Origin of the sequence: Planktothrix agardhii, assembly GCF_904830935.1 — a bacterium.
Taxonomy (GTDB): Bacteria; Cyanobacteriota; Cyanobacteriia; order Cyanobacteriales; family Microcoleaceae; genus Planktothrix; species Planktothrix agardhii.
On the sequence record NZ_LR882952.1, the window covers coordinates 576,716 to 634,386 of the forward strand.

Consider the following 57,671-nt stretch of genomic DNA (forward strand, 5'->3'; position numbering starts at 1 on the left):
TTGATACCGCCGCCGAAGGTCATGAACGACGAGTATCAACGGCCGTGATTAATGAAGTGATTGAAGAAGCGATCAGTTGGCATTCTGCCCCCGTCACTCGCCAAGGGAAACAGGGGAAAATCTACTATGGAACCCAAGTTAGTAGTAAACCTCCGACGCTGGTTTTATTTGTTAATGATCCTAAACGATTTAATGACAATTACCGTCGTTATATTGATGGTCAATTCCGTAAACAATTGGGCTTTAAAGGTACACCGATCAAGTTAATTTGGCGAGGAAAATCTGCCCGAGAAATTGAACGAAATCCGGCTAACCGAGCCACACGGGTTAAATAAGAAAGCAGGGGAGGCGGGGAGCGTTTGAAGTTGTTATGGAAAGTTTAAGACCATGGCAAAAGGCAGTCGATTCCCGCGCTTTATGAATTACGAATTTAGGATTGCTATATTTCCCTAGGTATTTCTTAAATTCTCCTATAATATACCCAAAAATGATTCTATTTTGATCAATAGGTTTTGAGGATAGGAGCGATTTATGTCTAAACTTTTGATTAGTCAATATTACAATAAAGTTGATCAAATTATTCAATATGGGGGAAGTCGCAAGGAAACTTCTATCCGCGTGGAGTTTCAAAATCTGTTAAATAACTATTGTAGAAGCAAAGATTTTTTATTAATTCCTGAGTTAGAATATAAGACAAAAAAGGGTAAAACAGTTATTCCCGATGGGACGATTAAAGATGCTCTCAGATTAGATTATGGTTATTGGGAAAGTAAGGATCAATATGATAATTTAGATTTAGAAATTGAGAAGAAACTGGCGAAAGGTTATCCCGATGATAATATTTTATTTGAAGATTCCCAAACGGTGGTTTTAATTCAAGGAGGAGGGGAAATTCTGCGGGTATCCATGCGAGATGCGGAAGCATTGGATAACGCTATTAATGCTTTTATTAACTATTTGCGTCCAGAAGTTCAGGATTTTCGAGACGCTATTAGTCATTTTCAAGAAGATTTACCGACAATTTTAACAACTTTGCGATCGCTAATTGATCAACAGTCTACTACTAATAAACCTTTTCAACAAGCAAGGGATAAATTTTGGCAAATTTGTCAAGATTCTATTAACCCAGAAATTAGTTTAGAAAATATCCGAGAAATGATGATTCAGCATATCTTAACCGAAGATATCTTTATTAATATTTTCAATGAGTCCCAATTTCACCGAGAAAATAATATTGCTAGTCAGTTACAAGCGGTGATTGAAACCTTTTTCACCGGGGCGACTAAACGCAATACTTTAAGCACTATTGAGCGTTATTATGCGGTTATTCGACGCACCGCAGCTAATATTTATAACCATCACGAAAAGCAAAAATTCCTTAAAGCAGTTTATGAGAATTTCTATAAAGCGTATAACCCAAAAGCGGCGGATAAGTTAGGAATTGTTTATACTCCTAATGAAATTGTCCGGTTTATGATTGAGAGTACGGATTATTTACTCCATAAACATTTTGGTAAAATTTTAGCAGATAAGGATGTAGAAATTTTAGATCCCGCCACGGGGACGGGAACATTTATTGCTGAATTAATTGAATATTTACCCAAAGCTCAATTACCCTATAAATACGAGCATGAAATCCATTGTAATGAAGTGGAGATTTTACCCTATTATATCGCTAACTTAAATATTGAGTTTACCTATCAGCAAAAAATGGGGAATTATGCCGGATTTCACAATATTTGTTTTATGGATACGTTAGATCATACGGTTTTTGCGGATAAACAGTTAAATTTACTCTCGATGACGGTGGAAAATACCGCTAGAATTAAACGACAAAATGATCGCAAGATTTCGGTTATTATTGGAAATCCTCCCTATAATGCTAAACAGGAAAATTTTAATCAAAATAATGCAAATCGTTATTATCAAGAAGTTGATAAACGAATTAAAGATACTTATATTAAATATGGGAAAGCTCAAAATCAAATTGTTATTTATGATATGTATACCCGTTTTATTCGGTGGGCGTCAGATCGATTAAGTCACAATGGTATTATTGCTTTTGTTTCCAATAATTCTTTTATTGATGCTTTAGCTTATGACGGGTTTAGGAAAGTTATTGCAGAAGAATTTAATGAAATTTGGATTATTGATACAAAAGGAAATGCTCGTAACAGTGGGGAAAGAAGACGACAGGAAGGAGGTAATGTATTTAGTGATCAAATTAGAGTTGGTGTTGCGATTTATTTCTTGATTCGCAATGAAAACTTACAAGGATTCAAGGTTTTTTATCATGCTTTTGATGATTATGCTAAAGCAGAGGAGAAAAAAGATTTTTTAGCTAAAAATAAATTGCAAAATATTAATTTTATTCACTATAACCCCGATAAAAATAATAACTGGATTAATCAAACTGATAATAATTTTGATAGTTTATTACCGTTAATTGACAAAGAAGTTAAAAGCGGTAAAGCAGAAACCGCAGTATTTAAACTATTTTCTTCTGGGTTAAAAACTCAACGGGATGAATGGGTTTATGATTTATCGTTAGAAAATTTAACCGAAAAAATGAAATATTTAATTAGCGTTTATCAAGAAACCTTAAAAGATAATGATTACAAAGATAAGTTTAGTGTTAAATGGGATGCTGATTTAAGCCAATATTTAAAAAGAAAAATCTCTAAATCTTTTTCTGAACAGCAAATAGTCAAGAGTTTATATAGACCTTACTTAAAACAATATTTATATTTTGATAAAAACTTTAATGGGAGAACCTATCAATGGTTTAATATCTATAATAACAAGCATTTAGACAATAAATATATTACATTTAAAAGTTTTGGAAGTAATCGCTCTTTTAACTGTTTAGCAACGAATTGTATTGCTGAACTTCATGTTACTGGTGCTAATCAATGTTTACCCCTATACTCTTATGATAAAGAAGGAAATTGTATTGATAATATTACTGACTGGGGTTTAACGCAATTTCAAACCCATTACAACGATAAAACTATAAAAAAAATTGATATCTTTCATTATACCTACGCTGTTTTACATAATCCCATCTATCGAGAAAAATACGAACAAAACCTAAAACGGGATTTTCCCCGTATTCCCTTTTATGATAACTTTCAACAGTGGGTAACTTGGGGAAAACAACTCATGGAACTTCATATTAACTACGAAACCATTAACCCCTATCCCCTAACCCGTGTTAATAGTTCGGAAACCGAAATCACCAACCCTAAACCCAAATTAAAAGCCGATAAAATCAAAGGTGAAATTATCCTTGATACCGTTACCAGCTTAACCGATATTCCTAAAACCGCCTGGGAATATCGCTTAGGAAATCGTTCGGCGTTGGAATGGATATTAGACCAATATAAAGAGAAAAAACCCAAGGATGAAACTATTGCTAAACAATTTAATAATTATCGGTTTGCGGACTATAAAGAACAGGTAATTAACTTATTAATGCGGGTTTGTACTGTTAGTGTAGAAACGGTTAAGATTATTCAAGCTATGGAAACCAATCAACATTAATATAATGGATTCGGTGCTTAAGCGCGAAGTGCGGGTTGCGCCAACGCACGGAATGGCAAGCGTATATATTGCCATGTCCGTTGCTATAGCAATCCTAAATCAGTTGTAATATTTCCATCTATCTCGACCCCTCCCAACCCTCCCCTTAGTAAGGGGAGGGCTAGGGTGGGGTTCTATATTCTGATCGCAAATCATTTAAGATTGCTATATAAGGGGTCGGAGATTAATAAACCCAACCCGGTAAAGAAGTCTAAAGATGACTCAATTGTTTAGGATTTACCGCCATAATAGAACAGGATTTCCTTCTCTTTTAAGCCTTGAAATCCCGCATCAATTAATAATTGATTCAGTTCAGTTTCAGGAATATGTTTAGCACCAATCCGAACAATTCGAGACCGCATGGTATTACTAACACCACTGCGTTGACGTCCGGCTTCTAAACCCATAACTTTATGGTAAAGATCTAACTTAACCGGAGGAATGGGTGTACCATCAAAGTCAATTCCTTTCGCGATCGCCACATCAATTGCATCCGCACCCGTTGTTGATTCCGTTGATATATTAGCTTCTGAAGTCATGGGAAATTATCCAATTTAATCTTTAAACAATTCTATTTTACCGTTAAAGGTTTAACGATACATTCTAGTTTCCAAATCCTTAATAATTCGTTGTTTATCCGGTTGTCCTTTCAAGAGTTTCAGCAGTCCTAACCCCTGATGAATCGGTTTATTACTAGCGGGTTCAGCAAAGCCGCTTACCCCGTCTATTTCACCCATAATTGTCCGATAAAATGCCGCACCGAATAGATGATCCATTGGTTTTTCACCCTCTCCAAAGGAACCCACCGCCATCCAATTATTGCCGATCGCCGTGGAGGGATTTCTGGTTTCTGAAACCGTCGGAATCCCTAATTTAATTTTATCAGAAATTGACTTTTGTGCTACTTCTGCGATCGCCACCCTAGCGGTCATTTCTATTAAAGGAATCGCCCCTTTAATAATTACATTTCCCGATAATAAACCCAAGCCGCCCCGAGAAACAGAATTATAGGATTTTTCCGCTAATCGATCTATTTTGACCTCCGCAATATCAATCCGTTGAATATCAATTCTGGGATAATCTTGATGCTTTTCTAAGATAGATTGCATCGTTGTTTGAATAGTTTTAAATGCTTCTAAATATTCATCATCATCAAACTCATTGTTTAAAGCTAAATTCGGTTGACGGATGAGTTGATAAATCACTTTTCCCTGGGCTGGAATCTCTGCATTGATCATCCATTCATCTAAACTAATTAAGGTTAAAGCATCGAGAATATTTTTCCCTTCTCGTAGTTGAATATAGGTTTTTGCATAGCGCTTTTTATCGGATTCGGATAATTGGGATTGATTATAAATAGTATTAATAATCAGAATATCTAAGGTTAAAACTCTGGCGGTAATACTTCCGCGCAAATAGTATTTTTTTAAGTTGGATTTTAAGGAGGAATTGAGAATAATCGTATCAATTTTTGTTAACGCATCTAAATCGGGAACCGCTTCCCCTGAACGGATATATTGATAGGTTCCTTTTAACTGATTTTTTGCTTCTAACTCTAAATCCGATGTTTCTAAGGCTTTTTCTAAGCAATGTTCTAAGGTCAAACAACGGGAATGATGGCTGGCGATAATATAACGTTGACCGATATCAGAATACAATTTAGAGGTTAGCACCAAATAATCTAATAAATCTAAGGCAGTAAAATCTTGGGTTGCTTGTCCATTATTGAGACGATTATAGGCTTCTAAACATCTAGTCTTAGTTTGTTCATAGAGAGAGAATTGATTAATTAAACGATTGATTTGTCGATCTATATTCAATTCTGAGTTATAAAAACTATGCAGGACTAAAAAGGCATCATTTCCCCTAATTCCACAGCCTTTTAGTCGTAAATTTGCTCCTTCTGTGCGGTGGGGCGGAATTCTCACGGTATAGGTTTTACCGTTTTTTAAGGTAACGGTTTGACTTCCCCCTTGATCAGCCGTTTGATAGGCTATAAAAATATGATACAGTTCATCTAAACTGCAATCAGTTCCGTGGGGATTGGATAAAGGTTCTTCTAATTCTGAACCCAAATAATCTATCCAATCTTGACCTTTTTTCCAAGTAGATTCTACGGAATGGGTTGCTGTATCCCGAATCGTTTTTCCGGCTTCGGTGGCTTTATGGGTAATGGCTTCTCCCGCATGGGATACGGAATTTTTAGCGGCTTCGGTGGCTTTTTCCGTTAAAGATTGACTAGCTTTGGCTGCTTTTTGACTAATCGAATTCCATAAGGATTTACTTTTGCGATCGCCCATTGATTTATTCCCCTCTGAACTCCCCTAAAGCCATGATATAGCAATCCTAAATAGGTTGTAACATTTTAATGCTGATATGAAACGGCCAGAAGTATTACCCCAGATCCCTCCCCCCCCCTAGCCCCACGTGCACGGGGGGTTTGGGGGGGCTGTTCTCTATTCCCTTTTGATCAGGGATTTTAAACACAACTCAAATAGGATTGCTATATAATAGTTGGCATTAAATTATTTTAGCTCAAATCAACTCCTATTTTTAAACGAGTTTTGCTCCTAGGATTTTCTGGATTAAAACAGCAACTTTAATAATATCGGGGCCGCCGATTCTAACATTCCGACAAATCCGCCCCGAGGTTTATTTTCTTCAGGATTTAATTTATATTCCAAGGCTTCAACTAACTGGAGGGAAACTTTTTCGCCCTCTGGGGAATTTAAAGTTTTATACAGTTGTTCGGCTTGTTTTGCATCAGCCATCGCCCCCGTTAAATTCCCTAAATCAGCCAGCGCCATACTGCGAGCAAAATAGGCAGCGGCTAACTTGTCATCTAATCTCAATGCTTGATTATAAAAATCAATAGCATTAACATAATGTCCCGCTTTCGCTTCACTCACTCCCAGACGGTAAAAGTCCTCCGCATCGCCCACACTCGCCGGAAGTCCGATAACACCAACTAACTGAGCATTATTAATACTTTTGGCATCTAAAATCGCATTAGTGAGATAGGAACTTCTTAAATCTGTGCCGTTGAGGTTAGCCCCCGCCAGGTTCGCCCCGGTTAAGTTAGCCCCGAATAAACTTGCCCCAGCTAGGTTTGCCCCCCGCAGGTCTGCTCCCGTCAGGTTAGCTCGACTAAGGTTCGCTCCCACCAGATTAGCACCATTGAGGTTAGCACCGACTAAATTCGCCAGTACCAAACCCGCACCACTGAGGTCGCAATTTTGACATTGTTTAGTTGAAAGAAGTTGTTGAGTCTGCTGTAAATTTTCGGCTTGGGCTGGGGTTAGGGGACTGAATACTGCTAACAGAGCAACACCAGCGATAATTTTTTGTTTCATGATAGACTAATCAGAAGATTGTTATCGCTATGATAGAATATTATTGGGGTAATTGCTACCGTTATCAAGCAGACTTTCGATTTTATCTCTATTTATATTAAGTTGATCAAAATCACGATTAAAAAGTGACTTTAATCACATTCATTTCAGGGGTTCTGTCACTGGTAAAATTATCCTTTCAATCAATAATATTAGAAGACAGAACCCGTTTTTGTTTTAGGTGCTTCCCATGTTAATAACTGAACCCTCTGTTAGTGTTGAAAGATTAGTCAATCAAATTTTTTGCTCTCGAAAAATCACCCGCAATGACCAAAGATTATTGATGTCATTGCTACTTTCCAAAGACTCATTAAGTGTAGAGGAACATTCCTATATTGATCAAGTTTTTGAACGCTTAAGACGGGGGCTAATTCATGTTGTTGATTAAATATCATAAATTACTCTTAAACCCAGAACTAAAACCACAGGAATTAACAGCCTGTGGTTCTATTTTTTTAAGATTTTGTGCTAGTTTGAAACCGTTGATAAGGAAAACGCCCGGTTTTGGGATCAAACCATTTATTCCAGAGTTGGGTATTTTCTTCGCTGGTAATAGTTTGATTAACTAAAGTTCCCCATTGAGAACTATTTTTAGGTAAAATACAACCATAATTTTCAAAGGTTAGGGGTTGTGAGGGGACTAAAGCAAAGGCTTTAAAGTCTAGTCCTTGTCGCCACAATTCGCCTAATAATAGAATCCCATCACTAGCGACCAAATCAATTTCTTCCGCTTTTAAGCGACGAATTCCATCCGCACGACTTCCAATAACTTGCCATTTCGCTTCAGGATAAATGGGACGGAATTGATCATCTGTCGTTGTTCCCAATAGGAATCCCACTGTAATATTACTTTCCCTGACTGTTTTTAATTCGGTTTCGGAAGTAAGAGTCGGGTTTAAACGTTCTGCATCCGCTTCTCTTGCTAAAAGTTGAATACCACTGGTAAAATAGGGAGTAGAAAAATCTACCTTTTGTTCTCGTTCTGGAGTAATACTGGTTGCTTCACAGACAATATCTAATTTACCTGTTTCTACCTGCTCAAATCTATTTTTCAAGTTAACGGTTTTTAATTCTAATTTAATCGGTTTATTCAGTTGTTTTTCTAGGCGCTGTTGAATAAGTTTAATTAAATCAACGGAATACCCTTGTAAGGTGTCATTTTTGTCTGTATAACCAAAGGGAACCGCATCCGTCCTCACCCCGGCCGTCAATACCCCTGTCTGGCTGACTTTTTCTAACACGGTTTCCGCCCAAACCGAGAGGGGAAAACTAACGGTGAAAAGAAGACTCAAAAGAGAAACAGCAAGTTTTTTGTCCATTTGCATTAGATTCTTAACCAGATTAAAACCTCCTGTCATCCTATAACATTAATTGGGAACTAAAGGCAAGGGGAAAAATATATTTACTAGAAACCAGTTATAGGATTTTGGTGATTAATAACATTTAAGTTTACAAAATTTTTGTTGTTATTAAGAATATTTCTTTGTTAGAGAGTGTGAAAATCGTTTCTTCAAATAAAATTAGCTGGCATCTATCCTTACTCCTAAATACTAAAAACTTTAGTCAATTTTAACTAACTAAAGTTTTAAATTCACTCAGCTTTCAACCTATTTTAATAGGTTTTAGCTTTGAGCCTGAATTTTAATTCAAGGCTGTTGATTAATAATCCAATGATTCAAGATATCCTAGATGATGCGATCGCTGTACTAACACAAGCTACAATTAACGATTGTAACCGCCGTTAGGATAGGGTTAATTGTTGCGATCATAACGAATTTAGAGGGAATGATCGGATTATATCACCCACTTTTTCGGAATTATCCTTAACCGCAGAACAGGTATTAACTGTTTAGTATTCCTAGAAATTGGGTTTCTGCCTTAACCTTTGCTGCATAATAGAAGGATAGCTGAAGAAATCCGGCTTCTACAATTTAAAGGTAAAATCATGGCCGTTGAATATGATTTGGTGGTGATTGGAGGTGGTTCTGGGGGGTTAGTTGTTGCTAGTGCCGCTGCCCAATTAAAGGCAAAAGTTGCCTTAATAGAACGCGATCGCTTAGGGGGGGATTGTTTATGGTTTGGTTGTGTTCCCAGTAAGTCTTTAATTCATGCTTCCAGGGTGGCTTATGAAGTTAAAAACGCGGCTAAATTTGGGATTTATACTGATAATTATAACATTAATTTTGCCAAAGTCGCAAGTCATGTTCAACAGGTTATTTCTACTATTCAACCCCATGATTCTCCCGAACGGTTTGAATCTTTAGGAGTTGAGGTTATTTTTGGAGATGGTCAATTTTTAGATAACAAAACCTTTAGTATTAACGGGCGTAAACTAACCGCTAGAGCTTTTGTAATTTCCACGGGTTCCCGGGCGGCTATTCCTAATATTCCAGGGTTAAATCAAGCGGGTTTTCTTACTAATGAACAGATATTTTCTATACAAAATTGTCCTGAATCCTTAGCAATTTTTGGAGGGGGGCCAATAGGTTGTGAACTGGGACAAGCCTTTTCGCGGTTAGGGTCAAAGGTGACAATTTTATCGAGTCGAAATCAGATTTTACCGAAAGAAGATCCGGAAGCTGCAAAGGTGGTTCAAGATCAATTATTATCGGAAAATATTGTGATTTTAAACAATACCAAAGCGGAAAGAGTTGAAATAGAAAATGGCAAAAAGAAAATTATTGCGGGGAATAATATTATTTTAGCCGATGAAATTTTAGTTTCCGTGGGACGAGTTCCCAATATTGAATCCTTGAATTTGGAAGCAGCAGGTGTTACTATTAATCAATCGGGAATTAAAGTTAATCATAAACTCCAAACAACTAACCCGTATATTTACGCTTGCGGTGATGTGATTGGGGGGTATCAATTTACTCATGTTGCGGGTTATGAAGCCGTTGTGGTGTTAACCAATGCCCTATTTTTTCCGATTAGTAAAGTTAACTATCGGGTCATACCTTGGGCGACTTTTACCGATCCTGAATTAGCCAGAGTTGGGTTAACAGAAGCACAAGCAAAGGAAAAGTATGGGGAGGATATTTGTTTTTTAAAACAACATTTTGCGGGAGTTGATCGCGCCATTGCTGAAGCAAAAACCCTAGGATTTGCTAAAATTATTACTCGGAGTAATGGTGAAATTTTAGGGGCTCATCTTGTGGGTGCATCCGCCGGAGAGTTAATTCATGAAATTGTTTTAGCGATGTCTCATGGTTTGAAGGTTTCTGCTTTAACTGGGATTCATATTTATCCGACTTTATCTGAAGTTAATAGTAAAGCAGCTTTATTGTTACAAAAACAAAAATATGCAGCTAATACTTGGCAACAAACGCTTTTAGAACGGTTTTTTAATTGGAGGCGATCGCTTTAATCAAAACCCATGAAAATTACAACTTATAATCTTGATATAAAAAGTTCGTTGTTGGGCTTCAATACGCCGCATCGCAACAAAAGACTAACTCATCATTTGTCTGTTCAACAAGTGAGAAAATTTTGGGCAATTCTCTAATGATCGTCATAGAATTCTAATAAAGCTACTAAAAAATTAAGTAATTCATGAATTACTCCTAGATCTCAGGTTACATCCCCTGTTCCATGTTCCCTACCATAGCAACTAAAACCACAGCAGAACGGGGGCTGAGATGATAATATTTTCCTATAATTGGTCGGGCAACATTCAAGCGACTAATATCATTAGGAACCGCTAAGGCCGTATCTACTAAACGATGCCAACGTTCTCCTTTAGAGAGGGGAGGTAATTGAAAGTTTAAGGGTTCCCAATAGGAATTTAACATAATGTGGAGATGTTCGCCTTTTTGGGGATGATATAAACTAAAAGAAATAGTGCGAGAACTGCCATCTAAGTCAGGTTTTCCTATTTTGACTCCATGCCAAATCACATAGGGCAAATCACCCTCTATATTCATTTCTAAAATATCATCTAATTGAAAGAGATGGAGTTCTTTTTTAAAGCGGATTAAACTTTTCACAAACCGCAAGACATCAGGATGTTTCCCGACATCACTCCAGTCAAACCACCCTAACGGATTATCCTGACAGTAGGCGTTATTATTTCCAAATTGTGTCCGACAAACCTCATCCCCCATTAACATCATCGGAGTCCCTTGAGACAATAATAAAATCACCCACAGATTTTTAATTTGTTGCAGGCGTAAGGCTTGAATATAGAGGTCATCCGTCGGCCCTTCAATGCCACAATTCCAACTAAAATTATATTCAGAACCGTCTCGGTTTTCCTCTCCATTAGCATCGTTATGTTTTTCATTATAACAAACTAAATCATGCAGGGTAAAACCATCATGACAGGTAACAAAATTAATACTACAATGCACTTCTCGATCGGGATGGGGATAAATATCAGGACTCCCCATAATTCGATAGGCTAATTTTTCAATTTGTCCTTCATCTCCCTTGACAAAACGACGGACATCATCCCTAAATTGTCCGTTCCATTCCGCAAAACGATCGCCCGCTAAAGAACCCACTTGATATAATCCGCCAGCATCCCAAGCTTCAACAATTAATTTTGCCCCGGCTAATACGGGGTCAGATTTAATAATCCATAAAATCGGGGCATCTTCAATCGGATTTCCTTCTTTATCCCTGGATAAAATTGAAGCCAAATCAAAGCGAAATCCATCGACGTGCATTTCTGAAACCCAATATCTCAGACTATCAATAATTAACTGTCCTGAGATTTCATGATTGGCTTTAATGGTATTTCCGCAGCCACTATAATTACTATAATACGCCGGATTATCTTTTTCTAAAATATAATACATACTGTTATCAAGTCCCCGAAAAGATAAGGTCGGGCCTTCTTCATTCCCTTCGGCGGTATGGTTATAAACCACATCTAAAATCACTTCAATTCCAGCTTTATGAAAAGCCTTGACCATATCTCGAAACTCATTAATCGGGCCAGAATCATCTCGATTAGAACTATATTCCCGATGGGGAGCAAAAAATGAGATGGTACTATATCCCCAATAATTACTGCGAGGGGGAACTGCATCCTGTTCATCAAATTGATGAATCGGGAGTAATTCAACAGCCGTAATTCCTAAATCTTTCAAATAGGGAATTTTCTCAATTAATCCCGCGTAGGTTCCCCGTTTTTCAGCAGCAACTCCCGAATTAGGATTGCGCGTAAAACCGCCAACGTGCAGTTCATAAATAATTGTTTGGGCGTAGGGTAATTCTAAAGGTTTATCTCCTTCCCAGTCATAACCTCGCTTATCAATCACCACTCCTTTTAATGCTTGGCTACAATTATCCCCTGGAATAGAAGCGGCAGCCCGACTATAATTTTCAGTATTAACAATGGCTTTTGCATAGGGATCTAATAATACTTTCTGAGGGTCAAAACGATAGCCTAATTCCGGTTCATATAAGCCATAAACGCGATAGCCATAAATTTGTCCGGTTTGAATCCCAGGCACAAAAATATGCCAATAATAAAAGGTTTTATTATGTTTAGGATCAAAACGAATCACCCTGGTCGGTTCATGGGCATCGGGGGTATCAAATAAAAGTAATTCTATAGCGGTACAATTTTTAGAAAAAATACAAAAATTCACCCCATTAGCATAAACTGTGGCTCCCAAGGGGTAGCTTTGACCAGATAAAATATCAAGATGCACGCTTTTAACTCCTTGCAAGTTTTCTCGATTATTAGTTGCTGTATTCAAATGTTGTTTTCTAGGCAATGTTTAACCCAGATTATCATTAATTGTGATCAAGAACTGATCGCTGGTGCTAAAAACGCGATAAACTAGCAGAAAATCCCAATAAAACTGTGTGTTCAGTTGAATGTCCCCCTCAGAAACTCCTTGCTTAAGTATTGCGATCGCTCGGATGAATACCTCCGTTGCCCATCATTTTGCAACTTGGGTGGTACAATCTCCCGATTGGAATGGATATGTTCACCATGATAGTAGCTGGCCCGAACCCCTTTCCCAAACTTGGCAAGCGTGGTTAGAACTATTTTCGCCCCATAGTATTCCTAATGGTTTGTGTTCTCCTCCTCCTGGCAATTTGTCCTTAACTGCTGCTGCCAATTCGGGACGACAACTTAGTTATACTACCCGTTTAATGCAGCAATTTGGGATTAATCTCTGGCAATGGTTATTTCAGGGGTCAATTCAAGCTAGTTTACACCGTAGTCAAGGGATTGCCATTGGCCAGGATCAACCCCTACGCATTCGCTTAGACCTGAGAGATCCTGATTTAATCCCTATTCCTTGGGAAACGATGCAACCCCAAGGCGGTCAACCGGCGATTTCCCTTAGTCAAAATCTGTGGTTTAGTCGTACCACCTTTGATGTTAACCCCCTGCCTCAGCGTTTGGTGGCTCAAGGGTTGAATATTTTGTTGGTTTTGGGGGAAAGTCAAACCCCTGGGTTATCCCATAATTCGGAATTATCGAAATTGGCCTTAGAAAAAGAAGCGATCGCCCTGGGTAAAGCCTTTGAACAATGTGGCATAGATACCCAGGGAAATCGAGTCGAGAGCGGGGTTTACTGTGGCGTTAAAACCCTGATTGAACCTACTGTTGAAGAACTGATTGCAGAATTAGAAACCGACCGTTATAACGTTTTATTTTATGCTGGACATGGAGTTCCGGCCCCCGATGGTGGGTTATTATTTCTGTGTCGGGATACCACCATTAATGGGACAGAATTGGCCCAGGTCTTAGTCCGATGTGGGATTATTCTAGCGGTGTTTAACGCCTGTTGGAGCGCTCACTCGGCGGTAGAAACGGTGTCAACCCCATCTAATTCTCTATTTCAAGCGATTCCTAGCAGTAGTTTAGCTAAGGTATTGATCCATCATGGAGTTCCGGCGGTGTTGGGTATGCGGGACTCCATTACCGACGGCGAGGCGTTAACCTTTATTCAGGCCTTTGCTAGAGCTTTAGGGGAACGTCTTCCCGTGGATCAGGCGGTGGCCATCGCCCGTCAGCAGTTATTAGCCCTATATAAGTTTAATCAACCCGCTTGGACGTTACCGATATTATATATGCACCCGGAATTTGACGGGGTGTTAGTCCAGCCCTTAGAACGGATTAGGACGGAAATGCCCAGTAGTTCGGTGACGGGGTTTGGGGATGTTCTTAGGGCGTGGTTACGACTCTATAACCCTGGGAGTAATACCCCGGCCCAGGTTTTGCCGATTGATACCGGATTAATGCGGGTGGGTCGCGGAAAAGGGAATGATGTGATTATTTCTGAACAGTGGGTTTCTTCTAAACACGCCGAAATTTTTTGTCGTCATAGTTCCGATGGCAAAACCCAACCTAATTATTTTTTAAGGGATTTTTCTCGCTATGGAACTTTGGTTTTTCATACTCAAGAATGGCAACGCATCCACCATCAAGAAATTCCGTTAATATCGGGAATGCAGTTAAAATTTGGCAGTTCTCAGGGGCAATTGTTAGAATTTGTAATTGAGGGAGAATAGGGAGTGGGTAATGGGTAATGGGGAAGAAATCAAGTATTAACTCTTACACTGATAACTGTTAACTGATGACTGATAACTGATTTATGACCGAACCTAAAATTTTTCATCTAATTAATCGTTTAAGTTTTGGTGTCACCCCAGGACAAATTCAACAGGTGCAATAGATGGGACTCGACAGTTTTTTAGTTCCTATGAACAACACGCTATCCGACCCCATGCTTTAGGAAACTTTAGACAATTATTAGGGGAAACTGCCAAACATCCCGCCATGTTAGTCTATTTAGATAATTGGCAAAATTAGGAAGTCCTGAATTTATGATGTATTGAAAATATCCCATTTTTTGCTATAATTAAAAAGATTAAACCCAAAACGGGGGTCATGATGAATCAAACCCTAGAACAAGTAATCTGGACAATTCAGGATGTCGAGGGACTACCGGAAAACGAATGGATACGTTATGAAATTCTTAATGGAGAACTATTTATGACTCGCTCTCCCCATCGTCGTCATCAACAAGCTTGTGTTAAGATTTCTGCATTACTTGATATGTGGTCAGAGTCGAGTCATTTAGGCGTCACAATTTTTGCTCCAGGTTTAATCTTTTCTGATACTGATAGTGTTATTCCTGATGTGGTTTGGGTGACTCATGAAAGACTCGAACAAATTGAAGATGAAGCGGGACATTTAACCGGAGCCCCTGAATTAGTAATTGAGGTTTTATCCCCCGGAAAACAAAACGAACGTCGAGATAAACAAGCTAAATTAAAACTCTATTCTATTACCGGAGTTCGGGAATATTGGATTGTTAATTATTTTACCAAACAAGTTGAAATTTATCGCCGGGAACAAGCACAATTAGTTAAGGTCGCCACCCTATTAGAAATGGATGAAATCACATCACCGTTATTACCTGGATTTAGTGCAATTGTTCGGTTATTTTTTCCTTAAACCGATAATTAAAAGCCTGGGAACGTACAGCTTGAAAATCTGGTATAGAATTGGTTTTTTCTAAGTTATCTTTGAGTTTATCTAACTTTAAAATAGCCTCTCCCACTGACGCCGCTAATAACGGGGGGACTGCATTGCCAATTTGTCGCCATTGTTGGGATGATGTTCCATAAAAAATATAATGGGGGGGAAAAGATTGGATAGAGGCGGCTTCTCTGGGCGTCAAATAACGATCTTCTGTGGGATGATAATAGGTGGTTTTATTGGTGTTAATTGTCCCTGAATGGTAATTACTATCTAAACGCTTTAATTTTGTTTCTCGAAATCGTTCTTCTCGAATTGTTTTCCAATTTATATCATACCATAATGAAGGCGGGAGATAGGCTAACTGATCTCGTTCATAACGAATTCCTTTACCTTCTGGGATATAATGGATTCTTTCTCTTTCTAATTCGTTTTTAATTTGGGCCGTTTTCAAATCATGGTTAAAACTTTGACCTTCAAACTCTAATAAGTTATTAAACGCCCATTCCACCGTGCGGGGTAAGGGTAAAAGATCAGGATCTTTTTCCGAGTCTTTAAATCGTTTTTCTGGATAAATATTACCAACTCCAAAGCGATTTCCTAATAAAATAGTGCGTCGTCTGGCTTGGGGAACACCATAATGATGGGCGGATAATACCTTAACATCAACCGTATAACCCAATTGGTTAAAACTATTGATTATTAGTGCTAATGTACTTTCATTCTTTTTTGCCAATAACCCGGTAACGTTTTCCAGAATAATAAAGTTAGGTTTAAAGGTTTCTACCATTCGCAAAAACTCAAAAAATAGAAAATTTCGATGATCTTTTTGATTATTTGTCCCAATAGTTGAAAATCCCTGACAAGGAGGGCCACCACAAATTAAATCTATTGTTTGATTTCCAATAATATCTTGAATGGATTCGGTTGTAATTTCGCGTAAATCTCCTAAAATTGTTTGAGAATGGGGATGATTAGCTTGAAAGGTTTCTAAGGAATATCGATCAAAATCTATTCCTAATAAACAGTTAAATCCTGCCATTTCTAACCCACAGGACATTCCGCCTGCGCCGGAGAATAAATCAATAAAGTTTTTCATTTCTTTGGGTTGAATTAATATAGTTATAATTTAACCACAAAGACACAAAGAAGTTTTAAACACCATCTCTACTTATTGCTATATTTTTAAATCCTTAAATCTTTGTAGTGCGAGCGTCCTCGCTCGCTGGGGTTTTAATAATTCTTCAGGAATGCGATTTTGTTCAATATAATGATTAATTTCCTCTTGATTATCTAAATAGAAACTCAAGGCATCAGCAATCCTATTTGAGTTGTGTTTAAAATCCCTGATCAAAAGGGAACACCGGAACAGCCCCCCCAAACCCCCCGTGCACGGCAGGGCTAGGGGGGGAGGGATCTGGGGTAATACTTCTGGCCGTTTCATATCAGTATTGAAATGTTACAACCTATTTAGGATTGCTATATAATATCACATTCTAACATCATAATCCCAGGAATAGAGTTACAATGCAGGAACATCAATATTAAGTTTAAAGTTGGCTTCTTTTGAGCCAGAAACTTCTATGGTATAATCTCCACTAATGGGTAATTCTCCTTGCCAAGTTTTGCTATTTTTAATAGTACCAATATTTTTACCATTAGGATCTAAAATATTAATATCAACTGTTCCTTCCTTTACATCAACGGACATCTTTTGTCCGGCGGCACATTCTAATTTATATTGTCGTTTTTCTGTGGGTTTAATCATACCTGTAACCGTTGTTCCCGTTGCTCCTGGGTCAAATTTAACCCTTTCGGTGGCGTTATTAGCTTGAGGAGAAATAGAAGGAGTTGGAGTTGGGGTTGGGGTAGGAGTTGGGGAAGTGGTGGGAGAATTAGCAAAAGGAGGTAGGGGTTGTAAGGGTTGTGTTCCTGTCGCACCATGAGATCCTAAACTCATTTTTAGATCAAAAGTTGTAGCTCCTTTTAAAGCTGTTAAAACAATTGTATATTGACCTGTTTGGGGTAAATATTTGGTTTTAATTAGTTGTCTATCGGGTGCATAAACCCAAATACATAAGTTATCTTCCGTCCGATAATTTAACTGTTGACCTGCTTTAGCGGGAAATTGATAAGCTAAATAACTTCCTTGGCGAATTTGGCCAGATTCCTTGGTATTAATAGCAGTTAAATTGATTAACTTAATATTAGGCGGAGCTATATTTCCTGAAGGTTGTTCAGAACATTGTTGAATTTTATCCGATGAACTAGAGTTAACAATATTCATCGTCGTCGAAAGTTGTCGCCAATGTTCCGAGAGAATTTCACAACCCGTTAATAAAAACAATAATAAAAATAAACCTACTTTTCTCATAAAAATATCACTATCCATTAAATTTGATCCTGAATTTTAATTTAACTTAACCGTTGTTTGATCCATAAACCAAATAAAGGTAAAGCTAATTGATAGCCTAATTCTGAACCATAAATTAAGCCTTTATGTTGTAAACCAATAATCGCCCCTTGTAAACTGCCACCTCGGGATAAATGATGTTTAGTAATATATTCTCGACTTTGGGGTTTGTCCGTGGGATCTAAGGCTAAAGACTCTAATAATTGGGCTTGAGAAGATGGAAGTAATACTAACAAAGACTCAAATACCGTTGAAAAATCTGCTAATAATTCCTGTAAGGTTTCTTCAATTTCCCGATTTCCAATTAGACCATTTGTGCTTTTAACTTTACACAAGCGACGCACTAAAGCCGAAGCATCTCCAATATGTCCTTGCACCGCTTCTAAGAAGTATTTTAAAGATTGCGATCGCGGATCAAAAGTCAAATTTTCTCGATGTAAAACCCCATGAGCCCAAGCTGCAACCACATCATTTGATAAGGGCGTTAACTGCACAATATCTAAATTTTGGTGAAACTCCTCTTGATTACTTGTTTCAGCTAAAGTAGCAACTAAAACATAACTCACAGAATTTTGCTGTTGAATTTCTTGGCGCAATAATTTTTCCCAATTTCCCTGTCGATCCCAAGAGCGAATATGGGGAAACCCTTGCAAAATTAATACCACTTGTCGCTCAACAAATTCTGCTAACTGTTGGGGAAAATGAATTAATAATTGATAGGCTTGCCACACATCTTCCGGTTTGGCAATTAACCGCAAACTTTTGGCCATATTTCCCTGCCAGGAAAAAAATTGAGCCGCCTCTGTACTTGTCCACTGTTGCAAACACTCAATGGCTTGGGGACTTTTCACCGCCTGGGATATGCCCTCACATAACAGTTGCGTCAAGCGTTGACCATCGGTTGCCCGAATACAGTCCACTTCAATAATTTTTGCCCCAACTTCCGTCGCTGCCCTTCTAACCAGGGTTCGGCGGCCACTACCCGGCACTCCGGCAATTAACAAATCTCGATCACGGGCTAAGGCCTCGGTGATCTGCTGAAATTGGCTTTGCCGTCCAAAGGTTTCTAAGGGGGCTGATAACTCTGCTATATCCATCGGTGTCTATTGAACCAGCTAATTGCTGATATTACCATTTTTGGGATGATTCCCCGATCAAAATGTAAATTAAGATCAATTTCCCACTCTAAAGAATGGAAATTCAAATATTTTTTTATAAAGGATAAACCGCTTGAGGATTCAATTGTCTACGACACATTTCTCGCCGTTCTAAATTATCGGCATAGCATTGGTTAATGGTTATTTTTTTCTGACCCATAGCAACAATACTTTCAATTAAAATAACTTCCGATGGATTCTTGACGACTCGAAGGATTCACCGAGGGAAGTCAAGGTGAAGAAATTTTTACCCTGAAATATTACAATATTGGCACAGATTAACATATACAGGGTTTAAAATAGGAATTGTATTGCAGTTGGTATTAAAACAGTGTTGGAATATCCCCTATTGCTTTTAGTTGATGGTCATTCGTTGGCGTTTCGCTCCTATTATGCCTTTGGCAAAAGTCGCCAAGGGGGTTTACGCACGTCAACAGGTATTCCCACCAGTGTTTGTTTTGGATTTTTTAAGTCCTTATTGGATGTGATGGCGAGTCATAAACCCGATTATTTAGCGATCGCATTTGACTTAAAACAGCCCACTTTTCGCCATGAGGCTGATGAAAATTATAAAGCAGATCGGACAGAAACCCCTCAAGATTTTATTGAGGACGTGGAGAATTTAAAACTATTATTACAAGCCTTTGATCTTAGCATTATTACCGCCCCAGGCTATGAAGCTGATGATATTTTAGGGACGTTATCTCATAGGGGAAGTCAGGAGAATTATCGGGTTAAAATTCTATCGGGAGATCAGGATTTATTTCAGTTAATTAATCTGGAAAAAAATATTACTGTTTTACATTTAGAACCGGGTAAAGGAAGCAACCCTACGGAATTTTTAGCCGAACAGGTTTATCAGAAATTACAGATTTATCCCCATCAAGTCATTGATTATAAGGCATTGTGTGGGGATAAATCCGATAATATTCCTGGGGTAAAAGGCATTGGGAAAACTACGGCGGTTAAATTATTAGGAGAATATCATTCTTTAGAAAATATCTATGCCCATATTGAAGATATTAAAGGAGCAACGCGCAAGAAATTAGAAGAAGGAAAACCGGATGCTGATCATTCTCAAATATTAGCGCGAATTATTCAGGATGTACCCTTAGAAGTTGGTTTAGAAGATTTAAAATTACAAGGGTTTGATCAAGCTAAAATTCAACGGATTTTAGAACATTTACAATTACAAACTTTTTTAGATAAAGTTAATCAAATTCAAAAGCAATTTAAAGGAAATATTCAACTAAAAACATCAGGAACTTCAGTTAATACAGAGGAAGATACCAGTTTTTTTACTAAGGAAGAAACTGAAATTTATCAACAACAAAAAATAGCAAATAATCCCGAATCTAAGATTAAATTGCGTTTAATTCAAACGTCGGAAGACCTAAAACAGTTAGTTGCTATTTTACAAAATCATACTGATACTAATTATCCCGTTGCTTGGGATACGGAAACCACCTCTTTAGAACATCGAGAAGCGGAATTAGTGGGAATAGGTTGTTGTTGGGGAACAGCACCAACAGATGTGGCTTATATTCCTTTAAATCATACCCAAGGAACGAATTTAGATAAAGTTCAAACGTTAGATCTTTTACGTCCCATTTTAGAAAGCGATCGCTATCCAAAAACCTTTCAAAATGCTAAATATGATCGATTAATTTTTAGAGTTCATGGGATAGAATTAAAGGGCGTTGTCTTTGATCCGATGTTAGCAAACTATGTATTAGATCCTGAAGATACTCATAATTTAATTGATTTAACTCGCAAATATTTAGGTTCAGAATTAACAGCACCGAGTTATAATGAATTAGTACCAAAAGGAAAAACTATTGCAGATATTAATATTGCTCAAGTCGCTGAATATTGCGGAATGCAGGTTTATGTTACCTTTCAATTAGTCGATAAAATTAAAGCACAATTTATAGATAAACCTCAATTAATGAAACTCCTAACAGATGTTGAACAGCCCTTAGAACCTGTTTTAGCTGATATGGAATATGGGGGTGTGCATCTGGATATTGACTATTTACAGACCTTAGCAGAACAATTAGATAAACAGTTAGAAATTACTGAAATTCAAGCTTATGAAGTGGCGGGAGAAAAATTTAATTTAGCTTCTCCCAAACAACTCAGTAAACTCTTATTTGAAACCTTAGAATTAAGTACAAAAAAAACCCGACAAATTAAAACAGGATATTCAACGGATGTGAATGTTTTAGAAAAATTACAAGGAGATCATCCCATTATTGATATAATATTAGAACATCGAACCTTAGCCAAACTCAAGTCAACTTATGTCGATGCTTTACCCACATTAGTAGATGCTAACCAACGCATTCATACCAGTTTTAACCAAACTATTACCGCCACGGGACGGTTATCTTCTTCTGATCCTAATTTGCAAAATATTCCGATTAAAACCGAATTTTCGAGTAAAATTAGAAAAGCATTTATTACCGAACCAAACTGGTTATTAGTTTCAGCCGACTATTCTCAAATTGAATTGAGAATTTTAGCTCATTTAAGTCAAGAACCGATTTTATTAGAAGCATATCAAAATAATCAAGATGTCCATACTGTTACCGCTAAGTTATTGTTTGAAAAAGCAACCGTAACTCCAGAAGAAAGACGGTTAGGAAAAACGATTAATTTTGGCGTAATTTATGGAATGGGGGCGCAAAGGTTCGCCCGGGAAGCTAAAGTTAGTAGTGCAGAAGGTAAGATATTTATTGAACGATTTAACCAACGGTATTCTCAGGTTTTTGCCTATTTAGAAAGGGTGAAAAAACAAGCAATTTCTCAAGGATATGTCGAAACAATATTAGGACGAAGACGTTATTTTGATTTCCAAGGAGACAGTCTACAAACCTTAAAAGGAGTTGATATTAATGAAATTGATTTAACCCAATTGAAGAAAAAAATGGGTCAAAATGATGCCCAACTATTAAGAGCCGCTGCTAACGCCCCCATACAGGGTTCTAGTGCTGATATTATTAAAATGGCAATGGTACAAGTACATCAACTTTTAAGCCAATATCAATCTCAATTAGTGTTACAAGTTCATGATGAATTAGTCTTTGAAATTCCCGAAACAGAATGGCAAGAAATTCAACCGCAAATTAAGACTATTATGGAACAAGTGCTTCCCTTAAGTGTTCCTTTAGTTGTAGATATTCACGCCGGAAAAAACTGGAAAGAAGCGAAGTAATGATTCTTTATAAAGCAGCCTAGATTAAGCAGATTTTGTATTAAGAGTTAAACCGCGATCTATAGCTATCAAATTTATTTAACTAAATCTCTATTTCGGGTAATAGGTTCATTAATTTAGCCACTACTTGAATTAGGACTTCTGGAGGCATTTTACAAGCAAACTCTGCTTGTCTTGCTTGCCAATCAAATGATTTAATTTGATCGGCTAAAACAACTCCTGATACTGCCAATCCTTCTGGAATTGGTATTTCAAAAGGATAACCTTTTACTCGGCTAGTAATTGGACAGACTAAAGCTAGTCCAACTCGGCGATTATATGTTGTTTTTGAGATAACAATAGCTGGACGGCGACCTGCCTGTTCCCTGCCGATTTGCGGAATAAAGTCAATCCAAATGATATCACCTTGACGGGGAATATACAACTGAGAATTATCAGATTTCATATATTATGTTTCCAGTCCAATCTCAGTATGAATGCTATCAGGTTTAATTGCTTCTAATAATTGATTCAATTGACTCTCTCTTTGAATTAAGCAAGGTAATTTAGCGGCAATAATTTGAACAACTAAATATTCTATTGATTCTTCTTTTAGATCAGCTAGTAAAGAGAGTTGCTCAAAAAGGGTTTCCGAAATTTCTAATGTTACTTTGTGGCTATTCATTTAACACCTACTTATTTCGTAATCTACCAGTTTTCAAATGAGTAATGTACAGATTAAAGATTATTTACCCGATAAAGGTTATACATGAATTATAACCCCGGCGTAGACCAAACAGTGAAAATCACTATAGCAATCCTATATAGATCATAATGCAATTTTACCACAACCTCCGTCTCGCGCGTCGCGGATTGCTATAAATAATTAGTGACAAAAACCTGTAGGGGTTTAGTCTCTAAACCCAGGTGCAAAGAGGGTTTGGAGACCAAACCCCTACAATCAAATATTATACCTATTGAGAATTGCTAAGGATTATATCCCGAAATTTGCGGAAGTAATGAAATAGGAATTGTTGTTAAGTGTTAGCCCTTATATCTTGGGAATAAAGCCTAATCACCCAATCAAACCATGAAACAATCTAAAAAACCTTGGCAAATTGCTTTTCTTCTCTATTTTCTGTTGTTATTATTAATTGTAATTACAGCTAATGGGGGAAATTTACCTTATGATTTATTAGGAAAAATCCCTCATTATGATGTTTATGGACATTTTATTTTATATGGAATTGCATCGTTTTTAACTCATTTAGCATTAGGAGGAAAAAAGATTGTAATTAATAAGATTTTCATCCCCCTGGGGCCGTTTTTATTTACCCTTATAACCATTGCTGAAGAAATCTCACAAATTTATTTACCCAATCGTACCTTCAGTATCGTTGATTTGAATGCCAGTTTAATTGGGATTATTCTATTTTATTATCTAGCAGAATTATGGATTTTTTATCATAAAAAAAGACTGCGGGAATAAAATCACCCTTGCTTATTCAACTCAATTGTGGGAAAATTCAAAACATCCCAAGGGGGAATTTTATTTTATTAAAACAGAATTATCCATTAACAGCATGACCCATTCTAGCCCCATTTCTAATATTCCTGAGTCTACTTGGAGTCGTCCCATTGGTTTAGGGTGGGAAAAACCCTATACTGTCCGCTACGCCAGTAATTTAGATGATGGCCCTTGGCACGGAATGCCCCTAGGGGGGTTGGGTGCGGGTTGCATTGGACGCTCCTCCAGGGGAGATTTTAACCTTTGGCATTTGGACGGAGGGGAACATATTTTTCAGACACTTCCTGCTTGTCAATTTAGCGTTTATGAAGAAATAAACGGTCATAAAAAAGCTTATGCTTTATCAACAGAAGCACCTGAAGATGCTAGTTTATCGAAATGGAATTGGTATCCAAATCAACCAGAAAATGGAACCTATCATGCCCTATATCCTCGCAGTTGGTTTGTTTATGAAAATGTCTTTTCTGCTCAATTAACTTGTGAACAATTATCTCCTGTTTGGGCAAAAAACTATCAAGAAAGTAGTTATCCGATCGCAATTTTTGAATGGACTGCCCATAACCCCACGGATGAACCGATTACCTTAAGTATATTATTAACTTGGGAAAATACTATTGGCTGGTTTACTAATAGTTTAGCTAGTCCAGAAGTCAAGGTTAGAGATGATGGAAGTCCGGTATATGAATATGAACCCAACTGGGGAAAAAGTGCCGGAAGTATTAATAGATTAGTCGAAGACTTTCATCGTATTGGCTGTTTAATGACCCGCCCAACTGTCAATGAAGATGTACAGGAAGGAGATGGACAAATTGCGATCGCAACTATTACAAATCCGGCGGTTGAAGTATATTATCAAACCCGTTGGAACCCAACAGGAAATGGGGAAGATATTTGGCAATGTTTCTCAGAAGATGGTACACTTTTAGACCAAGAAAGTGAACATCCTGCTAAAGAAGACGAACGAATTGCGGTGGCTTTGGCGGTTAAATTTACGATTAGACCAGGGAAAACCAGAAAGATTCCCTTTTATTTAGCTTGGGATTTACCAATTACTGAATTCGCATCGGGAATTAATTATTATCGTCGTTATACTGACTTTTTTGGTCGTAATGGTCATAATGCTTGGTCAATGATTCGCACTGCAATGAAACATTCTGACACCTGGCGAGAACATATTCAAGCATGGCAAAACCCAATTTTACAGCGTCAAGATTTACCGAGTTGGTTTAAAATGGCACTGTTTAATGAGTTATATTTACTCACCGATGGGGGAGCAATTTGGAGTGCTGCGGATGAACGTGATCCTATCGGTCAATTTGGGGTTTTAGAATGTTTAGATTATCGCTGGTATGAAAGTTTAGATGTGCGGTTATATGGATCATTTTCTCTATTAATTTTATGGCCAGAGTTAGAAAAATCCATATTAATTGCCTATTCTCGCGCTATTTCTCAAGGAGATAATACTCCCCGAATAATTGGTTATAATCAGGCTTCAGCTATTAGAAAAGCCGTGGGTGCAACCCCCCATGATTTAGGCGCACCGAATGAACATCCCTGGGAGAAAACTAACTATACCAGTTATCAAGATTGTAATTTATGGAAGGATTTACCCTGTGATTTTGTCCTGCAAGTTTACCGAGATTTTCTATTGACAGGTGCAACGGATTATGAGTTTTTAAAAGATTGTTGGTCAGCGATGGTTGAAACCATCAATTATCTGAAAACTTTTGATCTTGATCAAGATTCTATTCCTGAGAATAGTGGCGCGCCGGATCAAACTTTTGATGATTGGAAATTACAGGGAATTAGTGCCTATTGTGGAGGCTTATGGTTAGCCGCGTTAGAAGCGATGATTGCCATGGGAACACTGTTAGAAAAAGAAACCGTTACACCCCATCCTAATACGGTAATTCCCCTGTATCAAACATGGCTAGAAACAGCTAAACCTCTCTATCAAAAAACTCTTTGGAATGGTCAATATTATCGTTTAGATAGTGGTAGCGGTTCCGATGTAGTGATGACGGATCAATTATCTGGTCAATTCTATGCTAAACTATTGGGATTGCCGGATATTGTTCCTCATAATTGTACTATTTCGGCTTTAAAAACCGTTTATGATTCCTGTTTTAAAAAGTTTCATAATGGACAATTTGGAGCCGCCAATGGTGTCAGACCTAATGGAGAAGCAGTTAACCCGAAAGATACTCACCCCTTAGAAGTTTGGACAGGAGTTAATTTTGGTTTAGCCGCCTTTTTCTTGCAAATGGGAATGAAAGCTGAAGCATTAGAATTAACCGAAGTTGTGGTTAAACAAATTTATGATAATGGCTTACAATTTCGCACACCCGAAGCAATTACCGCCGCCGGAACTTTCCGCGCTAGTCACTATTTAAGGGCGATGGCAATTTGGGCAATTTATTATCAATATAACAATCCTAAAAACCGTAACCTTAATACCAAAATATGATAAGTTAAAAAAAGTATTTTGGCGATCGCAACTTGAAACAAAAACAACCCTCTAGTTACAAAAAATTAATTCCCTATATTCGTACCCAAGGACAAACTATTACTAAAGCCTTGGTTTGTACGGTTGCATTTACCGTATTTTGGCCGTTATTAGCCTGGTTAGCCGGACAAATGGCGGGTTATATTGGTCGGGGAGATGTGAACGCTATTGCTCAATTAGCGGGGGTGGCGGCGGTTGTTTTCCTTGTCCGAGGAACGGTACAATACGGTCAAGATACCTTGATGGCAAAAGCTGCTTTAACGATTGTTTTAGAATTAAGAAAACAGGTATATCGTCATTTACAACAACTGAATATTGGGTATTTTGAAACTGCCAAAACTGGAGATCTCGCCTATCGTCTCACGGAAGATATTGACCGAATTGGGGAAGTAATTAATAAATTTTTTCATCAATTTATTCCCTGTATTTTGCAATTAATTGTGGTTTTAGGATATATGATTTATCTTAACTGGCAATTAACCTTAGCTACTTTAATTATAGCCCCATTTATGGCGGTATTAATTGGTTGGTTTGGAGAAAAATTATTAACTTTTACTCGCCATAGTCAAAACCGAGTTTCTAATTTAGCCTCTTTATTAACAGAAGTCTTTAGTGGTATTCGCTTAGTCCAGGCATTTGCCGCCGAGGAGTATGAAATTAATCGCTTTAGTTTAGAAGCCGAACAAAACCGCAAAGCTAAATATTTAGCTGAACAAATTAAGGCTTTACAATTTGTGGTTGTTGGCTTTTTAGAAGCTATGAGTGTAATTTTATTATTCTTTTTGGGGGGATGGCAAATTTCCCAAGGGAATTTAACTGGGGGCGGATTTATTAGTTATGTGGCGGCGGTGGCATTATTAATCGATCCCATATCATTAACTACCAGTAATTATAGTGATTTTAAACAGGGTCAGGCTTCGTGCGATCGCATTTTTGAACTGTTAGATGTACAACCGACGGTTGTGGAAAAACCCCATGCTTTTATTCTACCCCATGTCACCGGAAAAGTTGAATATGCTAACGTTAGTTTTACCTATCCTAAAACCGATTTTTCCCAAAGTCAAGAAGATAATAAACCCGTTTTAGAAAATTTGAACCTATTAGTTAAATCGGGGGAAATGGTGGCCTTAGTGGGGCCGTCAGGAGCGGGAAAAACCACCTTAGTTACCCTGTTACCCCGATTTTATGATCGTCAATCAGGAACAATTAAAATTGATGATATTGATATTCAGGATGTCACCTTAAAAAGCCTACGGCGACAAATTGGAATTGTCCCCCAAGATATTACTTTATTCTCAGGAACTATTGCTCAAAATATTGCCTTTGGTCAATCCTATTATGAATTAAAAGATGTAGAAATTGCGGCTAAAATTGCTAATGCCCATGCCTTTATTATGGAGTTTCCTAATGGATATCAAACCCTAGTTGGCGAACGTGGCGTTAATTTATCGGGGGGACAACGACAAAGAATTGCGATCGCCAGGGCCGTATTATTAGACCCTAGAATCTTAATCTTAGATGAAGCCACATCCGCCTTAGATTCCGAGTCAGAAGCCCTGGTTCAAGAAGCCTTAGAACGATTAATGCAGGATCGAACGGTGTTTATTATTGCCCACCGTTTAGCCACAGTCAGACGGGCAACTCGCATTCTCGTCTTAGAACAGGGTAAAATTATGGAATCAGGAACCCATCAAGAACTCTTAGAAAAAGGCGATCGCTATGCTCAATTTTATGCTCAACAATTTAATACCTAAAAATAGCCAAATTTAAAATTGTCCTAATTAAAAAACACAGTTATTTTTAGTTAAAAAAAGGGAGATAGTAATGGAATTAAACCCGTCACCGGATGATGCAAATTTTAAGCGTCAAGTCCAAAAAATGCACCAAATTACCGTTTACAGCCGATGGCTGGTAATTGGACTTTTGTGGGTAATAGTTGCACCCTTGAGTTTGTGGGGATTGCGGGAAGAAATTTCCCTTTTGCAAAACTATTTTACTTGGTCTGCGGTTCGCTATGGTTTAGCTTATAACCGTTTTGCAGCCCTTGGTTTAGGGTTGTGTCTCGGTACAACAACAGCCACATTAGTTTGGCATAGTCGTAACATTTTATTCGGGGTTTCTCCCGCCTATCAAAAACGTTTAGAACAGCAGATTTTTAAAATATTGAAACAGGGGCCCAGTCATCCGCTTTGGAAGTGGATTATGGTGACAGAGAATCACTAATCGCCTCTGTATCAAATTAAATTAGTAATTTCTATTCCCTTTATTTCAAACTTTGAACTAACCAGTTAAACTTCGCTTGAGCCAAGGCTAGAAATTCCTGTGTTTGTGAACTTAATTCATCGGGTTCTGGTTCATATTCCATCAGATCTTCGTAACCTAAACGCCGAATTGTTCCTCGCATCCGACTAGCTAAACACAGGGATAAACCTTGATAAAATCGGGCAGCAAATTTAGCATCACTGTGTATTTTACTATTAAGTTCAAATCGAGAAATTGCTAAAACCTGAGTCGTTTCTATGGCTTTAACCGTTGCCAAAGGAGGCCGACTATCAATAAAAGAAATTTCTCCCACCACTTCCCCCTTCGTAATTTGGGCTAATTCTCGATCTTCATTTGTACCGATCACCACACTTAATAATCCACTTAATACAAAATATAACGCATTAATCGGGCGGCTTTCATAAATTAGCCTTTCTCCGGGGGGGATTGTTTCTACCTTTGCTTTATGGACAACCCAGTGTAGATCATCATTGCTTAATCCACCGATAAGGAACAGTGCTTTTTCTGTTTTATGAGTCATTTTTTAATGATATTTTTAGTAACTTTTATGGAGTAAATACAACCCGTTTTTTTTTGAGCAAATTCTATTATAATCTTAGATTAGAGTTTTGTCTAAACTTTAATCGGAATTGTCAAAGATTAGTTTTCCCCTTTTGTTGTACCAACTCACATTCCATGAAAAATAGTGATTCCTCGGATAAATTGCCATCGACGGATCCCCCGAATGGGCAACCCTTACCCTCGATTAACATATTAACCATGTTTCGGTTAGGTCTGTTTCAAATGGGGTTAGGGATTATGTCTTTGTTGACCCTGGGGGTGATTAATCGGATTATGATTGATGAGTTAAAAGTTCCAGCATTGGTAGCGGCGGGAGCGATCGCTATGCACCAATTTGTTTCCCCGGCTAGGGTATGGTTTGGTCAGATGTCCGATGCTAAACCGTTATGGGGATATCATCGCAGTAGCTATGTTTGGATTGGGTTAATTTTATTTACCAGTATGGCATTTGTAGCCCTACAAATAGTTTGGTCATTAGGTGCTAGTATTCAAAGCAATGGATTCAATGGAATTGCCTATTTGTGGGCGGGTTTATTAGCATTAATTTTTGCTGGATATGGTTTAGCTTTAAGTGCAAGTTCCACCCCATTTACGGCCTTATTATTTGATATTTCCGATGAAAATAATCGCTCTAAATTAGTCAGTATTGTTTGGTCAATGTTGATGGTAGGAATTGTGATTGGGGCGATTATTAGTTCTAAAATTCTCCATCGTCCCGAACTCTGTGGTGCAGATCTTTTAGTTGATAATCCCATCGCCACATCAACAACTACAAATTTACCCCAATTACAAACCTCTGTTAATCTGTTATTTATTGTTATCCCATTAATAGTGATCAGTTTATCTTTTCTAGCAATAATTGGTATTGAACGCAAATTTTCTCGCTACAAATTGCGCTCAAAAATGGTTGAACGGGAAGATCAAATTACCTTTAGTCGCGCCCTTAAAGTTCTCACCGCCAGCCGACAAACAGGATTATTTTTTAGCTTTTTATTGGTGATGACTATTAGTTTATTTATGCAGGATGCTGTATTAGAACCCTATGGCGGTGAAGTGTTTGGAATGTGTGTCTCTGAAACCACCAAATTAAATGCGTTTTTTGGCATCGGAACTTTAATCGGAATTGCTACAACCGGATTTTTAATTATTCCCCGGATCGGTAAAAAAAATACTGTTAAAATCGGGTGTATTGGAGTCGCAATTTGTTTATTATTTTTTATAATGGCAGGTTTTTATGCTAATGCTGGATTATTGAAAGGAGCGTTATTATTGTTTGGTTTAAATTCGGGTATTTTGACAGCAGGAGCGATTAATTTAATGTTAGATTTAACCTTAGCTGAAACTGCCGGAACCTTTATTGGAGCCTGGGGTTTAGCACAGGCTATGGCGCGGGGATTAGCAACGGTTTTAGGGGGGGCAATTTTAGATTTAGGACGGGCAATTTTTCAGGTTCCTTTCCTCGCTTATGGTTCGGTTTTTGTCGTACAAGCTGTTGGCATGATTCTAGCAATTGTATTATTAAATCGTGTAAATATTCGAGAATTTAACGAAACAGCCAGACAAGCGATCGCCAATGTTTTAGAACAAGAACTAGATTAAAAAGACAGTCCCCCAATTAAACCCAAAACTTTGCTTAGGTTTAAAAGTCTATCCTGACAATTAACTTCCGGTTTTAAATTTAACTTAAACTTCATTTTAATAGTCCTTTATTCAAAAATACATTAATCTTAGATTAACCCCTTCACCCGATTAAGAATAAAAGGAGCAATATCATTCACCGATAGAATGTGTTGGGCAGCCCCTAAAGCGATCGCTTCTGCGGGCATTCCAAAGACTACACAACTATCATGATTTTGGGCAATCGTTAACCCACCCTGATCGAAAATAGCCTTCATTCCATCAGCCCCATCCCGGCCCATTCCGGTTAACAAAACCCCCGCAGCACTGGCTCCATAACAGTCAGCAACAGACTTTAAAGTAGCTGTCACCGCCGGACGATGACCCGCCAGTGGGGGTGCATTTGAATAGGAAAAACGACCCGTATGGCTAAATTCTAAATGGTATCCGTCTGGGGCAAAATAAACCGAGCCCGCCTGGGGAAGTTCACCGACCATGGCGATTTTAATAGATAAATTGCATTCCCCATTTAACCAACTGACTAACCCGGGCAAAAATCCTTCGCTAATATGCTGAACACAAACAATAGGAACGGGAAAATTACTGGGAAATTGTGTCAAAATTGTATGTAAAGCTTGGGGGCCACCCGTAGAAGCACCAATCCCCAGAATTTTAATTGTTTGAGAAGATGCACCGAAAAATCTTGAGGGTTCACCTACAACTTTGGAATGGGGTGAGGATAAAAGAGTTTTACTGATCAGTGGAGGTGAGGTGATCGATAAATGGTTATTACTAACGTTGGGTTGGGATTTACGATGTTTAGTAAAAACTTTGACGCCCGCAAGCACTTTAATTTTTTGAATTAATTCCCGTCCGATCAATTCATAATCCGAGGCTAAACCCGTTGTCGGTTTAGGAAACACATCAACGGCCCCAGCATTTAACAGTTGAAAAACATTTTGAGTATCATCGGATTGAACCGAAGCACTGATCACCAAAATCGGACGGGGATAAATCACCATGACTTCTTGGATAAATTCCAGTCCGTTCATTTGGGGCATATGAAAATCCGTACAAATCACATCCGGTTGGACAGTGGGCACCAATATCAATGCTTCCTTACCGGTTCGAGCCGTTCCTACAACAATTATCTCGGTCGATGTTGATAAAATTCGTTTGAGAATAATCAAAGCAACAGCCGAATCTTCAACTAGGACAACTCGAATTGGCATTTTACAGTTATTCACTGATTAGATAGATATTCCTAATCATACTAATCTTTTTAGAGTTTCGATCAAAACTTCTTGATTGAAAGACGCTTTAGTAATATAGGCATTTGCCCCAACTTCTGCACCTTTGCGTTTATCTTCATCGGAAGCTAGAGAAGTCACTAGAATAATCGGTAGTTCACTATAGTCCCGATTTTGTCGAATTTTAGTGACTAAACTTAACCCATCCAAATTAGGCATCTGGATATCAGAAACCACCGCATCAAAGGAACGAGTGCCGAGTTTATTAAACCCATCTAATCCATCCACCGCCGTCACAACTTCATAACCCGCGGCTTCTAAAATTCGTTTTTCTTGAGTCCGAGTGGTGATTGAATCTTCTACTAATAAAATCACCGGTTTAACAGAGGAATTATCCTGAACCTTTAAAGCAGATCGGACGATGGGGGAACTGATCACACCCGCTTGTTTACGAATGGATTTAATTAAGTCTTGAGGACTTAAAATAATACAGACTTCCCCCGTTCCTAAAATCGTGGCTCCCGCCACATTTCTGACCCGTTTTAATAGTTGGCTTTGGGGTTTTAAGACCACATCCTGCTCATCAACTAAAGCATCAACAAACAATCCTAATTTTTCTTCTCCCACTTTTAGAATAATGCAGGGTGAAGCCACATCCATTGTGGGAGAACTGGGATTTTTTTGGATCAAGGATGGGGAAAGGGAAAAACGAGATTTGGACTCTTGAGAAATTGTAGATTCCGGTTCAAACTGAGAAGAAGTCCACCGAATTTCCAATAAATCAGCTAGTTGAGCTACGGAAATCGGTTGGTCTTCAAAAACAATCGTTTCTCGGCCTTCAATCGCAAAAATTTCATTAACTTGAACCAGCTTTGTCATTTGGACAAATTCGACGGGAACGGCATAGGAAATCCCCTGAACCGATACAATTAAAACATGGGCTGTTGCTAAGGTAGTTCCCAATTGAATCCGAAATACACTACCCTTTCTTGGGGAAGATTCGACTTGAATAATGCCTTTTAAACGTTCTACATTGGTTCGTACCACATCCATTCCCACACCCCGTCCCGATACTTCGGTGACGACTGTTCGGGTGGTAAAACCAGGAGCAAAAATTAAACTATGAATTTGTTGTGGAGTCATTCCCAATAATTCTTCCGGTTGACAAATTCCCCGTTTTAAAGCAGTTTGTTTGATTTTTTCGATATCTAATCCCCAACCATCATCACAAACTTCTAACACAATATGGGTCGCCGTTTGATAACCGCGTAACTCAATTTTTGCGATCGCTGGCTTACCTAATTTTTGCCGTTCTTCTGGAGTTTCAATCCCATGATCAATCGCATTTCTTAAAATGTGCATCAAAGGATCTTTCATTTCTTCTAAAATCCGTTTATCCGCACGGGTTTCTCCACCAGAAATCACTAATTCAATTTCTTTTCTCTGCTGCCGCGCTAAATCCCGTACCATGCGAGGAAACAAATTAAAAATAGTTGATAGGGGTAATAAACGTAAGGTTCTGATCCCATCTTCAAGTTCATCACTAATAATATCTAAACGGGCAATATCTTCAGAAAAAGTATTTCTAAGTTGATTAATTAAAGATCCCAACTGTTCTAAACGTTCCGTACTACGATGATAATAATTTTGCAGTTGCCCGATTGTTCCCTTTTCAGAACTATAACGATTGAGGTTATTTTCTAAGTCATGAACCACAAACCGATTCACAAAGGCATCTCGACTCCATTCTTCCCATAAACTCACCAGGTCTTCAATTTCATTTAACCGATGGGCAATCCGAATTTTTGTTACCGTTAATTCTCCCGTTTGAGTCATTAACCCATCTAAATTACGAGTCGGGACTCGAATGGTTTCAATTTTATAAGTAGAGTCGCGACTGGCCGTTACTGGAGGCATCGTAGCATTCATCGGTTCAGCCACGGTCATTACTAGAATAGGGGTTTCATCCGGTGCGACATCGGGCAAAGGAACTGAGTCAATAATCGGCTCCTCGATTTCGCTCGGTTCCTCTTGACTTTCAAACTCTACTACATCAGGGGGAGGCGGTTCAGAATTCACCGTCGGTATAGCTGAAATTGCATCCGTCGGTGTTTCGGGTTTAGCCCCCATCAGATAGGCTAAACTATGAAAAGCATTAATCTCACAGGGTTCTCCGGTAACCGCAGCATAAACTAACTGACGAATCGCATCAATCCCATAGGAAATTCGATCCACTAAATCAGCCGTGAGGGTGGTTTCCTGACGTTTCAACCCCCCTAATAAATGTTCAATTTGATGGGATAAGGTGGCAACATCTTTGACCCCTAACATTCCCGCATCTCCTTTCAGGCTATGGGCTTCTCGCAATAATTCTTCTATTTTTGTCGCATCATTGGGATTTTTTTCCAGATATAATAATCCTTCATCTAAATTCTGCAAATGTTCTTCACTAGCAGTTTTAAAAACTTCCCGTAGTTCATCATCTTCAATCATCATAAGTCTTTGATCCTGTCAATGTAATTCAATTTTGAACGATTAAACCAGAGTTTGCAGATTTTTGGCGGTTTCATTTAACTTTTGAACTCCCTGTTTGGTTTGGTTAATGCTGGTCGCCATTTCTGTGGAAACAAAATTTAAGTTATTCATGGCATCAACAACTTGTTCAACCGCAATAGATTGTTGTTGGGTATTTAGGGAAATTTGCTGCAAATTAATAGCGACATCATTAATTGCATGAACAATATCTTCAACGGATTTCGAGCCCTCCTCTGTCACCCTAATAGTTAAATTAGTCGCCGTTTGAATATCCGTAACAATTGAACTAATTTTTTCGGCTGATTTACGACTTTGATCTGCTAGTTTACGAATTTCAGATGCCACCACCCCAAATCCCTTCCCACTGTCTCCGGCTCTAGCAGCTTCTACAGAAGCATTTAAGGCTAACATATTTGTTTGACTTGCCAAATCCGTGACCACATTTGTAATACTATAAATTTTTCCTAAATGTTCACTTAAACGCATAATTTGCTGTTGTAATTGTTCCATTTTTATTTTCAAACTGAAACTATTACCCGTTTCAACAGATAATTTTTGATAACCACCCGCTAAGAGTAAAACTTGATTAGCTCCGGTGGCGGCTGTTGATGCTTGTTCGGCAGATTGGCGACTTGATGCACCCAATTCATCCATACTAGCTGTAGTTTCATTCACTGAACTTGCTTGCTGAACAGTGACTCGTTCTTGAGATTCCATAATATTAACTAATTCTTGGGAGGCTTGCAAAATTTGGGATGCTTCTTGATTAATTCGCTTGAAGATGAGAGTAATGAGGCTAATTCCCAATAAAATTGAACAAAATATAGTTGCTCCTGTTCCGATCCAAACCGTATTAATCAGGTGATCTAAAGCATCATTTTGCCGTTGATGGTACGCCTCTACTTGTTGAGTTTCCAAGGCGATAAATTTTTGAGTTTTCTCTAAAACCGTTGTTGATAATTCCGTACCTTTTCCTTGCTTCCAAATCTCTAGGGCTTGGTCAACTTTATTATCATTAATTAATTTGAATAATGCCGAATAGTATTGTTCTAATTGGTCTACCGATCCAGTTAAACTATCTAAATCTTGAATCACTTCACGATTGGTAATCAGTGTTTTCACATCTACCAATGCTTCTCGATAAAGAGATTCAGAAGTTTTATACAACTCACGGGACTGAGGATTTTTAACTAAAATATATCCCTGGGCAGCAATCGTTAAGTCTTTCGTGGCTAAAGCCAAGTTATTAATAGCTTGCATAGCATCACCGGATGTTTGGACTTCTAGGGTTGTTCTCCGAACTTTTTCGACATTGGAGGATACAATTCCAGCTACTAATAAAGAAAGCAAAATTGGAATTAAATAACCCGCAATAATCCAGTACCTTAAACCATTGATTTTTAACATATTCCGGTGATATTACTATATTAAACAATTGAGTTTAGATTTAACGCGACTTCATTCAATTTTTCCATTCCTATTTTAGCTTGATTTAATCCATTAGCGGTTTCTCCAACCCCCTGACTTAAAACATTCATCGCCTCTAAAACCTGTCCAATGGCGATCGCTTGTTGCTTAACATTAAGGGAAATTTGCTGATTATTCAAGACCACATTATTCACCGCTTCCGCAACCACAGCAAAAGTATCTGCGGTTTCCCGGGTGAGTTCTGCATTAGATATAACAGTTTTTGTCCCTTCTTCCGTTGCCATTACCGTTGAATTAATTGAAGTTAAAATATCAGCAACCAGGGTATTAATTCTGAAGGCAGATTTTTTACTTTCATCCGCTAATTTTCTGATTTCCGTGGCGACAACTGCAAATCCTTTGCCATGTTCTCCGGCTCTAACTGCTTCCACAGCAGCATTCAGAGCTAACATATTGGTTTGATTTGCTAAATCACTGACCAATTCAGAAATATTCCCAATTTGGTTTGTTTGTTCACTTAAACGAATAATTTGTTGGGCAATCACTTCAACTTTTTGTTGAAGATTTTCCATCCCTTCTAAGGTACTATTGACCGCTTGTTTTCCCCCTTCTGTTAATCCTAAAACCTGTCTAGCTTGATATGTAGCTGACTCGGCTTGTTCCGCCGTTGACCCAGAGGAAGCACTCAATTCATCCATAGTTGTTGTAGTTTCATGAACAGAACTCGCTTGTTGATTTGCTGTTCGTTCTTGTTCTGCAAGGGTAGCAGCAATTTCGGTGGAAGAAGTGGCGATAACTTGTGTGGCTTGATGAATGGTTCCACTAATATTAACCGCAATTAATAGGGCAATAATAATCACCGTAACCAAAATTAGCAAAGCTCCAAACACGAGCGTTGTTAATAATCCGTTCAATGATTCTTTTGCTTTAGTTGTTTCCTGAGTTAAAAGACTAGCTTCTGTTGTCGAAAATTCATCGCTAATTCGATCAAAATCGATCACATATTGAGTTGCAATGCGAGCTTTTTCAATGGCTTCAGATAATTTTCCTCGATTGACTAGGATAAAAACTTGTTGTGCCATTTGATCATATTCATTCACTAAGTTATCAAGTTTTTGTAACCGTTGTTTTTGCTCTGGACGATAAACCAAGGATTCCAATGTTTTAGCCGCTTCCCGATAAAGAACTAAACCGGAATTATATTCCGTTAAAAAATCTTGATTTTTTAGAGCTAAATATCCCCTTAAACTCCGAACCATCCCTTGAGCACCACGTTCCATAACATTGACTTTTAAAATTACCTCTTGAACCCTTTCTGCCTCTTTGAAAGTATTAGATACTTGATTAATATTGCTATAAACCAATGCGGTTAATCCCATAAATAAAAACACGGGTATGCTATATCCTAAGAGTAACCTCTCTCTTAATTTGAAATTGTTAAACATATAATTTTTGATGGTTGATTACAAAATTCATGAAATCTATCTTACCTGGGATTAAACCTCTTGATCAACAAATAATTCTCCTTGAGTCATAATTTTTGCCACATTCAGAATGCTCATCATTTTGTCTTGATAAAAAGCTGTCCCCTGTAAGTATTCATCCTGTTTGAGATGAACCGCGGTAGGAATAGTTTTAATCTCGGATTCTTTTAAGTATATTACATCAAAAATTGCTTCTACAATGATTCCGGCAACAATATCATTAATTTTAACAATCATAGCCTTAGATAATACTTGAGAGGCTTGTAAAGGTAAATTCACGAGGCTCCGAATATTCACTAAAGTTAATATTTCCCCGCGTAAATTCATATTTCCAACAATATGGGGAGGAGTACAAGGAATCGGTGTAATATTATGAATGTCTGTAAATTCTCGGATAATTTCTAGGTTAACCCCGAAATATTCTCCATTTAAACTGATCACAGCCAAAGCAACTAACCCAGTAAAATCTTGGTTATCAATGGAACATCTTAAATTTTTAGCTCGTTCTTGAAAAATTATCCGTTCTTCTGGGGTTGCATCGGGAGAGAAAATATAATTTTGTACTTTCTGGTGGGTGTGTTGTTTGGAGGACTCTCCTTGGAGATGGGGTTGATGATTTTCGAGATTTATTCTCTCTAAATTAAAATCTGGGAGAGAGTGACTAATATATTGAATCAGGGTTTCTGGATTTAAAATCATGACCAAATGTTCATCAACTTGAGCCACACCTTGAAGATAATAGGAAGGGTGAACCTGATTAAATTCCTGTTGAAATTTATAAGCTAATTCAGTTTTAATGGCATCGCTAGTAATCATTTTCACTTCAGAAACTTGAGTGACAATAATTCCTAATCTAATGTTATTAAATCTTAAAATAATTACGCTATCTGATACAGTATAATTCGGCTCAGGATACCCTAATCGAATAGTTAAATCAATGATGGGAAGTAACTCTCCCCGCAAATTAATTAAACCCACTAAATCAGCAGGGGCGGCGGGAATTGGTGTTAATTCGGGCAGGAAAAAAATTTCTTCAACTACAGAAGCCATAATTGCATAACACATCGACTTCAGTGTAAAAATTAAATAAGCCATAATTCAGTTATCAGTAAACAGTTATCAGTAAACAGTAAACAGCCAATAGTCAACAGTCAATAGCTAAATGTTTATTTTCTAAAAAAACAATTAAATCTTGAGCCGTAACTCCTTCCAAATGTTCAATCCCCATGGTTGGAGGTAAGGATTTGAGGAGAGCTAAAGCGTTACCATACATTTTAGCTGATCGGGTATGATCTCCTTCTCTTTCATAAATCGATGCGAGTTCCAGATAGGCTGGAATCGATGAGGGAAGCAGATAAATAATTCTTTTGGATAATGACTTTGCTCCAACTAAATCCTCCTGTTCTTGAGCGATATGTAACAGTAAATAATAAGGTAATATAGATAAAGAATCTATTTCAATCGCTTTTTTACAGTAAGATATAGCTTGTTCATATTTTCCTAAATTTGCCCATGCTTGTGCCAATAAATAATAAGCATCAAATTTAGTTTCGGATTTTAGGTGGCGATTTTCATTTCTTTCTTTTTTTTCTGTGATGGTCAAATCCAGATTTTTTACATAATAGTTATAAGTTTGAAGAAATTGTTCAGCTTTTTGAATGGCGGCTGAATACTGTTTATTTTTAAAATATCTTTTTGCTTCTTCTAGGCTTTTTTGAGATAACTTTAAATTTTCAGCTTGATGATTCGCAACCTGGTTGGTTTTAGGGTATGGCTCCTGATATTTCTGGGAAGAATATAATAGATTATTCCAACAATTATCTATATTAATAATTGATTTTTTGGTAATAGTCAAGGGTTCTTTCAATAAATCAATAGGTCGTTGATAAATCATGGATTCAGGATGAATTTTTGCTTGAAATTTTTCAATATTTTCTATACCTTGTAATTCAGCATGACCTGTAATTAAATAACCTCTTGGTTTTAAAACATTAAAAAACTTATAAATTACTTGATTAATATAGTCTTTTTCAAAATAAACAAAAACATTCCGACAAATAATTAAATCCACATCTTGAATCGGGTTATAATTAGGATGACAATAGGAATCTTTAACTAAATTCAAATTAAAAAATTTAACAGAATTCTGAGTCAACGAATTGATTTTCCAATCTTCTCCTTGTTGCATAAAGTATCTATTTCTCAGTTCTAAGTCAACCATACGGAAAGACCAAGCGGTGTATAAGCCTTGAGTGGCTTTTTTTAAGGCTTCCTCATTCACATCAGTTCCTAGAATCTGAAGATTCCAACTTCCCCAGTCTGGGATTAACTGTTGAAGTAAAATAGACAGGGTATAGGGTTCTTCCCCCGTCGAACAACCCGCACTCCAAAGAGTTAAACTTTTGGTGTCTTGCCGCGATGCAATTAAATCTGGTAAAACTACAGTTCGTAAGAGATTAATTTGACCTTGATCTCTAAAAAAATAACTTTCAATGGTTGTAATTAAAGGAATTAATTGTTTCCATTCCTCTCGACTTTGGGAACTATCGGTACTTAATAAATCTAAATAAAATTGAGGATGAGGCAGTTTTAAAGATTTAACTCTGATCTTTATTTTTTCAGCCAGTACACCGTAGTCCTGCAAACGAATAAATAACCCGGTTTGACTTGTAATCAGCTTAATAAAAAGTTCGATTAGTGCTGGTTCCATATAATAATCAGTTATCAGTTAACAGTCATCAGTTATCAGTTTAAGAGTTAATCAAAATCAGTCATCGGTTAACAGTCATCAGTTATCCGTTCAAGAGTTATCAGTTATTAACTAATAACTGCCAACTAATAACTGCCAACTAATAACTGTTAACTGTTAACTGATGACTGATGACTGATCACTGACTTAGGCGGGATAAATTCTTAAACGACGGTTTGGTTCTTCCCCAAAACTATTGGATTTCAGACGATAATGTTCTACTAATTCATGCTGCATTTTTCTGACTTGGGAAGACCGAGGCAGTAATTCCACAGGTTGTCCTTTAGGAATCACAATTTGTTCCACCGCTAAACGGGCCTCTTCCAAGGCTTCGATTTCATCAGAAGAACCACTGGCCACAAACAAATTCAAATCCGCAATTTCTGGGGTACTGGGATCTTCCATTTGTAACAGACGTCGTAGGGCACGGGCAATTTGAGGGTTGTTCGGTGATTTTATCGTATGAATCGGAACTTGACGAGTTTTAGCAACATGGCGGATTTTGGATTGATTTCTAATATGCGATCGCAACGCTAACACCACATCCGCACTATCAATATCCTTAGTCAAAATCACCGGTAAAGATAACATTTGGATCACCTGTTCAATTTGATGACGAGGAACCCCATAGGGATAAATACTTAACGGTGAACCTTCCCCTAGTTTATGAATTAAGGTAAATTCCTCATCGGGAACACCAGGGATAACCCCAGAAAAAGACTGTTCCAGTAGTTGTTCAAAATATTGAGATTCTGACGCCGTATTTTCCACAGGTAAAGGCATCATTTTCCCTGAACCTCGCAACCCCCGAACAACAGGCATTGTAGCCGCAGGTTCCCGGGATTTCATCGTTGAGCGTTTAGGACTGGTAATGGGGTTAACGGGAGTATATCGTTCTTCAAAAACTTCAACTTCACCCGCATCATTCATAGTTCTGATTTGCAAAATCGGCTGCATTCCGCGTAACAGATGATCAATCGTAGTCGCTACAGATTCATGTACAACCCACCGTTGCTGTTCCAACATTTCCACCGCCACATCAAAGGTCGGAGGGGCTTTACGCTCCAATACCGTCTTTTGAGAACCCCGACGTCGAGCTTCCTCATCCCCTAAAGTCACCGCTTGAATTCCCCCAATCAAATCGGCAAGGGTGGGGTTTTTCATCAAGTTTTCAATCCGATTACCGTGGGCTGTACCAATCAACTGTACCCCCCGTTCGGCAATGGTTCGCGCCGCTAAAGCCTCCAGTTCTGTGCCAATTTCATCAATCACAATCACCTCTGGCATATGGTTCTCCACCGCCTCAATCATGACTTGATGTTGCAGTTCAGGACGAGCCACCTGCATCCGACGCGCCCGGCCAATGGCAGGATGGGGGATATCTCCATCCCCAGCAATTTCGTTAGAGGTATCAATAATGACTACTCGTTTTTCCAGTTCATCCGCTAACACACGGGTAATTTCTCGCAATGCCGTGGTTTTTCCCACTCCTGGACGACCCAGCAAAAGGAGCGATTGACCCGTTTCCACCAAATCTCGAATCATGCCAATCTTACCAAAGATGGCTCGACCCACCCGACAGGTTAAACCAATCACCTTTCCCGTCCGGTTGCGAATTGCGCTAATTCGATGTAAAGTTTGCTCAATCCCAGCCCGGTTATCCCCGCTAAATTCCCCAATCTGCACAATACAATGTTCCAGATCGTCCAAGGAGACAGGGATAGTCGAGAGATATTCGGCTTTGGACGGAAAACGAGCCTCTGGAAGACGCCCCAAATCCATCACAATCTCAATCAGACTATCTCGTTGGGGATGCTGTTGCAAATTCTGCCGAATCTCATCAGGAACAATGGAGAGTAATTTGTTCAGGTCGTCTGTAATTTGCATACTCTTATCATTTATCAGTAAATAGCTATCAGTTATCAATGATGAATCAGTTATGATTTCAGCAGTCATTTATGAATTTTTTATCAGCAAAACTTTTTATTTTATTCACCGATAACTGATTAATGATCGCCGATAACTGATTTAATTTGGGAGACAAGGGTTGAGGCTTTACCGACCACTTGCCAGAGCAACTCCGGGTTAGCTTCCAGTACAGATAGGCTAGGGCGCGTCTCGACGGAAGAAAGCGTCTTCTTCTGACTCAAAGGTTGAGATCCTTCAATGAAGGTTTCCTGCCGTTGAAAACTATCCCTTTGAGGTTCGGTCGTGGATCGGGATTCCAACTGTTCCAACAGGGGTGACAACAGAACACGGGCATAGCTACCATATCCAACACCCGCCACCCGATGACCATAATTAACTGACCTTAACTGTTTTCCACCAATGGTCTGAGTTTGTTGATCAGGATTTGGAAAAACGGGGTTAAGCACAGGATCATCTATAACTGTTGACTGTAAAAGCCCAAGGGATTTGAGCTTGGCTACAGTATAATCGTTTGTGCCACCCGCAAGCTGTACATATCCAGGTAAATTTGCCGCCAAAATTTTTTGGCACAGTTTCACACTTGCCAAGGTTGTCCCCGCCCCAATATCCCCACTCATCGGTCGGCCATCGGTTTGCCAAATTAAGGGACAATTCAGGGGTAGGATCATTTCAGATAAGGTTTTCAGATAGTTGACTACCCCCTCCCCATCCGGGCAGCTAATTGCCACCAGTTTGAGTTTTTCCAAATAGGGTTGGATACTATTCCAGAGTCGTTGAAAGTCTTTTTCCCGTCCCACTTGGGTATGAATTTCTAAGGCATCTATCCCAGTTTGTAATACCAGGGGAGCAATCTGATCGGGGCGAAAAACATAAGACCGAGCATCAATCAAATCCACTGGACAGATGGAAATACAGCGTCCGCAGCCATAGCATAGTTCATCTATGACACCAGATTTTAGGGGGGAAAATGCGATCGCTCCCGTAGGACAAACCGTTTCACAGGGTCGCCAACAACTTTCAGGACAAACGGTCGCCTCAAACTGCGCCTTCCGAAAATGCGGATCTTCACCATCATTCAAGCTCACCATTAACCACGGACGATAGCGATAGCCAAATCCCAGGGTTTGGGCCTGTTCACCGAGAAATTCAGCCCGGTTTAAGGCTTCCTGAGCCACTGTAATCACCGCCGGGTCAGCCGCCACATCAATACAGTCCGCCCCGGCTAAGGTGTAGGCTAAGGTTAAATTTCGGATCGCAGGCAAATGTTGATAACTGGCTCCGCAAATGAGTTTGAACCAGTTACCTTGTTGTAAAGCTGTTAAAGGAGAATCATAATTGTTCACACTTTCTATGGTGACACAAGAATCAGCGTTTTAGAATCATCTTTTAATTGATTAATCAGATGGTTTTTGTTAAAAAAATTAAGTTGGGTATTTACCCAACTCATTCGGCTTAAAATCAACCTCAAAATTAATAACAGTGTTCAAGCCGCAACATTTACATCCTTGAGCGGTGTCCATTGGACGACTCGCGCTCCACCCATTTCCACCACCAATTTGACCCGAGGTTCTTGTTGGGGTAGCTGAGTTAGAAACGTTATCTCTTGACTCGACAAAATATGACCTTCAATAATCCACAGCACTAAACCTTTCGATTTGGGTGGAAGTTGCTCTAACTGGGTATTTAAAATCGGAGGAACATAATAAACATCCCCAACAGCCGCTTCATTCCCACTGCTTTTTTTACCTAAATGAGCAGGACGAACCCCATGCACCCCGGTTAAATAAGCCGATAAATCTCCTAAACCCCGTGCAGATAGGTTATAGGTTGTATATCCATTCGCCCGCAACCGACGACGATACCGTCCTTCAAACCCCCCTTCCAGGGGAACATACATTCCTAATGCCTTGTATGTTTCCAAATCTCTAATCAGCTTGCTTCCTGTTGTAATCAGTGCCATAACTTGGTGATTAACCTCTTAACTGCATCTTGCTCAATCTCTGCTTGAGATATTTTGACACAATTTTGATCAGAATCCCAATGGGTTATTGACAGATTGTTAAAATTACCCTACAATTAAAAATTGTCGCTAATCGGTCAAATACTGTTAGCTTCTAAAATACCAAATTTCAGAGGCTGTGAGGACATCGCGTTAACGGTGTTCACCCCAAAGAAGTCAGGAGTTAGGAGTAGAGCAGTTAAGCCGAATCCGCAAGGAAACAGCAACCGACTGACCTTAAACTCTAAACAAATTCGGCGCGAGCCAAGAGATCTGCAGAGGGTTTGAGATACATCAGCAAAGGATACTGAGTAGCTTGCTGCTCAAGTCCGGGCGACATAAGTGCATTATTGAGGGCAATCCTCGATTTGCAAACAGCTTAGAACTTGTTAATAGCCTGAAACTGTTCTAAATTCCCCAGGGTTTATCCTGCTTAAACGGTAGGAGATGACCTTGGCGTGTTTAAACATCTACAAGCCATTTTAGCAAATGTCTTGTTCATCTGTTGCAAGCGGATTCTTCCTTAAAGTCGATCCGAATCTTATTTGTAATGCTTAGAAAAGAGAGGCTAGTTTAAGTGTCTGTAGGTATCCTCGGCACAAAGGTCGGTATGACCCAAATCTTTGAAGCGGAAAGCGGGAAAGCTATTCCTGTCACCGTCATTCAAGCTGGGCCTTGCATCGTGACCCAGATTAAAACCAAACAAACCGACGGCTACACAGCTATCCAACTAGGATACGGTGAAGTTCCTGATAACAAACGCAAGCTTAATACAAAAAAAACTCCCGACAAAGAGGTCAATAAGTATCTCAGCAATGCGGAACAAGGACATTTAGCCAAATCCGGCGGCACCTGTGTACGTCACCTGAAAGAATATCGGGTCAGCGAACCCGAATCTTTTCAATTAGGCCAACAACTCAAAGCTGATATTTTCACCCAGGGACAACTGGTGGATGTCAGTGGAACCAGTATGGGTCGTGGCTTCTCCGGTTATCAAAAACGGCATAACTTCAAACGAGGCCCCATGGCCCACGGTTCCAAAAACCATCGTCAACCCGGTTCGATCGGCCCTGGAACCACTCCTGGCCGTGTTTACCCTGGAAAACGCATGGCCGGACATTATGGAGCCAGCCAAGTGACCACACGCAAATTAATCGTTGTGCGTATCGATCCTGAACGTAACCTCCTGTTAGTCAAAGGAGCGGTTCCTGGCAAGCCCGGTGGTTTGTTAAGCATCGCCCCAGCTAATATCGTCGGTGGTAAGTAGTCAAGGAGATAACTATGGTTGATTGTGTAGTCCGAAATTGGCAGGGTGAAAGCGTTGGACAAGCAACCCTTGATCTGAAAGTCGCATCCCCCGAAAATGCCAGTCATATTGTTCATAGAGCCGTAGTCCGGCAACTAGCCAATGCTCGTCAAGGCACAGCTTGCACCAAAACCCGTGCGGAAGTTCGGGGGGGCGGTCGCAAACCTTGGCGTCAAAAAGGCACAGGTCGCGCTAGAGCCGGTTCTATTCGTTCTCCCCTATGGCGAGGGGGCGGGGTGATCTTTGGGCCAAAACCCAGGGACTATTCCCAGAAAATGAATCGCAAAGAAAGACAGTTAGCCCTACGCACCGCCTTTCAAAGCCGGGCTGAGGATTTAATTGTGGTAGAAGACTTTGCAGATCAGTTTTCTCAGCCGAAAACCAAAGATCTAGTATCGGCGATGACCCGTTGGGGAATTGAACCCGATTCAAAAGTCCTCTTGGTACTGTCAGAGAAACAACCGAATATTTATCTGTCCGGTCGCAATATTCCTAGATTGAGAATGTGCTTGTCCGATAGCTTAAACGTTTATGACGTCCTAGCTGCTGACACAATTGTAACAACTGCTGCTGCCCTAGCCAAAATTCAGGAGGTTTACGGAGATGCAACATGATCCCGGCGATCTGATTGATTTGGTGAAGCGTCCGATTGTCACAGAAAAAGCCACGAGGTTAATGGAAATCAATCAGTTCACCTTTGATGTTGATCGGCACGCAACTAAGCCGATGATCAAACAAGCTATTGAACTGTTATTCCCCGTGAAAGTCAAAGCTGTTAATACCCATATTCCGCCTCGTAAACGTCGTCGGGTCGGTAAATTTGTGGGATTTAAAACAGGCTACAAACGGGCAATTATTACCCTAGAGGATGGGGAGCCTTTGCGGAAAGTCTTGTTCCCAGGGGTGTAGAGTCAGTTGTTGGTAATCAGTAAACAGTAAATATTGTAAGAATTAAACATTAAATCTTGCATTTTTTCTTGACTGATAACTGATAACTGATGACTGATTACTGATTACTGATTAGTAAGGATTACATAATGGGAATTCGTTCATACCGACCCTATACTCCCGGTACTCGCCAACACACTGTTTCCGACTTTGCAGAAATTACCCGCTCTGAACCGGAACGTTCCTTAACAACTTCCAAACACCGGGACAAGGGAAGAAACAACCGAGGCGTGATTACCTGCCGTCATCGGGGTGGCGGACACAAAAAGCTGTATCGAATTGTTGATTTTCGTCGGGATAAGCACGAAATCCTCGCTAAAGTCGCGGAGATTGAGTACGATCCCAACCGCAATGCTCGAATTGCCCTGGTGTATTACACCGATGGCGAAAAGCGTTACATCCTGCATCCGTTAGGACTCAAAGTCGGAACCATGATTGTTTCTGGCCCAGAAGCTCCGATCGAGATCGGGAATGCCCTGCCCTTATCGAAAATTCCGTTAGGGACAGACGTGCATAACGTCGAGTTGATTCCCGGTAAAGGGGGACAAATCGTTCGAGCCGCCGGGACTACAGCCCAAGTCCTAGCGAAAGAAGGGGACTATGTGACCCTGAAGTTACCTTCGGGGGAACAACGCAAAATCCCAGCTAAGTGCTACGCCACCATTGGACAGGTTGGTAATATTGATGCTCGCAACATCAGTATCGGGAAAGCCGGTCGTAAGCGTTGGAAAGGTCGTCGTCCTGAAGTTCGCGGTAGTGTCATGAACCCGGTGGATCACCCCCATGGTGGTGGTGAAGGACGCGCTCCTATCGGTCGTTCTGGCCCTGTTACTCCTTGGGGTAAACCCGCCCTAGGTGCGAAGACTCGGAACAAGAAAAAACGCAGTACCGCTTTGATTGTTCGTCGTCGTCGGAAGTCCTCGAAACGGGGTAAAGGTGGACGGCAAACTTAATCGGGTTGTCAGTTGGCGGTTGACAGTTCCTTCGGTCAACAGTCAACACTGCAAAACCTTGACACCTTAACGGTTAATAAATTAACTATGTCTCGTTCACTTAAAAAAGGCCCTTTTGTGGCGGATCATCTCCTGAGCAAAGTTGAAAAACTCAATGCCAAAGGAGAAAAACAGGTGATTAAAACCTGGTCAAGAGCATCGACGATTATTCCTCAAATGGTGGGTCATACGATCGCTGTCCATAACGGTAGACAACACGTTCCCGTGTTTCTGACGGAGCAAATGGTCGGTCATAAATTAGGAGAATTTGCTCCAACTCGTACTTTCCGAGGCCACGCCAAAAGTGACAAAAAAGCCCGCCGTTAAAAGTTAACAGTCGATATTATTTCACTGGTAACTGATGATGCGGATACATAATGACTGACATGATGAACTATGGCTATAGATACTAGCGCCGAGGTGAAGGCGATCGCTCGTTACATTCGGATGTCACCTCATAAAGTAAGACGAGTCCTGGATCAGATTCGAGGACGATCCTACCGTGAAGCCTTGATTATTTTGGAATTCATGCCCTATCGGTCTTGTGAGCCAATTCTCAAAGTTTTACGCTCTGCGGTTGCTAACGCAGAACACAATTCTGGTTTAGATCCTGCCAGTTTAGTGATTTCCCAGGCTTACGCCGATCAAGGGCCAACCATTAAACGGTTTAGACCTCGCGCCCAGGGTCGTGCCTACCAAATTAGAAAGCCGACTTGTCATATTGTGGTTGCCGTAGCTCCAGCCACGGAGTAGGGAACAGTAATCAGCAAAAAGCGCGAGTAGGACATTCTAAACTCTTTTCTAAAAAAGAATTGAAACATGGGACAAAAAATTAATCCTATTGGGTTTCGGTTAGGAATTACCCAAGAACATCGATCTCGTTGGTTTGCCGATTCCAAACAGTATCCCGAACTGTTACAAGAAGACCATACAATTCGGGAGTATGTTCGCAAGGAATTGAACAATGCCGGAATTTCCAAAGTCAGAATTGAACGCAAAGCCGATCAAGTTGACCTAGAAATTCATACCGCCAGACCGGGTGTGGTCGTAGGTCGTGGGGGGGCAGGAATTGAAACCCTGCGTGTGGGCCTCCAGAAAAAACTCGGCAATAATCGCCAAATTCGGATCAACGTGGTGGAAGTTGCCAAAGTTGATGCGGACGCCACCTTAATTGCCGAGTATATCGCCCAACAACTAGAAAAACGGGTTTCCTTCCGTCGTGTAGTCCGTCAAGCCATTACTCGGGCACAGAAAGCCGGAATTGAAGGCATCAAAATTCAGGTCAGTGGTCGGTTAAATGGGGCAGAAATCGCTCGGACTGAATGGACTCGGGAAGGGAGAGTACCTTTGCATACCCTCCGCGCTGATATTGACTACGCCTACTGCACGGCGCTGACAATCTACGGCATTCTCGGCGTTAAAGTTTGGGTTTTTAAGGGCGAAATTATCCCAGGACAAGAGGAATTAGCGAATTCTCCGACCAGTCAACCCCGTCGGAATCGTCAACCTCGTCGTCAAAAATATGACGACCGTTCTAACGAAGGATAAAAAGATTGTTGTCTGTTATCTATTTACTGATAACTGATAATGCGGATAGGTGAATACTGATTATCGGATTCGATCATGTTAAGTCCCAGAAGAACAAAATTCCGCAAACAACAGCGTGGTCGCATGAGAGGTCAAGCGACCCGGGGTAATGATCTAAATTTCGGTGATTTCGCACTGCAAGCTTTAGAACCCTGTTGGATTACCTCTCGCCAAATCGAAGCAGCCCGTCGAGCCATGACTCGCTATATTCGTCGGGGTGGAAAGATTTGGATTCGGATTTTCCCCGATAAGCCCGTAACCATGAGAGCCGCTGAAACCCGGATGGGTTCTGGTAAAGGTGCTCCTGAGTATTGGGTGGCTGTGGTTAAACCCGGTCGAGTATTATTTGAAATTGCCGGAGTTACCGAAGAAATTGCCCGGGAAGCGATGCGGTTAGCGGCGTTTAAATTGCCGATTAAAACCAAATTTATTGCCCGTCCCGTTGACGAAGAAGCTCAATAAAAGTGCTGTTAACCGTTAACGGTTAACTGTCAATCCCACAGGACTTTGTTATGTCTTTTCCAAAAATCGAAGAAGCCCGACAGTTAAATGATGAAGAACTGTCTCAGCAAATCTTGGAGATCAAAAAACAATTGGCTAACTTGCGGTTACTTAAAGCCACCGGGCGTTTAGAAAAACCCCACGAGTTTAAGCACACGCGCCATCGTTTAGCCCAATTAAAGACGGTGGAACGGGAACGCCAAATCAGTAATCAGTCATCAGTTACCAGTGATCAGTTGTCAGTTTAAGAGTTATCAGTTTAAGAGTTAATCAACTGTTGGCTTATTGACTAATAACTGATTCCTAATAACAGTTAACTAATAACTGCCAACTAATCACTGTTAACTGATGATGACTGATGACTGATGACTGATAACTAATAACTGATTTTGGAGAGATTTGCACTATGGCAGTAAAAGAAAGAGTTGGCTTGGTCGTTAGTAACAAAATGGATAAAACAGTGGTTGTAACGGTAGAAAACCGTTCTCCCCATCCTAAATACGGCAAAATTGTCGTTAAAACTAAACGATATAAAGCCCACGACGAAAACAACCAATGTCAAGAAGGAGATCGGGTTCGCATTGCCGAAACTCGCCCTTTAAGCAAAACAAAACGCTGGAATGTGGTCGAAATTCTAGGCGGTAATGACAAAACCAATCTGTAGGGATTTGGTTATTACTTGAGAACGAAAAAATAAGATCATGATTCAAGTCCAAACAATTCTCAATGTTGCTGACAATAGCGGTGCGCGAAAATTAATGTGTATTCGCGTTTTAAAGGGTGGTAACTGTCGCTATGGCGGAATCGGTGATGTAATCATTGCCGTTGTCAAAGATGCTATTCCCAATATGGCGGTGAAAAGATCCGATGTAGTTCGGGCTGTAATCGTCCGTACTCGTCATAGTTTACGTCGAGATAGTGGCATGAGCATTCGGTTTGATGACAATGCGGCTGTGATTATCAACGCAGACGGTAATCCCAGAGGCACTCGTGTATTTGGCCCTGTGGCTCGGGAACTACGGGATAAGAATTTCACGAAAATTGTTTCTCTTGCACCGGAGGTTCTGTAATGTCCAAAAAAACCACATCTAATAAACCCAAACGCTATAAAATGCACGTTAAAAAAGGCGATACCGTGCAGGTAATTACGGGTAGCGATCGAGGAAAAGTCGGAGAAATTCTTCGGGTTCTTCCCAAGGCCAGTAAAGTCGTTGTTAAGGATGTCAACGTGAGAACCAAGCACGTTAAACCTCGTCAAGAGGGAGAATCCGGTCAGATTACGACTTTTGAAGCCCCAGTTCACAGTTCTAATGTGATGCTGTATTCCACTAAAGAAAACGTTGCCAGTCGGGTGTGTTACACCTTTACCGAAGACGGACGTAAGGTGAGAATGCTGAAAAAAACGGGTGAAATTATTGATTAAAGAGGGAAGAGGGAACACCGGAACACCGGAACAGGAAATTCAAAACCCAAAACCTATTACCTATTACCCATTACTCATTACCTATTACCCATTCGTAATTCGTAATTCCAATTGTCAACTATCCTGACAAAGCCCAGGATTTATAAAGAGCAACTCACTATGGTAGCTAAACTCAAGACTGTCTACTTGGACAAAATCGTCCCCAAAATGATGGAGCAGTTCCAATATGAGAACATCCATCAGGTTCCTAAGATTATTAAAGTCACAATCAACCGAGGTTTAGGTGAAGCGTCTCAAAATGCTAAAGCGTTAGAGTCCTCCCTGAATGAATTGGCTGTGATTACCGGACAAAAACCCGTGGTCACAAGAGCCACAAAAGCCATTGCTGGATTCAAAGTTCGCAAAGGAATGCCCGTTGGTGTGATGGTGACCCTGCGTTCAGAACGGATGTATGCTTTCTTAGATCGACTGATCAACTTATCCCTACCTCGGATTCGTGACTTTCGGGGTGTGAGTGGAAAAAGTTTTGATGGTCGAGGTAACTACAGTTTGGGTGTCCGAGAACAACTGATCTTTCCTGAAATCAGCTATGACAGTATTGATCAAATTCGAGGCTTAGATATTTCAATTGTCACCACGGCAAAAACCGATGAAGAAGGGCGAGCCCTGCTCAAAGAAATGGGAATGCCTTTTCGGGAAAGCGGTGTGTAGTAAAGTAACGAGGAAACTATGGCGGCAAACGATACTATTGCGGATATGTTGACGCGCATTCGCAATTCTTGCATGGCGCGGCATCAAACTACACAAATTCCTTCTACAAGAATGACTCGTAGTATAGCCCAAGTTCTCAAACAAGAGGGCTTTATTGCAGACTTTGAGGAAACAGGCGAAGGCATTAAAAAATACTTGGTGGTCTCTCTCAAGTACAACTCTAAAACCAAAGCTCCAACCATTCAGAAATTACAGCGAGTTAGCCGACCGGGTTTGCGAGTCTATCGCAACCGTAAAGAACTCCCTCGCGTCTTAGGTGGCATTGGCGTAGCAATTATTTCTACGTCTTCTGGTGTCATGACTGACCGAGAAGCCCGACGTCAAGGTGTCGGCGGTGAAGTGCTTTGCTACATTTGGTAAAAAGTTCGTTTATCGCTTGTCAGACTTCGGGTTTAGGGGTTTCAAAGCCTTATGTTTTGTCTCTGTGTCTCGGTGAACATTGAAGCAAGCGCGATTAGAACTAATCCAACCCTTTTCTATTCGAGAATTGAAATAAATAACTATGTCTAGAATTGGTAAACGTCCAATTTCTGTACCTAAGCAGGTCACCCTAACCATTAATGGTCAACAGGTTATAGTTAAAGGCCCCAAGGGTGAACTCTCCCGTGTGCTTCCCCCTGAAGTTGTGGTGGAACAGGACGGAGAAACCGTTAACGTCAAACGGGCTTCCGAATCTCGTACCGCTCGTCAACGTCATGGTCTCTGTCGAACCCTTGTTTTTAATATGGTTGAAGGGGTTTCTAATGGCTTTGAACGTCGTTTGGAAATCCAAGGGGTCGGTTATCGAGCCGCAGTCCAAGGTACAAACCTAGTGTTAAACGTCGGTTATAGCAAACCCGTGGAAATGATTCCCCCAGAAGGTATTCGCGTTGCTGTTGAAAACAACACTAACGTGATTATTAGCGGGATTGACAAAGAAATTGTCGGTAATATGGCCGCCAAGGTTCGTGCCGTGCGTCCCCCGGAACCCTATAAAGGCAAAGGCATTCGTTATCAAGGCGAAGTGGTCAGACGTAAAGCTGGTAAAACTGGTAAGGGTGGGAAAAAATAAACTATGAAATTAACTCGTCAAGAATCCCGGGATCGTCGTCATCGGAGAGTTCGAGTCAAGGTCTTTGGAACCTCTGAACGGCCTAGATTAGCAGTGTTTCGCTCCAATCATCACATTTATGTGCAGGTGATTGATGATACAAAACATCAAACATTAGTTGCAGCCTCTACCGTGGAACCTGATTTCAAATCCGCAGATTCATCCGGGGCAACCTGTGATGCCTCTGTCAAAATCGGTCAATTAATTGCTGAACGGGCTGTGGCTAAAGGCATCAAAAAAGTGGTATTTGATCGGGGTGGATATATCTATCACGGTCGCGTTAAAGCCCTAGCTGATGCAGCCCGAGAAGCTGGATTAGACTTCTAATAGTAAGCAGTAAACAGTAAACAGTCAATCAAATAAAATAGAAGTTATTGTTAATCAACCATGAATAACGGCAACGACCTAACTGATTACTGATTACTGATGACTGATCACTGAAATTAACGTTGTTCAGGATATTAAAACTATGGCAGAGCAGCAGCAACAGCGGCGCAACAACAAAAAAGGTAGCCGCACCAAAGAAAAAGAAGTCGAGTGGCAAGAACGGGTTGTACAAATCCGTCGTGTCACTAAGGTGGTAAAAGGCGGTAAAAAACTCAGCTTTCGGGCTGTAGTCATCGTCGGGAATGAAAAAGGTCAAGTCGGTGTCGGTGTCGGTAAAGCTGCCGATGTAATTGGGGCCGTTAAAAAAGGCGTTGCCGACGGTCGCAAAAACGTGGTCGAGGTTCCTTTAACCAAATCCAATTCTATTCCCCATCCCATCAACGGGGCAGGGGGAGGCGCTCAGGTGATGATGCGTCCTGCATCTCCTGGGACGGGGGTAATTGCTGGCGGAGCCGTCCGTACCGTTTTAGAACTGGCTGGTGTTCGGAATATCTTGGCTAAACAACTGGGTTCTAGTAATCCTCTGAATAATGCCAGAGCCACCATTGACGCTTTGCAATCATTACGCACCCTCGCGGATGTAGCTAAAGAGCGGGGAGTTCCCATTGAGCATCTTTACGCCTAATTCCGTTGTCCATCTGAAACTGTTCAAGTATAAGCAATCATGAGACTCAACGATGCTATACCCAAACCAGGCTCTCGCAAACGCGGACGTCGCCTAGGTCGTGGGATCTCTGCTGGTCAAGGTGCAAGCTGTGGTAAAGGGATGCGGGGACAAAATTCCCGTTCTGGTCACAGCACCCGCCCTGGTTTTGAAGGCGGTCAAAACCCTCTGTATCGACGCCTCCCCAAACTCAAGGGATTTCCTCAAGTTAATCGAAAACAGTACACTACGATTAATGTAGGTGAATTGTCATCCCTGTCGGCGAATACAGAAGTCACCCTAGCTTCTCTGCTAGAAGCGGGACTCCTAACCGCGAGTCGTGGCCCTCTGAAAATTTTAGGGAACGGAGAACTGAATGTTGCCCTTCGGATAGATGCGGCTGCATTTACTCAAGGTGCCCGTACCAAAATTGAAGCCGCCGGTGGGACTTGTCAGTTATCAGTCAACAGTAAACAGTTATCGGTCTAATAGTTAATAGCCAACAACTATTAATTATTAACTCTTAACTCTTAACTGATGACTGATAACTGATTACTGATAACTGATTGAGGTAGTCCTTCATGGTCGTTAGTCGAGACAAAGCGCCAACTGCACAGGAAACTTTCTTGCAGATGGCCCAAGCTGCTGGTCTAAGAGGTCGAATCCTAATCACCATTGGTTTACTGCTCCTGGTGCGTGTGGGTGTATTCCTACCGATTCCCGGTATTGATACGGCTAGTTTCAGAGCAGCTATTCAAAATAACCCGGTGATTGGATTCCTCGATTTATTTTCTGGGGGTGGACTTTCGGCTCTGGGAATTTTTGCCCTGGGGATTTTGCCCTATATTAATGCCTCCATCATCATGCAATTGATGACGACGGCTTTGCCCAGTCTGGAAGACTTACAGAAAAATGAGGGAGAAGCCGGACGCCGGAAGATTTCCCAAATTACTCGCTACGTGGCTTTAGGGTGGGCTGTGTTACAAAGTGTGGGGATCTCCATTTGGATTAATCCCTTTGCCAATAACCCTGGCCCCCTATTCCAAGTTCAAGTGGTTCTAGCCCTTGTAGCCGGATCAATGTTTGTGATGTGGCTCTCGGAACTCATTACTGAACGCGGGATTGGTAACGGTGCTTCTTTACTGATTTTTTTGGGTATCGTAGCAGTTTTACCAACTTCTTTGGGTCAGACCCTAGAATTAGCCCAAAGTGGGGATCAAGCGATTGTCGGTCGGGTGATTCTTCTGTTAATTATTTTCCTGGCGATGATCGTTGGGATTGTTTTTGTTCAGGAGGGAACTCGTCGAATTCCGATTGTTTCCGCCCGTCGGCAAGTTGGCCGAAAATTGTACCGAGAAAAAACGAGCTATTTGCCTCTGCGATTAAATCAAGGGGGTGTGATGCCGATTATTTTTGCCTCGGCGGTTTTAGTTTTGCCTGCTTCCATCTCTCAATTTACTAACAATCCGATTCTGGTTCAAATAGCAACGGCTCTAACTCCTAGTGGGTCAACTCCCTGGCTGTATGCGGCTTTCTATTTGGTACTGATTGTGTTCTTTAGCTATTTCTACGCTTCATTAATTATGAATCCTGTGGATATGGCACAGAACCTGAAGAAAATGGGGGCTAGTGTTCCGGGGATTCGTCCGGGTCGCACAACCAGTGAGTATATTGAGCGAGTTTTAAATCGATTGACGTTTTTGGGAGCGATCTTTTTAGGTTTAGTTGCCATTATCCCCACTATCGTTGAGAGCGCCACAAGGGTTCCTACTTTTCGGGGCTTTGGTGCGACATCTCTCTTGATTTTGGTGGGTGTAGCCATTGATACGGCGAAACAGGTGCAAACCTATGTGATTTCTCAACGATATGAAGGGATGGTGAAACGATAGTGCGTTTGATTTTTCTCGGCCCTCCAGGGGCAGGCAAAGGGACTCAAGCGGCTGTCATAGCTGCAAGCTTTGGGGTTCCTCATATCTCGACGGGTGAGATTTTACGCACCCATGTCGGTGAAGAAACTGATCTGGGTCAAAAAGCTAAGGACTATATGGCTCAAGGCGAATTAGTCCCAGATCAACTGATTTTAGATATGGTAAAACATCGTCTTGAGGAGTCCGATGCTCAGAACGGTTGGATTTTGGATGGGTTTCCTCGGAATATTTCTCAAGCTGATTTTATCGCCGACCTTGTACTCAAGGGAGACAGCGAAGCTAAAAATAGCGAGGGAGAACTCAAGGTGATTAACCTTGATGTTCCTGATGAGATTCTGGTACAGCGATTGTTGGCCAGAGGGCGTCAGGATGATAACGAGGGAATTATTCGTCACCGTTTACAAGTGTATCGGGAACAAACGGCTCCCTTAATTGATTATTACGGTCAGCGAAATCAACTCGATTCTATCAATGGGAACCGTTCCATGGATGAGATTACTCAAGAGTTGAAACAGGTTGTTTCTGCTTAGTAAAAATTCTGGGTCGGTCAAGTTGGAACCCCTTTACGGCTTTACCCGGGGTTTTAATGGAAATTAAGGCTAAGAGATTGACAAAAAACAGAGATTGAGCTCCAATTTTTGATAAAATATGTTAAGAAATACGTTTAAACTCGGATTTCTGAATGTCATCGGATGAGCAAATCTCGGCCATTTGTTGATCGGCGGGATGGATTGTTGAATTGAGGGAAAAACAACTTGGCTAAACAGGATCTGATTGAAATGGAAGGGACAGTCACTGAATCCCTTCCAAATGCTATGTTTCGCGTAGACCTAGATAATGGATTTAATGTCTTAGCCCACATATCGGGAAAAATCCGAAGGAACTACATTAAAATTTTACCTGGAGATCGAGTCAAAGTGGAATTAACCCCCTATGACTTGACAAAAGGCAGAATCACCTATCGTCTACGCAAAAAATAGATGGAAATCTTACCCTTTATCCCAAAGGTTAAGGGTTAGACTAGATAAAAATCAGCTTTCAGTGATATAATAATAAATTTGTTGTAGCGTCGCTCTAATTGGCATGAAAGTTCGAGCATCAGTCCGCAAAATTTGTGAAAAGTGTCGTGTTATCCGCCGTCGCGGACGGGTAATGGTGATTTGTTCTAATCCCAAGCATAAGCAGCGCCAAGGTTAACACCCTAGGTCGTCCATTAAGGACGGATTATGAGTCTTGCTGAAACACAGAAAAACAGACTAGACCTATTAGAATTCTGTGATTCAAGCCCTTACTTGGACAAGCCTCAACCATTGTGAAGTCTTAAAGAGTAGCTACAATCCTATTTTTTCCCGGATCAAAGGAAAGAATGTGCAGTTGAAATCAGTACAGTAGCTTCAACCTGCGTGCGTAGCCCCGGGCCATTCAGCAAATTGGGAATCCATTAATTGCCTATCATTTTACTGCATGATTTAGGCATTGTCGTTAGTTACATTTTAAAGGGAGACGTTCATTGTGGCACGGATAGCCGGAGTAGACCTTCCACGAGATAAGCGTGTTGAAATCGGTCTGACTTACATTTTTGGAATTGGACTTTCGCGGTCTCAACAAATTCTTAAAGATACGGGTGTTAATCCTGATACCCGGATTAAGGATCTAAATGATGCTGATATTGCAGCCCTACGGGCGGCCATCCAACTGTATCAGGTAGAGGGAGATCTGCGACGGATGGAGGCGATGAACATCAAGCGCCTCATGGATATTGGCACCTATCGGGGCCGTCGTCATCGTTTAGGTCTGCCTGTGCGGGGTCAACGCACCCGGACGAACGCTAGAACCCGTCGGGGTGTTCGCCGTACCGTTGCTGGTAAGAAAAAAGCGGCAGCTAAGAAATAGTTAAGCTAGGCGTTTCAACTTACAAGAACTGCTGGTTAAACCCGAGCAGGTTTCCTCAACTCACCGCAAAGAAAATCGTAAACGAGATTACTATGGCGCGACAAACGAAAAAAACAGGGCCTAAAAAGCAAAAACGTAACG

Annotated in this window: 57 protein-coding genes (2 of these 57 running past the window's edge); 37 read left to right on the plus strand and 20 right to left on the minus strand. The window is 40.1% G+C overall.

Annotated elements, in window-relative coordinates:
• Positions 1–335, plus strand: the 3' portion of a protein-coding gene (der, locus tag NMG88_RS02615) for a ribosome biogenesis GTPase Der (RefSeq protein WP_254035088.1). The gene continues 1,030 nt to the left of window position 1, outside the view; only the last 335 of its 1,365 coding nucleotides appear in the window; its start codon lies beyond the left edge, outside the window; the stop codon is at positions 333–335.
• Positions 336–531: 196 nt separating this feature from the next.
• Positions 532–3,543, plus strand: coding sequence for a type ISP restriction/modification enzyme (locus tag NMG88_RS02620; RefSeq protein WP_254035089.1), 3,012 nt, complete (start codon positions 532–534; stop codon positions 3,541–3,543).
• A 269-nt stretch (positions 3,544–3,812) separates the two neighbouring features.
• On the opposite strand, the gene NMG88_RS02625 is transcribed toward NMG88_RS02620, so the two are convergent.
• The 3 genes from NMG88_RS02625 to NMG88_RS02635 form a co-directional block, all read right to left on the minus strand.
• Entirely contained in the window at positions 3,813–4,121 is a 309-nt protein-coding gene (locus NMG88_RS02625; RefSeq protein ID WP_026786938.1) for a small RNA NsiR4-regulated ssr1528 family protein, read from the minus strand.
• 51 nt (positions 4,122–4,172) lie between these two features.
• A complete protein-coding gene (locus tag NMG88_RS02630) occupies positions 4,173–5,882 on the minus strand; it encodes a hypothetical protein (RefSeq protein WP_254035090.1) in 1,710 nt (569 codons plus the stop codon).
• A gap of 285 nt (positions 5,883–6,167) precedes the next feature.
• Positions 6,168–6,935 (minus strand): pentapeptide repeat-containing protein, encoded by a 768-nt coding sequence (locus NMG88_RS02635; protein WP_235765577.1) that lies wholly within the window; start codon positions 6,933–6,935, stop codon positions 6,168–6,170.
• A 229-nt stretch (positions 6,936–7,164) separates the two neighbouring features.
• Here NMG88_RS02635 and NMG88_RS02640 point away from each other — a divergent pair, with 229 nt between their 5' ends.
• On the plus strand, positions 7,165–7,362 hold the full coding sequence (locus NMG88_RS02640) for a hypothetical protein (protein WP_026786935.1): 198 nt from the start codon (positions 7,165–7,167) through the stop codon (positions 7,360–7,362).
• A gap of 67 nt (positions 7,363–7,429) precedes the next feature.
• Here the strand turns inward: NMG88_RS02640 and NMG88_RS02645 are convergent, their stop codons facing one another.
• Entirely contained in the window at positions 7,430–8,293 is an 864-nt protein-coding gene (locus NMG88_RS02645; protein WP_042157002.1) for an amino acid ABC transporter substrate-binding protein, read from the minus strand.
• 626 nt (positions 8,294–8,919) lie between these two features.
• On the opposite strand from NMG88_RS02645, the gene NMG88_RS02650 reads away from it, so the two are divergent.
• Positions 8,920–10,341: a dihydrolipoyl dehydrogenase family protein gene (locus tag NMG88_RS02650; RefSeq protein ID WP_227350021.1), complete on the plus strand. Its 1,422-nt coding sequence runs from the start codon at positions 8,920–8,922 to the stop codon at positions 10,339–10,341.
• A 208-nt stretch (positions 10,342–10,549) separates the two neighbouring features.
• On the opposite strand, the gene glgX is transcribed toward NMG88_RS02650, so the two are convergent.
• Complete coding sequence (gene glgX, locus NMG88_RS02655) at positions 10,550–12,634, minus strand: glycogen debranching protein GlgX (protein WP_346732955.1); 2,085 nt, start codon at positions 12,632–12,634, stop codon at positions 10,550–10,552.
• 169 nt (positions 12,635–12,803) lie between these two features.
• Here glgX and NMG88_RS02660 point away from each other — a divergent pair, with 169 nt between their 5' ends.
• The 3 genes from NMG88_RS02660 (at position 12,804) to NMG88_RS02670 (ending at position 15,402) form a co-directional block, all read left to right on the plus strand.
• Entirely contained in the window at positions 12,804–14,453 is a 1,650-nt protein-coding gene (locus tag NMG88_RS02660) for a CHAT domain-containing protein (RefSeq protein WP_254035092.1), read from the plus strand.
• A 160-nt stretch (positions 14,454–14,613) separates the two neighbouring features.
• Positions 14,614–14,754: a DUF1800 family protein gene (locus NMG88_RS02665; RefSeq protein ID WP_395649043.1), complete on the plus strand. Its 141-nt coding sequence runs from the start codon at positions 14,614–14,616 to the stop codon at positions 14,752–14,754.
• An 81-nt stretch (positions 14,755–14,835) separates the two neighbouring features.
• Positions 14,836–15,402, plus strand: coding sequence for a Uma2 family endonuclease (locus tag NMG88_RS02670; protein ID WP_254034029.1), 567 nt, complete (start codon positions 14,836–14,838; stop codon positions 15,400–15,402).
• On the opposite strand, the gene NMG88_RS02675 is transcribed toward NMG88_RS02670, so the two are convergent.
• The 3 genes from NMG88_RS02675 to NMG88_RS02685 form a co-directional block, all read right to left on the minus strand.
• Positions 15,371–16,525 carry a DNA cytosine methyltransferase gene (locus NMG88_RS02675; protein ID WP_254035093.1) on the minus strand — a complete coding sequence of 385 codons (1,155 nt, stop codon included), beginning with the start codon at positions 16,523–16,525 and terminating at the stop codon, positions 15,371–15,373. The two genes, NMG88_RS02670 and NMG88_RS02675, sit on opposite strands and share 32 nt — an antisense overlap.
• Before the next feature lie 423 nt (positions 16,526–16,948).
• The gene (locus NMG88_RS02680; protein WP_254035094.1) at positions 16,949–17,818 is read right to left on the minus strand and encodes a hypothetical protein; all 870 of its coding nucleotides are present in this window, start codon (positions 17,816–17,818) and stop codon (positions 16,949–16,951) included.
• Positions 17,819–17,841: 23 nt separating this feature from the next.
• Entirely contained in the window at positions 17,842–18,936 is a 1,095-nt protein-coding gene (locus NMG88_RS02685; protein ID WP_042151612.1) for an ATP-binding protein, read from the minus strand.
• A 391-nt stretch (positions 18,937–19,327) separates the two neighbouring features.
• On the opposite strand from NMG88_RS02685, the gene polA reads away from it, so the two are divergent.
• The gene (gene polA, locus NMG88_RS02690) at positions 19,328–22,213 is read left to right on the plus strand and encodes a DNA polymerase I (RefSeq protein ID WP_254035095.1); all 2,886 of its coding nucleotides are present in this window, start codon (positions 19,328–19,330) and stop codon (positions 22,211–22,213) included.
• An 82-nt stretch (positions 22,214–22,295) separates the two neighbouring features.
• Here polA and mazF read toward each other — a convergent pair whose 3' ends face one another.
• Both mazF and NMG88_RS02700 read right to left on the minus strand, forming a co-directional pair.
• Positions 22,296–22,658, minus strand: a complete 363-nt coding sequence (gene mazF, locus NMG88_RS02695) for an endoribonuclease MazF (RefSeq protein WP_027249347.1) — start codon at positions 22,656–22,658, stop codon at positions 22,296–22,298.
• A 3-nt stretch (positions 22,659–22,661) separates the two neighbouring features.
• Entirely contained in the window at positions 22,662–22,877 is a 216-nt protein-coding gene (locus tag NMG88_RS02700) for a hypothetical protein (protein WP_027249346.1), read from the minus strand.
• A 405-nt stretch (positions 22,878–23,282) separates the two neighbouring features.
• On the opposite strand from NMG88_RS02700, the gene NMG88_RS02705 reads away from it, so the two are divergent.
• The 4 genes from NMG88_RS02705 (at position 23,283) to NMG88_RS02720 (ending at position 28,449) form a co-directional block, all read left to right on the plus strand.
• Positions 23,283–23,681, plus strand: a complete 399-nt coding sequence (locus NMG88_RS02705; protein ID WP_027249345.1) for a VanZ family protein — start codon at positions 23,283–23,285, stop codon at positions 23,679–23,681.
• A 94-nt stretch (positions 23,682–23,775) separates the two neighbouring features.
• The gene (locus tag NMG88_RS02710) at positions 23,776–26,187 is read left to right on the plus strand and encodes a GH116 family glycosyl hydrolase (protein WP_227366346.1); all 2,412 of its coding nucleotides are present in this window, start codon (positions 23,776–23,778) and stop codon (positions 26,185–26,187) included.
• Between the two features lie 32 nt (positions 26,188–26,219).
• Positions 26,220–27,980, plus strand: coding sequence for an ABC transporter ATP-binding protein (locus NMG88_RS02715; protein ID WP_042151619.1), 1,761 nt, complete (start codon positions 26,220–26,222; stop codon positions 27,978–27,980).
• 70 nt (positions 27,981–28,050) lie between these two features.
• Positions 28,051–28,449 (plus strand): hypothetical protein, encoded by a 399-nt coding sequence (locus NMG88_RS02720; RefSeq protein ID WP_254033517.1) that lies wholly within the window; start codon positions 28,051–28,053, stop codon positions 28,447–28,449.
• Between the two features lie 40 nt (positions 28,450–28,489).
• Here the strand turns inward: NMG88_RS02720 and NMG88_RS02725 are convergent, their stop codons facing one another.
• Positions 28,490–29,029, minus strand: a complete 540-nt coding sequence (locus NMG88_RS02725; RefSeq protein WP_026786916.1) for a cyclic nucleotide-binding domain-containing protein — start codon at positions 29,027–29,029, stop codon at positions 28,490–28,492.
• A gap of 155 nt (positions 29,030–29,184) precedes the next feature.
• On the opposite strand from NMG88_RS02725, the gene NMG88_RS02730 reads away from it, so the two are divergent.
• Positions 29,185–30,669, plus strand: coding sequence for a BCD family MFS transporter (locus NMG88_RS02730; protein WP_254033516.1), 1,485 nt, complete (start codon positions 29,185–29,187; stop codon positions 30,667–30,669).
• 128 nt (positions 30,670–30,797) lie between these two features.
• Here the strand turns inward: NMG88_RS02730 and cheB are convergent, their stop codons facing one another.
• The 9 genes from cheB to ndhN form a co-directional block, all read right to left on the minus strand.
• On the minus strand, positions 30,798–31,919 hold the full coding sequence (gene cheB / locus NMG88_RS02735; protein WP_026793851.1) for a chemotaxis-specific protein-glutamate methyltransferase CheB: 1,122 nt from the start codon (positions 31,917–31,919) through the stop codon (positions 30,798–30,800).
• A 36-nt stretch (positions 31,920–31,955) separates the two neighbouring features.
• Positions 31,956–34,430: a hybrid sensor histidine kinase/response regulator gene (locus tag NMG88_RS02740; RefSeq protein ID WP_235752117.1), complete on the minus strand. Its 2,475-nt coding sequence runs from the start codon at positions 34,428–34,430 to the stop codon at positions 31,956–31,958.
• A gap of 42 nt (positions 34,431–34,472) precedes the next feature.
• Positions 34,473–35,879, minus strand: a complete 1,407-nt coding sequence (locus NMG88_RS02745; RefSeq protein ID WP_235750949.1) for a methyl-accepting chemotaxis protein — start codon at positions 35,877–35,879, stop codon at positions 34,473–34,475.
• A 20-nt stretch (positions 35,880–35,899) separates the two neighbouring features.
• Positions 35,900–37,345 (minus strand): methyl-accepting chemotaxis protein, encoded by a 1,446-nt coding sequence (locus NMG88_RS02750; RefSeq protein WP_227350030.1) that lies wholly within the window; start codon positions 37,343–37,345, stop codon positions 35,900–35,902.
• Between the two features lie 51 nt (positions 37,346–37,396).
• Positions 37,397–38,479: a chemotaxis protein CheW gene (locus NMG88_RS02755; protein WP_227350031.1), complete on the minus strand. Its 1,083-nt coding sequence runs from the start codon at positions 38,477–38,479 to the stop codon at positions 37,397–37,399.
• 49 nt (positions 38,480–38,528) lie between these two features.
• Positions 38,529–40,094 (minus strand): CheR family methyltransferase, encoded by a 1,566-nt coding sequence (locus tag NMG88_RS02760; protein WP_235750951.1) that lies wholly within the window; start codon positions 40,092–40,094, stop codon positions 38,529–38,531.
• A gap of 186 nt (positions 40,095–40,280) precedes the next feature.
• Positions 40,281–42,020, minus strand: coding sequence for a R3H domain-containing nucleic acid-binding protein (locus tag NMG88_RS02765; protein ID WP_227350033.1), 1,740 nt, complete (start codon positions 42,018–42,020; stop codon positions 40,281–40,283).
• Positions 42,021–42,139: 119 nt separating this feature from the next.
• On the minus strand, positions 42,140–43,405 hold the full coding sequence (ldpA, locus tag NMG88_RS02770; protein ID WP_042151653.1) for a circadian clock protein LdpA: 1,266 nt from the start codon (positions 43,403–43,405) through the stop codon (positions 42,140–42,142).
• Positions 43,406–43,545: 140 nt separating this feature from the next.
• Positions 43,546–44,022 (minus strand): NAD(P)H-quinone oxidoreductase subunit N, encoded by a 477-nt coding sequence (gene ndhN, locus NMG88_RS02775; protein WP_026786906.1) that lies wholly within the window; start codon positions 44,020–44,022, stop codon positions 43,546–43,548.
• Between the two features lie 616 nt (positions 44,023–44,638).
• On the opposite strand from ndhN, the gene rplC reads away from it, so the two are divergent.
• The 24 genes from rplC to rpsK form a co-directional block, all read left to right on the plus strand.
• Positions 44,639–45,328 (plus strand): 50S ribosomal protein L3, encoded by a 690-nt coding sequence (gene rplC, locus NMG88_RS02780; RefSeq protein WP_026797651.1) that lies wholly within the window; start codon positions 44,639–44,641, stop codon positions 45,326–45,328.
• 14 nt (positions 45,329–45,342) lie between these two features.
• Positions 45,343–45,981 (plus strand): 50S ribosomal protein L4, encoded by a 639-nt coding sequence (rplD, locus tag NMG88_RS02785; protein ID WP_042151656.1) that lies wholly within the window; start codon positions 45,343–45,345, stop codon positions 45,979–45,981.
• On the plus strand, positions 45,971–46,276 hold the full coding sequence (locus NMG88_RS02790) for a 50S ribosomal protein L23 (RefSeq protein ID WP_026786903.1): 306 nt from the start codon (positions 45,971–45,973) through the stop codon (positions 46,274–46,276). The genes rplD and NMG88_RS02790 overlap by 11 nt, the downstream gene beginning before the upstream one ends.
• A gap of 128 nt (positions 46,277–46,404) precedes the next feature.
• Positions 46,405–47,268, plus strand: coding sequence for a 50S ribosomal protein L2 (rplB, locus tag NMG88_RS02795; RefSeq protein ID WP_042151659.1), 864 nt, complete (start codon positions 46,405–46,407; stop codon positions 47,266–47,268).
• Positions 47,269–47,355: 87 nt separating this feature from the next.
• On the plus strand, positions 47,356–47,634 hold the full coding sequence (rpsS, locus tag NMG88_RS02800; RefSeq protein ID WP_026786901.1) for a 30S ribosomal protein S19: 279 nt from the start codon (positions 47,356–47,358) through the stop codon (positions 47,632–47,634).
• Between the two features lie 69 nt (positions 47,635–47,703).
• Complete coding sequence (gene rplV / locus NMG88_RS02805; RefSeq protein WP_026786900.1) at positions 47,704–48,060, plus strand: 50S ribosomal protein L22; 357 nt, start codon at positions 47,704–47,706, stop codon at positions 48,058–48,060.
• A 66-nt stretch (positions 48,061–48,126) separates the two neighbouring features.
• Entirely contained in the window at positions 48,127–48,855 is a 729-nt protein-coding gene (gene rpsC, locus NMG88_RS02810; RefSeq protein WP_042151662.1) for a 30S ribosomal protein S3, read from the plus strand.
• Positions 48,856–48,930: 75 nt separating this feature from the next.
• Entirely contained in the window at positions 48,931–49,356 is a 426-nt protein-coding gene (rplP, locus tag NMG88_RS02815; protein ID WP_026786898.1) for a 50S ribosomal protein L16, read from the plus strand.
• A gap of 50 nt (positions 49,357–49,406) precedes the next feature.
• Positions 49,407–49,643 carry a 50S ribosomal protein L29 gene (rpmC, locus tag NMG88_RS02820; RefSeq protein WP_026793859.1) on the plus strand — a complete coding sequence of 79 codons (237 nt, stop codon included), beginning with the start codon at positions 49,407–49,409 and terminating at the stop codon, positions 49,641–49,643.
• A 158-nt stretch (positions 49,644–49,801) separates the two neighbouring features.
• Positions 49,802–50,059 (plus strand): 30S ribosomal protein S17, encoded by a 258-nt coding sequence (gene rpsQ / locus NMG88_RS02825; RefSeq protein ID WP_042151665.1) that lies wholly within the window; start codon positions 49,802–49,804, stop codon positions 50,057–50,059.
• A gap of 37 nt (positions 50,060–50,096) precedes the next feature.
• Positions 50,097–50,465 (plus strand): 50S ribosomal protein L14, encoded by a 369-nt coding sequence (gene rplN, locus NMG88_RS02830; RefSeq protein WP_026786895.1) that lies wholly within the window; start codon positions 50,097–50,099, stop codon positions 50,463–50,465.
• Complete coding sequence (gene rplX / locus NMG88_RS02835) at positions 50,465–50,818, plus strand: 50S ribosomal protein L24 (RefSeq protein ID WP_042151669.1); 354 nt, start codon at positions 50,465–50,467, stop codon at positions 50,816–50,818. The genes rplN and rplX overlap by 1 nt, the downstream gene beginning before the upstream one ends.
• A gap of 159 nt (positions 50,819–50,977) precedes the next feature.
• Positions 50,978–51,529: a 50S ribosomal protein L5 gene (rplE, locus tag NMG88_RS02840; RefSeq protein WP_026786893.1), complete on the plus strand. Its 552-nt coding sequence runs from the start codon at positions 50,978–50,980 to the stop codon at positions 51,527–51,529.
• 18 nt (positions 51,530–51,547) lie between these two features.
• Entirely contained in the window at positions 51,548–51,949 is a 402-nt protein-coding gene (rpsH, locus tag NMG88_RS02845) for a 30S ribosomal protein S8 (protein WP_026793861.1), read from the plus strand.
• Positions 51,950–52,091: 142 nt separating this feature from the next.
• Positions 52,092–52,640 carry a 50S ribosomal protein L6 gene (rplF, locus tag NMG88_RS02850; RefSeq protein WP_026797653.1) on the plus strand — a complete coding sequence of 183 codons (549 nt, stop codon included), beginning with the start codon at positions 52,092–52,094 and terminating at the stop codon, positions 52,638–52,640.
• A 3-nt stretch (positions 52,641–52,643) separates the two neighbouring features.
• Positions 52,644–53,006, plus strand: a complete 363-nt coding sequence (gene rplR, locus NMG88_RS02855) for a 50S ribosomal protein L18 (protein ID WP_026786890.1) — start codon at positions 52,644–52,646, stop codon at positions 53,004–53,006.
• A 142-nt stretch (positions 53,007–53,148) separates the two neighbouring features.
• Complete coding sequence (rpsE, locus tag NMG88_RS02860; protein ID WP_026793862.1) at positions 53,149–53,691, plus strand: 30S ribosomal protein S5; 543 nt, start codon at positions 53,149–53,151, stop codon at positions 53,689–53,691.
• A 39-nt stretch (positions 53,692–53,730) separates the two neighbouring features.
• A complete protein-coding gene (gene rplO / locus NMG88_RS02865) occupies positions 53,731–54,198 on the plus strand; it encodes a 50S ribosomal protein L15 (protein WP_026793863.1) in 468 nt (155 codons plus the stop codon).
• A 92-nt stretch (positions 54,199–54,290) separates the two neighbouring features.
• On the plus strand, positions 54,291–55,598 hold the full coding sequence (gene secY / locus NMG88_RS02870; RefSeq protein WP_026797654.1) for a preprotein translocase subunit SecY: 1,308 nt from the start codon (positions 54,291–54,293) through the stop codon (positions 55,596–55,598).
• The gene (locus tag NMG88_RS02875) at positions 55,595–56,167 is read left to right on the plus strand and encodes an adenylate kinase (protein ID WP_026797655.1); all 573 of its coding nucleotides are present in this window, start codon (positions 55,595–55,597) and stop codon (positions 56,165–56,167) included. The genes secY and NMG88_RS02875 overlap by 4 nt, the downstream gene beginning before the upstream one ends.
• Before the next feature lie 225 nt (positions 56,168–56,392).
• Positions 56,393–56,617 carry a translation initiation factor IF-1 gene (gene infA / locus NMG88_RS02880; RefSeq protein ID WP_008191178.1) on the plus strand — a complete coding sequence of 75 codons (225 nt, stop codon included), beginning with the start codon at positions 56,393–56,395 and terminating at the stop codon, positions 56,615–56,617.
• Between the two features lie 103 nt (positions 56,618–56,720).
• Positions 56,721–56,834 carry a 50S ribosomal protein L36 gene (gene rpmJ, locus NMG88_RS02885; RefSeq protein WP_071782548.1) on the plus strand — a complete coding sequence of 38 codons (114 nt, stop codon included), beginning with the start codon at positions 56,721–56,723 and terminating at the stop codon, positions 56,832–56,834.
• A 315-nt stretch (positions 56,835–57,149) separates the two neighbouring features.
• Positions 57,150–57,530 (plus strand): 30S ribosomal protein S13, encoded by a 381-nt coding sequence (gene rpsM / locus NMG88_RS02890; RefSeq protein ID WP_026797656.1) that lies wholly within the window; start codon positions 57,150–57,152, stop codon positions 57,528–57,530.
• A gap of 92 nt (positions 57,531–57,622) precedes the next feature.
• A protein-coding gene (rpsK, locus tag NMG88_RS02895; protein WP_026786884.1) for a 30S ribosomal protein S11 crosses the window boundary here: on the plus strand, positions 57,623–57,671 show its beginning. Its footprint extends 344 nt past the window's final position; the window shows 49 of its 393 coding nt (coding positions 1–49); it begins with the start codon at positions 57,623–57,625; its stop codon lies off the right edge, out of view.

Excerpts from the sequence above, each read along its gene's own strand:
- NMG88_RS02660 (WP_254035092.1), top strand. The coding sequence starts at position 12,804 with ATGTCCCCCTCAGAAACTCCTTGCTTAAGTATTGCGATCGCTCGGATG.
- NMG88_RS02625 (WP_026786938.1), bottom strand. The coding sequence starts at position 4,121 with ATGACTTCAGAAGCTAATATATCAACGGAATCAACAACGGGTGCGGAT.
- NMG88_RS02630 (WP_254035090.1), bottom strand. The coding sequence starts at position 5,882 with ATGGGCGATCGCAAAAGTAAATCCTTATGGAATTCGATTAGTCAAAAA.
- rpmJ (WP_071782548.1), top strand. The coding sequence starts at position 56,721 with ATGAAAGTTCGAGCATCAGTCCGCAAAATTTGTGAAAAGTGTCGTGTT.
- rplF (WP_026797653.1), top strand. The coding sequence starts at position 52,092 with ATGTCTAGAATTGGTAAACGTCCAATTTCTGTACCTAAGCAGGTCACC.
- rpsE (WP_026793862.1), top strand. The coding sequence starts at position 53,149 with ATGGCAGAGCAGCAGCAACAGCGGCGCAACAACAAAAAAGGTAGCCGC.
- NMG88_RS02700 (WP_027249346.1), bottom strand. The coding sequence starts at position 22,877 with ATGAATAGCCACAAAGTAACATTAGAAATTTCGGAAACCCTTTTTGAG.
- secY (WP_026797654.1), top strand. The coding sequence starts at position 54,291 with ATGGTCGTTAGTCGAGACAAAGCGCCAACTGCACAGGAAACTTTCTTG.
- mazF (WP_027249347.1), bottom strand. The coding sequence starts at position 22,658 with ATGAAATCTGATAATTCTCAGTTGTATATTCCCCGTCAAGGTGATATC.
- NMG88_RS02685 (WP_042151612.1), bottom strand. The coding sequence starts at position 18,936 with ATGGATATAGCAGAGTTATCAGCCCCCTTAGAAACCTTTGGACGGCAA.
- NMG88_RS02710 (WP_227366346.1), top strand. The coding sequence starts at position 23,776 with ATGACCCATTCTAGCCCCATTTCTAATATTCCTGAGTCTACTTGGAGT.
- rpsH (WP_026793861.1), top strand. The coding sequence starts at position 51,548 with ATGGCGGCAAACGATACTATTGCGGATATGTTGACGCGCATTCGCAAT.
- NMG88_RS02725 (WP_026786916.1), bottom strand. The coding sequence starts at position 29,029 with ATGACTCATAAAACAGAAAAAGCACTGTTCCTTATCGGTGGATTAAGC.
- NMG88_RS02705 (WP_027249345.1), top strand. The coding sequence starts at position 23,283 with ATGAAACAATCTAAAAAACCTTGGCAAATTGCTTTTCTTCTCTATTTT.
- rplD (WP_042151656.1), top strand. The coding sequence starts at position 45,343 with ATGGTTGATTGTGTAGTCCGAAATTGGCAGGGTGAAAGCGTTGGACAA.
- NMG88_RS02680 (WP_254035094.1), bottom strand. The coding sequence starts at position 17,818 with ATGGATAGTGATATTTTTATGAGAAAAGTAGGTTTATTTTTATTATTG.
- rpsQ (WP_042151665.1), top strand. The coding sequence starts at position 49,802 with ATGGCAGTAAAAGAAAGAGTTGGCTTGGTCGTTAGTAACAAAATGGAT.
- rplP (WP_026786898.1), top strand. The coding sequence starts at position 48,931 with ATGTTAAGTCCCAGAAGAACAAAATTCCGCAAACAACAGCGTGGTCGC.
- ndhN (WP_026786906.1), bottom strand. The coding sequence starts at position 44,022 with ATGGCACTGATTACAACAGGAAGCAAGCTGATTAGAGATTTGGAAACA.
- NMG88_RS02790 (WP_026786903.1), top strand. The coding sequence starts at position 45,971 with ATGCAACATGATCCCGGCGATCTGATTGATTTGGTGAAGCGTCCGATT.
- cheB (WP_026793851.1), bottom strand. The coding sequence starts at position 31,919 with ATGCCAATTCGAGTTGTCCTAGTTGAAGATTCGGCTGTTGCTTTGATT.
- rplO (WP_026793863.1), top strand. The coding sequence starts at position 53,731 with ATGAGACTCAACGATGCTATACCCAAACCAGGCTCTCGCAAACGCGGA.
- rplV (WP_026786900.1), top strand. The coding sequence starts at position 47,704 with ATGGCTATAGATACTAGCGCCGAGGTGAAGGCGATCGCTCGTTACATT.
- NMG88_RS02645 (WP_042157002.1), bottom strand. The coding sequence starts at position 8,293 with ATGGACAAAAAACTTGCTGTTTCTCTTTTGAGTCTTCTTTTCACCGTT.
- NMG88_RS02720 (WP_254033517.1), top strand. The coding sequence starts at position 28,051 with ATGGAATTAAACCCGTCACCGGATGATGCAAATTTTAAGCGTCAAGTC.
- rplN (WP_026786895.1), top strand. The coding sequence starts at position 50,097 with ATGATTCAAGTCCAAACAATTCTCAATGTTGCTGACAATAGCGGTGCG.
- rpsC (WP_042151662.1), top strand. The coding sequence starts at position 48,127 with ATGGGACAAAAAATTAATCCTATTGGGTTTCGGTTAGGAATTACCCAA.
- rplE (WP_026786893.1), top strand. The coding sequence starts at position 50,978 with ATGGTAGCTAAACTCAAGACTGTCTACTTGGACAAAATCGTCCCCAAA.
- NMG88_RS02635 (WP_235765577.1), bottom strand. The coding sequence starts at position 6,935 with ATGAAACAAAAAATTATCGCTGGTGTTGCTCTGTTAGCAGTATTCAGT.
- rplR (WP_026786890.1), top strand. The coding sequence starts at position 52,644 with ATGAAATTAACTCGTCAAGAATCCCGGGATCGTCGTCATCGGAGAGTT.
- NMG88_RS02670 (WP_254034029.1), top strand. The coding sequence starts at position 14,836 with ATGAATCAAACCCTAGAACAAGTAATCTGGACAATTCAGGATGTCGAG.
- rplX (WP_042151669.1), top strand. The coding sequence starts at position 50,465 with ATGTCCAAAAAAACCACATCTAATAAACCCAAACGCTATAAAATGCAC.
- NMG88_RS02740 (WP_235752117.1), bottom strand. The coding sequence starts at position 34,430 with ATGATTGAAGATGATGAACTACGGGAAGTTTTTAAAACTGCTAGTGAA.
- NMG88_RS02750 (WP_227350030.1), bottom strand. The coding sequence starts at position 37,345 with ATGTTTAACAATTTCAAATTAAGAGAGAGGTTACTCTTAGGATATAGC.
- NMG88_RS02640 (WP_026786935.1), top strand. The coding sequence starts at position 7,165 with ATGTTAATAACTGAACCCTCTGTTAGTGTTGAAAGATTAGTCAATCAA.
- NMG88_RS02755 (WP_227350031.1), bottom strand. The coding sequence starts at position 38,479 with ATGGCTTATTTAATTTTTACACTGAAGTCGATGTGTTATGCAATTATG.
- NMG88_RS02675 (WP_254035093.1), bottom strand. The coding sequence starts at position 16,525 with ATGAAAAACTTTATTGATTTATTCTCCGGCGCAGGCGGAATGTCCTGT.
- NMG88_RS02730 (WP_254033516.1), top strand. The coding sequence starts at position 29,185 with ATGAAAAATAGTGATTCCTCGGATAAATTGCCATCGACGGATCCCCCG.
- NMG88_RS02620 (WP_254035089.1), top strand. The coding sequence starts at position 532 with ATGTCTAAACTTTTGATTAGTCAATATTACAATAAAGTTGATCAAATT.
- NMG88_RS02745 (WP_235750949.1), bottom strand. The coding sequence starts at position 35,879 with ATGTTAAAAATCAATGGTTTAAGGTACTGGATTATTGCGGGTTATTTA.
- NMG88_RS02650 (WP_227350021.1), top strand. The coding sequence starts at position 8,920 with ATGGCCGTTGAATATGATTTGGTGGTGATTGGAGGTGGTTCTGGGGGG.
- NMG88_RS02765 (WP_227350033.1), bottom strand. The coding sequence starts at position 42,020 with ATGCAAATTACAGACGACCTGAACAAATTACTCTCCATTGTTCCTGAT.
- NMG88_RS02760 (WP_235750951.1), bottom strand. The coding sequence starts at position 40,094 with ATGGAACCAGCACTAATCGAACTTTTTATTAAGCTGATTACAAGTCAA.
- rpmC (WP_026793859.1), top strand. The coding sequence starts at position 49,407 with ATGTCTTTTCCAAAAATCGAAGAAGCCCGACAGTTAAATGATGAAGAA.
- rplB (WP_042151659.1), top strand. The coding sequence starts at position 46,405 with ATGGGAATTCGTTCATACCGACCCTATACTCCCGGTACTCGCCAACAC.
- rpsS (WP_026786901.1), top strand. The coding sequence starts at position 47,356 with ATGTCTCGTTCACTTAAAAAAGGCCCTTTTGTGGCGGATCATCTCCTG.